Here is a 57,671-nt window from a genome sequence, read left to right as displayed (position 1 = left end):
GCTCTGAAGCCGGCTCCTACGGCCGTGATACCCGCGGGCTTATTCGCATGCACCAGTTCGACAAGGTGGAAATGGTGCAGCTGGTGCACCCCGACACCTCATGGGATGCGCTGGAAGAAATGACCGGCCACGCCGAAAAGGTGCTGCAGCGTCTGGAGCTGCCCTATCGGGTGATGGCGCTGTGCACTGGTGATATGGGCTTTGGTGCCGCCAAAACCTACGATCTGGAAGTCTGGCTGCCGGCCCAGAACACCTACCGTGAAATTTCGTCCGTATCCAACTGTGGTGACTTTCAGGCCCGTCGCATGCAGGCACGGGTGCGTGGTGCCGACGGCAAGCCGCAGCTGCTGCACACCCTGAACGGCTCCGGCCTGGCGGTGGGCCGCACCCTGGTGGCGGTGCTGGAAAACTACCAGCAGGCAGACGGCCGCATTCGTGTGCCGGACGTGCTCAAACCCTATATGGGCGGGCTGGAGTTTATTGGCTGAGTTGGTTTTTCAGTTAACCAAGCCGGGGTCTGACCCCGGTTTTTTTATGTCTGAAAAATATAAATTCGTTTTAACTCGGTTTCTGATGATGTGATCTCACCGTGAAATGGCCGTATTGCAATGTATAAAACTGTTGGTTAACTAACCTTTGGTATCATATTTTGTTGAGTGTGTTAACGTCATGTGTATAATCCACCGGAATTTTTAACCTGGCCGGCATATACGGTTACTTATAACTTTTGTTATGAAGTATTGTGCTGTCGGTGCCTGCGTCTATCCCGATGGAGAATTTCGACATGACGTCATCCTCAACCCGCTGTGATGGTCATCAACGCCAGCAGCCAGCCCCTAACAAAGGCGGCTTCACCCGCTTTCTCGATACGGTAGAGTGGCTGGGTAACCTGTTACCCCATCCCATTACCCTGTTTGCCATCTTCTGTGCCGTCATTTTGCTGGCATCCGGTGTGGCTGGTTATTTTGAAGTGAGCGTGGCGGACCCCCGGCCGGAAGGTGCCCCGGGCCGGGCCGCCGATGGCATGATTACCGTGGTCAGTCTGCTTAACGGCGAAGGGCTGGCGCGCATTGTGGGCAGTCTGGTGAGCAACTTTACTGGTTTCGCTCCTCTTGGCACCGTGCTGGTGGCGCTGCTGGGCGTCGGTGTGGCCGAGCATTCCGGACTGCTGTCGGCAGCCATGCGGGCGCTGGTGATGAATGCTTCACGGCGTATGGTTACCGTGACCGTAGTATTTGCCGGTATTGTTTCCAATACTGCGGCTGAGCTTGGTTATGTCGTCTTGATCCCGCTGGCGGCCATGATCTTTCATTCTCTGGGGCGTCATCCTCTTGCCGGTCTGGCTGCGGCCTTTGCTGGTGTATCCGGCGGTTACAGTGCCAACCTCTTGTTGGGTACAGTCGATCCGCTGTTGTCAGGCATTACTCAAACTGCCGCTCGCATCATTGATCCTGTCTATGTGGTAGGGCCCGAAGTGAATTGGTATTTCATGTTTATCAGCACCTTTGTGATTTCCATTCTGGGTGCGCTGGTAACGGAAAAACTGGTGGAGCCCAAGCTGGGAGAGTATCGCAGTGAAGAGGCTGGGGATCTCAGTGAAAACCAGGACATGGGCAGGGTAACGTCAGCGGAAAAGCGCGCTCTCAAGGGAGCCGGTCTGGCGGCCCTGGCGGTGTGTGCTGTGCTGGCGTTGACCATAGTGCCCGAGAGCGGTGTATTACGGCATCCGGTGACCGGAGCCGTGGCCGGCTCGCCGTTCCTTAAAGGCATAGTGGTATTTATTTTTGTGTTTTTTGCCATTCCGGGCTTTGTGTACGGCCGCATGATGGGCACCATGAAAAGTGACCGGGACGTGATTGATGCCATGTCGAAAAGCATGAGCTCCATGGGCATGTACATAGTACTGGTGTTCTTTGCCGCCCAGTTTGTGGCTTTTTTCAGCTGGACTAACTTTGGTACTGTCATTGCGGTGCAGGGTGCTACTCTGCTGCAGAGCCTGGGACTGACCGGCCCTGTACTGTTGCTGTGCTTTATTGTTGTCTGTGGCTTTATCAATTTGATGATAGGCTCAGCCTCAGCTCAGTGGGCAGTAACGGCACCGATTTTTGTACCCATGCTGATGCTGGTGGGCTACTCACCGGAGGTAGTACAGGCGGCCTATCGCATTGGTGACTCCACTACCAATATCATTACCCCCATGATGAGCTACTTCGGCTTGATCATGGCAGTGGCCACCCGTTACAAGAAAGACATGGGCATAGGCACCCTGATGGCCATGATGCTGCCTTACTCCATGGTATTTATTGTGGGCTGGTCTGTGCTCTTCTATCTGTGGGTATTTGTATTTGGTCTGCCGGTAGGGCCGGGAGCGGCTACCTATTACAACGGTCTTTAACATCGTATAAAGTGCCGGATCCGGTGCGATGTGTTTCGCACCGGTGCTCATCTTTGTTCAGCGGTTAGTTTGATATTGAATGAACTTTATCCGCTTTTTCGTCGCCTTTTACCAAACGTGTTTGATAGAATGCGCGGCAATCAGGAGGGCTTCGGCACTAACATGATGGTTTGGATAGATTTTGTAATACTCGGCATTATCGGCCTGTCGGCTCTCATCAGCCTGGTCCGCGGCTTCGTCAAGGAAGCCATGTCACTCGCCACCTGGGTGGCTGCCTTTTTTATTGCCAGTCGCTTTTATGCCGACCTGGCAGTATTTCTCGATATCAAAGACCCGCTTTTTCGCAATGGGGCTGCCATTGCCATTTTGTTTGTGCTTACCCTGATCCTGGGTGCTCTGGTCAACTACATTATCGGCGAGCTGGTCACCCGCACCGGCCTGTCGGGCACTGATCGAGTGCTGGGCGTCTGTTTTGGCGCCGTGCGTGGCGTTTTTATTGTGGCCGCGCTGCTGCTGTTAACCGATACCATGACTGCTTTTTCCCACAGCCCGTGGTGGAAGGAGTCGGTACTCATTCCCGAGTTTGGCATCGTTATTCAGTGGTTTTTTAATATGCTGCAGAATTCATCCAGCTTCTTACCCCCCAAGCTATAGTAATTCGAGGAAATTTTCACATGTGTGGGATAGTCGGTATACAAGGTACGACCCCGGTCAACCAGGCGCTTTACGACGCGCTCACAGTGCTTCAGCACAGAGGACAGGATGCCGCCGGCATCGTGACCATCTCCGGTAACAACTTCCGTCAGCGCAAGGCCAATGGGCTGGTCCGGGATGTGTTTGAAGAGCGTCACATGGAGCGCCTTATCGGAAACGTCGGCATTGGTCATGTGCGCTATCCCACCGCCGGCAGCAGCAGTGTGGCTCAGGCTCAGCCTTTTTATGTGAACTCTCCCTTTGGTATTGCGCTGGCCCACAACGGCAATCTGACCAATGCCGCCGAGCTGAAGGAAGAGCAGTTCCGGGTAGCCCGACGTCATATCAACACCACCTCTGATTCTGAAGTATTGATTAACGTACTGGCTCATGAGTTGGATCAGCAGACTCAAAAGCTGCACCTGGAGCCGGAGCATGTGTTTGCTGCGGTAGCCAAAATACATGAAAAGGTTCGCGGCGCGTATGCTGCCGTTGCAGTGATCATCGGCCACGGCATGGTGGCGTTCCGCGATCCCAACGGCATTCGTCCGCTGGTACTGGGTAAACGTGATGCTGAAGACGGCAGCACCGAGTATATGGTGGCCTCGGAAAGTGTGGCGCTGGATGCGGTAGGCTTTGAGCTGGTACGCGATGTAGCGCCTGGTGAAGCGGTTTATATTACCGAGCAGAATGAGCTCTTTACCGAGCAGTGCGCCGCTGAGCCCGAGCACAACTCCTGTATTTTTGAATATGTATACTTTGCCCGCCCGGACTCCTTTATTGATAAGGTCTCTGTCTATGCTGCCCGTGTGCGTATGGGGCAGAAGCTGGGTGCCAAAATTGCCCGTGAGTGGGAAGAGCTGAACATTGATGTGGTGATTCCCATTCCGGAAACGTCCTGCGACATCGCCCTGGAAATTGCCCACAATCTTCAGCTGCCTTATCGCCAGGGTTTTGTGAAAAACCGCTATATCGGCCGTACCTTTATTATGCCCGGTCAGCAGCAGCGCCGGCAGTCGGTGCGCCGCAAGCTGAATGCCATTCCGTCGGAATTTGCCGGCAAGAATGTACTGCTGGTGGATGACTCCATCGTACGCGGCACTACCTCCGAGCAGATCATTGAAATGGCCCGGGATGCGGGAGCCAAGAAGGTGTATTTTGCTTCGGCTGCCCCGGAAATCCGTTTTCCCAACGTGTACGGCATCGATATGCCTTCCGTCAACGAGCTGATCGCTTATGGCCGTGAGTCGGATGAGATTTGCAAGCTGATTGGGGCCGACGGCCTGATTTTTCAGGATCTGGAAGACCTGGAAGATGCGGTACGTTATTTCAATCCCGAGCTGCGGCGTTTTGAAACCTCCGTGTTTACCGGCGAATACGTGACTCAGGATGTTAACCAGGAATATCTGGATGCCCTGAACGCCTTGCGTAACGACACTGCCAAACAGCAGGACTGCATCGACAACAGTCATCTGGAAATATATAACGAAGGTCAGTCCTGACCATAAGAAAGCCGGGGAGTTCCCCCGGCTTTTAATGCCATCAGCAGAGGGTCAGTGAGTATAGATGGGGCCCAGCCCCCAGCTCCATACAATGACCGAGCCCACCATAATACACACCAGCAAAACCAGCCCGCAGGTCACCACAGAGCTTGCATAGATAAAGCCCCGCTCCTCAGGAATGTGCATGATAATGGGAACGCCGGAATACAGCAGATAGACCGAGTAGGCCAGCCCGGCCAGACCCACCAGCATCAGGAATATCGGCTCGGGATAAAGTACAGCCAGCCCTGTCATAAACAGGGGGGTGGCAGTGTAGGCAGCCAGCTCCAGACTTTGGGTAAAGGTAGGACTGGCACCAAAGGTCTTGGCCATCCAGAAAGTGAGGTAGGCGAGCGCAAACACACCGGCAATTAAGGTGAAGTACATGCCCACTGACATGAACAGGGCGCTGCCCGTGGTCATCATGATGGTGTTCTGGGTGCCAAAGTGCCAGCCAATCAGGGTGGCAGAGATAAAAGTACAGACTGAAGGGATCAGGGCGATGAACGCCAGATGGGTCAGGCTGTAAGACAGGCTTTCATGGTGGTCGTCTATGGTATGCCACTCATCCTTGGGGTGGGCATACAAACCCCAGATGTGGTTCAAAATCATGGCTCTTTCCCCCAAATTCATTAAAGCCGGCTGGCTTGATAGCAGCGAGTGCAATGAGTTTGCGTTATCCCGCCTCTGATTAATTATTGGTCACGCATTGACTGGCGTCAAGTTTTTCTACGTATAAACCACAATAATCAGTTTTCGCTAATTTAAAATCCCTGCCAGCAGAGAGGATTGCTTAGGGAGCGTCAGCCTTGTCTGATAAACTGCGTGTTTTGTGGCTTTGACCCGCAATATCAGCCGTAAGTGCTGGTGACTTTATGCGGTTCATACTATGTTTTTTCATCCTTTGTCACCGTTTGAGACACATGCTCATCACCGTTATGCAACAGGCCGTTATTCTGCTGGCCATGGGCTGGGCCCTGACGCTGAATATGCGCAAGGCTCGCCATCATCCTCATTTGCAAGTGTTCACTACCGGCTTCTGGTTCGGGCTGGCTGCGCTGGTATGTATGCTGCAGCCTTTTCATGTGGCCCCCGGCGTGTTGCTGGATGCGCGCAATGGCGTGCTGTTTGTGGCAGGCCTGTTTGGTGGTCCGGTATCAGCAGGCATGGCAGCCCTGATTGCCGGTCTGTTCCGGTATGGTATTGGCGGCGACGGTGCGTTCACCGGCACGGTGAATATCGTGCTGTCGGTGCTGCTGGGGCTTGGCTTTCGCTATGGTGTGAACCGTCAGTGGCTGAAGGTTAACATTTTTCATTTGTTGCCGGTGACGCTGCTGCTGCATACCAGTACGCTGGCAGTCATCGCCAGCCTGCTCAACGTGCAGGACAGGCTGACGTTGCTTGCCTACTTGTGGCCTTTTCTCGCAGTGATGGTGCCGTTGACGGTGATTCTTGCGCTTATTCTGCAAGATGCGGCTCTCAGGCAGCAGGAGCAGGACAGGCTCAAGAGCAGCGAGTCCCGGTTACGGGCCATTACTTCCGCCTTGCCTGATTTGATGTTTGTGATAGATGAAGATGGTCGGTACCTGGAAGCCATGGCATCCAATGCGTCCCTGCTTTATCCGGTCAATGACAGTGTCATTGGCAGACGAGTACACGACTTGTTTGAGCCGGTGCAGGCAAACCGCTTTGTCGCCTTTATCCGTCAAACACTTAACAGCCAGAAAACTCAGCGGCTTGAATATGAGCTTAATACTCACGACGGAATGCGTATATTTGAAAGTCAGGCGCAGGTGATGGACAGGGGAGAGGGCAGTAAGCCCGCCGTCGTGATCCTTACCCGTGATATTACCCAGCGCCTGCAGAATGAAACGGAGCTGCGTATTGCCGCCACTGCTTTTGAAGGTTTTGAAGGCATGATGATTACCGATGCCGACCAAAAAATATTACGGGTAAACCGTGCCTTTACCGACATTACCGGTTTCAGCAGCGACGACGTAATTGGCAAAACGCCGTCCATTCTCAGCTCGGGCCAGCATAGCCGGGACTTTTATCAGCACATGTGGCAAAGCATTAACGAGCATAACCACTGGCAGGGCGAGATTATCAACAAGCGCAAGTCTGGCCAGGTTTATCCGCAGTGGCTGTCTGTAAGTGCGGTACGGGATAAACACCAGCATATTACCCATTATGTGGCGTCCATTACCGACATTACCCAACAGAAGAAAGACGCAGAACGTATCAACCATCTGGCCTTTTATGATGAAGTGACCGGCTTGCCCAACCGTCGTTTTTTACATGAACGTCTGCAGCACTACCTGTCCGGAGAGAGGCAGGAAAGTGCCGGCCTGATTTTTATTGATCTGGATAATTTCAAGGCCATTAATGATCTCTGGGGGCTGCCGGTGGGTGACGAACTGCTGCGCCAGGCTGCCCGCCGCCTGAGCCGGCCGTTGCGCCAGCAAGATATGGTTGCCCGCCTGGGCGGCGATGAGTTTGTGGTACTGCTATCCGGCTTACCCACTGAGCAAGCCGCCGCCGCCACCGAGCTGGAAGCAGCCGGGCTCAGGTTACTGGCATTACTGGAGCAGGCCTACACTCATGACGGCCATCAGCTCAAATGCAGTGCCAGCCTGGGGGTGGTACTGCTTAATGACTCAAGCGCGACCGCCGACGAGCTGGTACAACAGGCAGAGCTGGCCATGTATGACGCCAAGTCTGGCGGCCGGGGCAAGCTGCGCTTTTTTGATCCGAAAATGCAGGAAGCGGTAGCCCAGCGTTTACTGCTGCAGCAGGATATCAGTCGTGGTCTGGATCATGGTGAGTTTATTGCTTACTTTCAGCCTCAGTTTGACTATCAGGGGCATATCACCGGCGCTGAAGCGCTGGCCCGCTGGCAACACCCTGAGCAGGGCTTGCTGGCACCGGGGGCGTTTATTGAAGTAGCCGAGCAGGCCGGTCTGATGAACCGTATCGACAGAGAGGTATTGCACCACGCCTGCTCTTACATGGCTGCCTGGGCGGAGCTGTCTGCAGCAACCAGTTTTACCCTGTCGGTGAATATCAGTGCTGCCCGTTTGTATCAGCCAGAGTTTATTGATGATGTGTTAGCCATATTCAGGCAGACCGGCGTCGATCCTGCACGGATAAAGCTGGAAATTACCGAGTCGATGCTGCTGAATGATATGCCGATGGCGATTGGGCGCATGCAGATACTGAAACAGCACGGCGTACGTTTTGCCATTGATGATTTTGGGACCGGCTATTCTTCGTTGCTGTATCTGCAGCAGTTGCCTCTGGATCAGCTGAAAATTGATCAGTCCTTTGTGCGGGCTCTGCCCGATAACAACAGCCTGAATATTATTAAAGCCATTATTGCACTGGCTCACAGTCTTAAGCTGGAAGTTATCGCGGAAGGGGTGGAAACCGAAGCCCAGCGCCAATTACTCTATCAGCATGGCTGTGAACACTATCAGGGCTATCTGCTGGCCAGGGCCAAGCCGGCAGACCAGCTGGAAGCCCGGCTACAACAGCAGTTATGCTCCCGGGTCAGCTAGTACAGCCCTGTTACGCCCCTGTTGTTTGGCCTGATACAAGGCCTTGTCGGCACGCTTTAGGGCGTCTGTTATGGAGTCTGCCGGACCACAATAAGTAACGCCCAGCGAAATGCTGATTTGACCTACCAGCTCAATTGAGGTCGCCTGTACCTGGTGTCGCAGCCGCTCTGCTACGTCAAGTGCATTGGTGGTGCTGGTGCCAGGCAGAAATATTATAAACTCTTCGCCACCGCTGCGGCACAGCACATCATTGCGACGAGCCTGATGCTGCATAATGCCGGCCAGCTGTCTGATGACCTGGTCACCACTGTCATGACCAAACCGATCATTCACACTCTTAAAGTGATCAATATCCAGTGCGATCAGAGAAAATGGCACTTGCTCTTTCTGAAAATGATCCAGCGCCTGCTGCATCCCCCTGCGGTTCAGCAAGCCGGTGAGGGCATCGGTATGGCTGTCGGTATGCAACTGGTGAATGCGCTCATTCAGCAGTCCGATGCCACGCAGTATGGCCTGTTTAAGCTGGGCCGCCTCAAAATACCAGGAAGACACTCCGGTAATATCCGTTTGAGCGCTTTGTCGGTTCATCAGGCCGGCGGAGGTAGCCAGCTGTCGCAGTGGCTGGGAAATAAACAGGGCCGACAGCCAGATACCGGCCAGGGTCAGCAGCCCGACGGGGACGCTTTTCAGCACAACCTGTAACAGATGCTCTTTAATGCCTGCCAGAGTAGCGGCCTTTGGCCGCTGGGCCACTATGCCCCAGCCAGTGCTGTTAACCGGTGCAAAGCCGGCCAGCATATCGGTTCCTGCGGAATTTACCACCTGATGTGCATGTTCCTGTCCCTGCAGTACTTCATCTATGGCCGGATTACCGCTGACGCGTTCGCCAATACGGGCAGGGTCAGGGTGATAAATCAGTGTTTTGTTACGATCAACCACATACAGGTAAGAGCCATCCTGGTAGTAATGCCTGCCGAGTAACTCTCCCAGCATATTGCTTTGTTTCAGGTAAATAGTGCCGGAAATATACCCGAGATACTCACCGCTGGCGGCAAACACCGGGTGTGACAGACTGACAATATAATTCCCTGACGGTGATACAAAGGGATCTGTAATGAGTGGTGCCCTGGCTTTTAAGGACTGCAGGGCACTGGCAGAGCTGAGCCTGAGCCCCTTAACCTGCAAGGTATCCGGTGAGGCGGCCACTATTACCCCTTTTGCATTAACCACAACCACCGAGTTAAAGGTATTTGTCTGCTCATGCAGCCGGCGCGCTTCCGCCATCAGGGCTGACTCATCGTTCATTCGGGTGACCAGCTCAGCAGCACTGTAAGCCAGCTGCTGTCGGGTGGAGTGAATCACACTGTCCGTCACTTCTGCCAGCTTGGCCGCATAGGCCCGGTTGGCCTCCAGCGTGTTGTTGATAAGCAGGGTACGCTGCACCTCGTAGGTGGCATAAAACGTATTGAACAGAGTAATCGCTACACTGAATATAGCCATGACCAGCATTAAATTACGAAGGTTTAGCCGGGGCAGGGGGCGGGAGGGCATTAATACTGAACCTATAAACGGGCGTTATTTGAGCCTGATGATAATCTGACAGGGATACTAATGAAATTTTCCCGCTGTGGCCACTCCGGCTCACCTTGTATGATAAATATTCGTATGGACCAGCCTGGCGGCAACGGAAGAGAAAATCCGGATTACCAAAACAAAAAGGCCCCTTGCGGGGCCTTTCCAATCGATTGGTGGAGCTGGCGGGAGTTGAACCCGCGTCCGAAAAACCTACGTCGTCGGTACTACATGCTTAGTCAGTCATTAAATTCGCCAGCTGCTGCGGACTGACACGCCACAGACAGACTATCCTGAATTGGTTTTAACGCTTCAACCGTCAGGCACGGCATCCACGCGATCCTGTGAAGGATGACCTTCCGATTCCCTAAGTCACAGGCAAGCTAGGGCAGAAGGGCTCTCTGCAGGTTATTAAGCTGCGAGTGCGTAGTTTTCGTCGTTTGCGACTATTTTTTTGCGATTTTTTTACGAGGCCTATCGCACCTCGGCATGCACCTTGGAGTTCGAGAATCTCGTCGAATCCTGAATCAGCCCCAAGTACAGATTGATGATATTGCATATCATCGTTAAACACAAGAGGGGTCTAGCGGCCCTTGTGTTTCATCATACGTGCTTTTTCCCGCTTCCAGTCGCGCTCCTTCACGTCCTGGCGCTTGTCGTGGGCTTTTTTACCCTTTACCAGGCCTATCTCTGCCTTGACCCAGGATTTGGACCAGTACAGGGACAGCGGTACCAGGGTATAACCTTCCCGCTCAATCAGGCCGGTGAGACGGTCCAGTTCCCGTTTGTGCAGTAACAGTTTGCGGTTGCGCATGGGATCGCATACCACATGGGTTGATGCCATATTCAGCGGGTTGATGGTGGCGGCAAACAGAAAGGCCTCACCATTTCGCATAAATACATAGGCATCACCAATGTTGGCCTTGCCGGCCCGTAGCGCCTTGACTTCCCAACCCTGGAGCTCAAGCCCCGCCTCAAATTTTTCCTCAATGGAATATTCGTGCCGTGCCTTGCGGTTAACCGCAATGGTATTGGAGCCGGGTTTCTTTTTAGTTTTGTTTTTTGCCATAGTGAAATCATTATACGGTGACCAATGACGCTTTGGAATTAGTGAACTGGTGACCGGTTGTTTTTTGAACGATTGTCTCAGGTGAGCTTGCTGGCCAGAAGTGTTAAAATCACCGAGTCAGAATGCCAGGAGAGGTTATGCCAAGTATTACCCGAAGCGCACTGGTGATGTTCAGTGCCAAGCAAATGTATGAGCTGGTCAATAATGTCGATGATTATCCGCAGTTTTTGCCCGGATGTGTGGCCAGCCGGGTAGTGGAGCAGAGTGAGCACAGCATTACCGCCGCACTCGACGTGGCCAAGGCTGGCATTCGAAAAACGTTTACTACCCGCAATCGTCTCGAAAAAGACCATAAGATTAATGTGGAACTGGTAGACGGGCCTTTTAAATCCCTGAATGGTGGCTGGACTTTTATTCCGCTGGATGAAGATGCCTGCAAGGTTGAGCTGAAACTGCACTTCGAGTTCAAGTCACGACTGGTAGAGCTGGCGTTTGGCGGCATTTTCAAGGAGCTGGCCAATGCCATGGTGCATGCATTCAGTGAACGGGCTCGGGAGGTTTACGGCAGTGAATCTTATTCAGGTTGAGGTGGTTTATGCGCTGCCCGATAAACAAACGGTGCTGAGCCTGCGGGTCCCGCCAACGGCTACCGTGCAGGAGATCATTGAGCAGTCCGGTATTTTACGCCAGTTTCCTGACATTGATCTTGAGCGCAATGCGGTGGGCATTTTCAGTCGTCAGGTCAGGCTGGAACAGAGCGTAAATGAAGGTGATCGCATAGAGATATACCGGCCTCTGCTGGCCGATCCAAAAGAAATCCGGCGTCGGCGCGCCGAACAGGCCAAGGAAGAAGGACGGGCTGATAAAGTGACCGGCGGCCGGCCAGATCCGAAGCGCCGCCAGTAACATGATAAAAAGAAGCCGTCAGGCTTCTTTTTCAGTTAAAGGCCCTGATGAAAGTCGTCGGGCAGTTCAAAGTCACCGCTCATGGTGGCCAGACCATCATTGATAAAGTCCAGCACCAGCCGCTTTTGCTCGGTATCGCCCCGGCCAGGCTTGAAGTAATAAATGTAGACCCAGCGATTGTGATTAAAACCGTCGAGACTCATGGGGTTACCCAGCAGAAAACGCACCTGCTCTTTGGTCATGCCCTGACGAAGCTGGGCTACCTGCTTTTCTTCCAGATAATTACCCTGGGGAATATCTACTTTGTAAACCAGACCACAGCCGGTGAGAGGAAGGGCGAGAAACAGAGGTAATATCAAGCTTTTGAGTTGCATAGGGAGTGTTGTCCTTAAAATCCTGAAAGCATCATAGCGGCTGCCGGTTTCGATGTAAAAGACAGACCGGTACCAAAGCCAATGGTTCCCTTTAGAGACATGGTTATTTACCCCCGGCTGTCTTACTATTTCAGACTGATACACTGCTTCACTCTTTTGCTATGGGAGCTGGTTATGACTAAACACGTATTTCATCTGGGTATTACCGATGAGGATCTGCGGGGGGCTGCCGTGGCGATTATTCCCGGTGACCCTGAGCGGGTAGAGCGGATTGCCGGCTACCTTGCCAATCCGCACAAGCTGGCCAGTAAGCGGGAGTTTACTTCCTGGCTGGGTGAGCTGGACGGCAAGCCGGTAGTAGTGTGCTCCACCGGCATTGGCGGACCTTCTACTTCCATTGCGGTAGAAGAGCTGGCGCAGTTGGGCGTGCGTACCTTTTTGCGGGTGGGCACCACGGGTGCCATTCAGCCCAATGTGGAGGTGGGTGATACCATCGTCACCACCGGGGCCGTGCGTCTGGACGGTGCCAGCACACACTTTGCACCCATGGAATTTCCGGCGGTCGCCGATTTTGACTGCACCTGTGCCCTGGTGGATGCGGCCCGTGAGCTGGGCGTGACACCTCATGTGGGCATTACCGCCTCGTCCGATACCTTTTATCCCGGACAGGAACGTTACGACACTTACGCCGCCCATGTGGTACGCCGTTTTCAGGGCAGCATGAAAGAGTGGCAGTCCATGGGCGTACTGAACTATGAGATGGAATCAGCCACCCTGTTTACCATGTGTGCCAGCCAGGGGCTGAAAGCCGGCTGTGTGGCCGGCGTGATAGTTAACCGCACCAAGCAGGAGATTCCTGACGAAAATACCATGAAAAATACCGAGCAAAGGGCCATTGAAATTGTGGTGGCAGCCGCCCGCCGGCTGGTGTGATCAGCACACCAGCAGTTCCCGCGCGTTGGCCAACGTATTGTCGGTAATGCGGTTGCCGCCCAGCAGCCGGGCCAGTTCCTGCAGCCGGTGCTGCTCGTCCAGCTCCTGCATGCGAGTTTCAGTATGGTCGGCATCGCTGCTCTTGCTCACAAAAAAGTGCTGGTGGCCGTTGCCTGCTACCTGGGGCAGGTGTGTAATCACCAGTACCTGGGTAGACTCGCCCAGCTGGCGCAGCAGTTTGCCTACCACGGCGGCGGTGGGGCCGCTGACGCCCACATCCACCTCATCAAAAATCAGCGTCGGGGTTTCCACTTTCTGTGCGGTAATCACCTGAATTGCCAGGCTGATGCGTGACAGCTCACCGCCGGAGGCCACTTTGGCCAGCGGGCTCAGGGGCTGGCCCGGGTTGGTGCTCACCAGAAACTCGACCCTGTCGATGCCAAGGGGTGAAAAGCCCGCTGCTGCATCTGCGTGCACCTCTATTTCAAAACGGCCCTTTTCCATGCTGAGCTGGTGCAGGCTTTGGGTGATTTTCTTGTTCAGGGTAGCGGCGTAGCGCTGGCGGCTTTGGCTCAGGCGCTCGGCAGCCTGAATAAAACCGGCTTTGGCTTGCTCCACTTCCTCGTCAAGATGCTCCAGCCGATGGCTGCTTTCATCCATATTGGCCAGCCTGGCTTTCAGCTCCTGATGAAAACCATGGAGTTCAGCTGCAGGTACATGATGCTTGCGGGACAGCTCCATCAGTTTGCTCATGCGGCTTTCCACCTCATGCAGGCGCTCCGGGTCCAGCTCCAGCCGATCCAGATAGCGGCTCAGCTCATTGTGACTTTCTTCCAGCTGGATCAAGCCAGCTTCAGCCATTTCCAGCACCGGTGCCAGCTGCGCATCCATAGTCACCAGCTCGTTCAGGGTTTTCAGGCCCTGACGTACCAGCTGCAGGGCATTGGTTTCATCGTTGTCGGCCAGCACATCCATCACCAGCTGGCAGTCGGTGACCAGCTCAGCCCCGTTGGACAGCCGCTTGTGCTCGGCTTCCAGCTCAGGAAATTCGTCTTCGGCCAGGGCCAGCTCGTCGAGCTCAGCCACCTGGTATTCCAGCAACTGGCGTTCTGCCTGCCATTTTTCCTGCTCTTCCTGCAGTCGTTTGCGTTCATTACTGAGCTGACGCCAGTGCTGATAATTGCGGCTGACGCCATTGACCAGTTGATGATGTCCGGCGTAGGCGTCGAGCAGGGCACGCTGATGATCGGGCTTTTGCAGCTCCTGATGAGCATGCTGACCGTGAATATTGATAAGCAGGGCACCCAGTGCCTTGAGCTGCGACAAGGGCACGGGCGTGCCGTTAATGTAGCCGCGGGAGCGGCCTTCCCGGCTCAGAGTACGGCGCAGAATGCATTCATCCTGCTCGTCCAGCTCCTGCTCGCTCAGCCAGGCTTTTACCCGGGGAAGTTTGTCGATGCGAAAGCGGGCGCTGATGTCGGCCTTGTCGGCACCGGGGCGTACCGAGTCGGCGTCGGCCCGCTCTCCCAGGGCAAGGGCCAGGGCATCGATAGCAATGGATTTACCGGCACCGGTTTCACCGGTAATGCTGGTCATGCCCTGGCGCAAGTCCAGCTCAAGAAAGGAAACAATGGCAAAATTGCTGATGGTGAGCTGAAGCAACATGGAGATTCCCCTGCAACAAAAAGAATGCTGTATGGGAATACAGTATACTGTAGTTTTATACAGTGCAAGCTCAGAACAGTTTACTGCCCCAGCCCAGTTTGCTGCGCAGCACTTCAAAATAGCTGTGGCCACGGGGGTGCAACAGCTTCAGCCGGTGCGGGCTCTTGTTAATGTGAATTTCATCGCCGGGCTGCACTGCCAGTGAGACATGGCCGTCGCAGCTGACCAGCATGTGTTCGCTCTTGTTGGCGGGGGAGAGCACCATTTTGATCTGGGCGTCGGCGTCAATAACGATGGGCCGGCAGCTCAGGGTGTGCGGAAACATGGGCACCAGGGTAATGGCGTTGAGGTTGGGAGTGAGAATAGGGCCGCCCGCAGACAGTGAATAGGCGGTGGAGCCGGTGGGGGTGGCCACTATCATGCCATCGGCACGCTGGCTGTACATAAAGTGGCCGTTAATATAGACCTCAAACTCTATCATGTGAGCAATTTTGCCCGGATGCAGCACGGCTTCGTTCATGGCAGTGTTGCTGGCCTTGAGCTGACCGTGACGGTGCACCTGCGCTTCCAGCAGAAAGCGATGTTCGGTTTGATAATCACCGGCCAGCAACCGCTCCAGCGGCTGTTCAAAACTGTCGGGAGACAAGTCGGTCAGAAAGCCCAGATTGCCCCGGTTAACCCCCACCACCGCAACATCAAAGCGTGACAGCACCCGGGCTGAACCCAGCATATTACCGTCGCCGCCCACTACAATGGCCAGATCGGCGCGTTCGCCCAGCTCCACCATTTCCAGCAGTTCAGCGTCATCCAGCCCCAGCTGTTCGCCTACCCGGCGCTCTATCACTACATTCAGGCCCAGTTGGTCGAGATAACGGTACAGTGCCACCAGCGTTTGGTTGGCCCCTTTATGATCCGGCTTGCCGATAAGAGCAATGGTATTGAAATCGGTATCCATTAATTGCGTTCCCGCTGGCCGTGTTGTTCGGTAAAAGTGAATATTCATCATTCTAATCAGAGTCTTGCCCTTGTACCAGCGCCGGCCTTGCAAGTCTGTCGGGTTTTCCCCCTTGAAAAGCATACTGACACCCCCATATAGGCTGCAGGCTAATTGATACTCACGGGAGACGAGATGAGCAGCAAGCAGAATCAGGTAGACCAGGAGCAGGAGCTTCAGACCGAACAGGAGCAGCACGCCGCCGCTGAGGCAGAGCTGCAGGAAGGTACTCAGGCCGATGCCGCCCTGGTAGCCGAGCTTGAGAAAAAGCTGGCCGAGGCAGAGGCCGCCGCCAAAACCGAAAAGGACACCGCCCTTCGTGCCGTGGCGGAAATGGAAAATATTCGTCGCCGTGCCGCTCAGGACGTCGAAAAAGCCCAGAAGTTTGCACTGGAAAAGTTTGTGAACGAGCTGCTGCCGGTGATCGACAGCCTGGAGCGGGCTATTGAGCACACCAGCGATGAAACTGATGCTTTTAAAGCGGTACACGAAGGGGTGGAGCTGACCCTGAAGTCGTTGATAAGTGCAGTAGAAAAATTTGGTGTCGCGCAAATCGATCCTCAGGGCCAGCCTTTTGATCCCAACAAGCATCAGGCCATGAGCATGGTGGAAAGTGACGAAGTGGCCCCCAATGCGGTGCTGGCCGTCATGATGAAAGGCTATGAGCTGAACGGTCGTGTGCTGCGCCCCGCCATGGTGATGGTGGCTAAGGGCCCGGCTATCGACACTCAGGCCTGAGCCGGTCTTCTGAACAAAAAAATGTGACTGTCGTCTTGAAAGCCGCGACCGGCAGCCACATATAGACGTTAACGCGAAATACCTAAAACGTTTGTTACCGAATTTGTAATATCAAGAGAGGATTCTATGGGTAAAATCATCGGCATCGATCTGGGTACCACCAACTCCTGCGTTGCGATCCTGGATGGGGATACTCCACGGGTCATTGAAAACGCCGAGGGTGCCCGCACCACTCCCTCCATCATTGCTTATACCGATGATGGCGAAACCCTGGTAGGTCAGCCGGCCAAGCGCCAGGCGGTGACCAACCCCAAAAACACTCTGTTTGCCATCAAGCGTCTGATTGGCCGTCGTTTTGAAGATGAAGAAGTGCAGCGTGACATCAAGATCATGCCCTTTAACATCGTGAACGCCGACAACGGTGACGCCTGGGTAGAAGCCAAAGACAAGAAAATGGCACCGCCTCAGGTGTCTGCCGAAGTGCTGAAAAAAATGAAGAAAACCGCCGAAGATTACCTCGGCGAGCCGGTGACCGAAGCGGTGATTACCGTGCCGGCTTACTTCAACGATGCCCAGCGTCAGGCCACCAAAGACGCCGGCCGCATTGCCGGTCTGGATGTGAAGCGCATCATTAACGAGCCGACCGCTGCTGCTTTTGCTTACGGTGTGAACAAGTCCAAGGGTGACCGCAAAGTCGCGGTGTACGACCTGGGCGGTGGTACCTTTGATATCTCCATCATCGAAATCGATGACATGGACGGTGAAAAGACCTTTGAAGTACTGGCTACCAACGGTGACACACACCTGGGTGGTGAAGACTTTGATAACCGTCTGATCAACTACCTGGTGGACGAGTTCAAACGTGAGCAGGGCTTTGATCTGCGTAACGACATGCTGGCGCTGCAGCGGCTGAAAGAAGCCGCCGAAAAAGCCAAGTGCGAGCTGTCTTCCGCGCAGCAGACTGAAGTAAACCTGCCTTACATCACGGCAGACGCTTCCGGTCCCAAGCACCTGAACATCAAGGTGACCCGTGCCAAGCTGGAGTCGCTGGTAGAAGACATGGTCAAGAAGTCTCTGGATCCGGTTCGTACCGCGCTGCAGGATGCGGGTCTGTCTGTGTCCGACATTGATGACGTGATCCTGGTGGGCGGTCAGACTCGTATGCCGTTGGTGCAAAAGGCCGTGAGCGACTTCTTCGGCAAAGAGCCGCGTAAAGACGTGAACCCCGATGAAGCCGTGGCTGTGGGTGCTGCCATTCAGGGTGCCGTATTGTCCGGTGACAAGAAAGACGTGCTGCTGCTCGACGTAACTCCGCTGTCTCTGGGTATCGAGACCATGGGCGGTGTGATGACGGCACTGATTGAGAAGAACACCACGATTCCGACCAAAAAGTCTCAGGTGTTCTCTACCGCTGACGACAACCAGTCTGCCGTGACCATTCACGTCATTCAGGGTGAGCGCAAGCGGGCCGCCGACAACAAGTCGCTGGGTCAGTTTAATCTGGAAGGCATTCGTCCTGCGCCCCGTGGTCTGCCGCAAATCGAGGTCACCTTTGACATTGACGCCGACGGTATTCTGCACGTGTCCGCCAAAGACAAGGACACCGGCAAGGAGCAGAAGATCACCATTCAGGCCTCTTCCGGTCTGAGCGAGGAAGAGATCGAAGCCATGGTGCGTGCCGCTGAAGCCAACGCCGCCGACGACAAGAAGTTCGAAGAGCTGGTGACAGCACGCAACCAGGCTGACGGTCTGGCTCATGCTACCCGCAAGCAGCTGGAAGAAGCCGGTGATGCTCTGGCCGCCGACGACAAGAGCGCTATTGAGTCTGCTCTGAGCGACCTGGAAACTGCCGTTCGTGGTGAAGACAAGGCCGAGATTGAAGCCAAGCAACAGGCGCTGCTGGAAGCGTCCCAGAAGCTGATGGAGGCCGCTCAGGCCCAGGCGCAGTCTCAGGCTCAGGATGCGGGCACTCAGGATGCCGGTAACAAGAAAGCCGATGATGATGTTGTGGATGCCGAGTTCGAAGAAGTCAAAGACGACAAAAAATAAGGCAACCCCGGCGCACAGACGCTGACAGTGCGGGCGTTGGGATACCAACGCCCGCCTTTGTGTTAATCAGCAGGTAAACACGCAAGCTATGTCGAAACGAGATTATTATGAAGTGCTCGGGGTTTCCAAGGGAGCCGACGAGCGCGAAATCAAGAAAGCCTACAAGCGAATGGCGATGAAATATCATCCTGATCGCAACAAGGATGATGCCGACGCGGCCGATAAATTCAAGGAAGCCACGGAAGCCTATGAAGTGCTGACTGACGCCCAGAAGCGGGCCGCCTACGACCAGTTTGGCCATGATGCGGTTAATGGTCAGCACGGTGGTCAGGGTGGCTTTGGTGGCGGTGCCGATTTCAGTGATATTTTCGGTGACGTATTCGGCGACATCTTTGGCGGTGGCCGTGGCCGGCAGCAGCGCGCTGCCCGCGGGTCGGATCTGCGCTACAACATGGAGCTGACCCTGGAAGAAGCGGTCAGGGGCGTGACCAAAGAGATCAAGGTGCCCACTCTGGTGGGCTGTGATGTCTGTGACGGCAGCGGTGCCAAGCCCGGCACACAGGCCAAAACCTGTCCCACCTGTCATGGCCATGGCCAGGTACAGATGCGCCAGGGTTTCTTTACCGTGCAGCAGCCTTGTCCGCACTGCCGGGGCAAGGGCAAGGTGATCAGCGACCCCTGCAACAAGTGCCATGGTGAAGGCCGCTATCAGAAAACCAAAACCCTGTCGGTGAAAATTCCGGCCGGTGTCGACACCGGTGATCGCATTCGTCTGTCCGGTGAAGGCGAAGCGGGTGAAGCCGGCGCGCCGGCGGGTGATCTGTATGTGCAGATGCATGTGCGGGATCACGATATCTTTGTGCGGGACGGCAACAACCTGTTCTGCGAGGTACCCATCAGCTATAGCGCGGCTGCGCTGGGGGGCGAGGTGGAAGTGCCGACCCTGGATGGCCGGGTTAAACTGAAGATTCCGGCTGAAACCCAGACCGGACGCATGTTCCGGCTCAAGGGCAAGGGCGTACGCTCAGCGCGTAACGGTCAGCTTGGCGATCTGGTGTGCAAGGTCTATATCGAAACGCCGGTAAACCTGACCGACGAGCAAAAAGAGCTGCTGCGTCAGCTGGAAGAATCCTGTGGTGGCTCTGCCGCCAAAAAGCACAGACCCAAGTCTGAAGGCTTTTTTGACGGGGTAAAGCGTTTCTTTGACGATTTGACCCGTTAAGCCTGCTGTATTAGGGTGGATAACTGACCACCGGCTTGCAGCCGTGTTGCAGCCGCCAAACAATAAGCGATCTGAGCCCTGTTCCGGCAGGGCTCTTGTTATTTCAGTAGTTCGAAAGGAACCGGGTTTCCATTATGACACAAACACCGATGACCATTCGTGGTGCGCAAAAACTGCGTGAAGAGCTGGATCACCTCAAGTCCGTGCGTCGCCCGCAAATTATTGAAGCGATTGCCGAGGCCAGAGAGCATGGCGATCTGAAAGAGAATGCTGAATATCACGCCGCCCGTGAGCAGCAGGGATTTTGTGAAGGTCGCATTCAGGAAATTGAAGCCAAGCTGTCCAATGCCCAGATTATTGATGTAACCCGCATGCCCAAAAACGGCAAGGTCATCTTTGGTTCTACCGTGACGCTGTTCCGGGTGAATGACGAGCAGGAAATTACCTATCGCATCGTGGGAGACGACGAATCTGATATCAAAGCCAATCTGATTTCCGTCAATTCACCAATTGCCCGTGGTTTGATCGGCAAGGAAGAAGACGATGTGGCAGTGATCAAGACCCCTGCTGGTGAAGTGGAATACGAGATTATCAAGATCGAGTATCTGTAAGTAATTACGAAGCAGCCTCGTCAGGCTGCTTTGTTGTTTTGTTCAGCTCTCTGATAAACCCTCTGAAGACGAACTCCGACAATACCAGTCGCTCTGCCACTGCCAGTTCAAACGTCACACTGGTCAGCCAGAACTGATTCCCTCTGTGCTGGCGCACCAGCGTCATACTCAGTGGAATGGTCAGCTCCGTGTTCAGCTTCATCAGTACGTTGCGTGTTGTTCGATGAGCAAATAAACAGCGGCGTGACAAAAGCCTCATGCCATTGACCGATAAGTCCTGAATATCGGCCGCCACTCTTTTACCGTTCCGATAGACCAGGCTCAGGCCTTCCGGTGCAGGAAGCCGCCAGGCGCGGGGATGAAGACCGTCAGAGGTGATAAGCGGTGCTGTCAGTTGCGCTTCGTTTAACTGGGCGGGCAGCTGCACCGGAAAGTGCAGCACCTGATTATTCAGTTCCATGCGCAGCTCCAGTGCCGAGGCTTTTTCCAGCAGAGCACGCAGGCTGGCATCCATCGCTATCATTAAAGGTACATCTGTACGATCAGCCGAGTCGCGGAACAGCCCTGCCAGCATGGCAAGCTCGTCGTCATCGAGATATTTGTCAGACATGATAATGGCACCTGGAATACACTGTTAAAGCGTAGGTGCAATGGCGCGAAGAAAGAAAGGTAAAAACAGCAGTAACAGCAGGCGAAGCCTGACAAGGCCTCGCCATGGAGCAGGTTAGCCCCGGGGCAAAATAATTTTACGCTGCTCACTCTGACGATAGATGGTCAGCATATGGCCAATGCTCTGTACCTTGATGGCACCGGTTTCGCGTACAATGGCGTCCATGATCAGCTGTTTGACTTCCCTGTCTTCGGCGGCAACCTTTACCTTGATCAGTTCGTGATGGTTCAGGGCCAGGTCAATCTCGGCCAGAACACCTTCGGTCAGGCCATGCTGGCCAAGCAACACCACCGGCTTCAGGCTGTGAGCCAGTCCTTTCAGGTATTGTTTTTGCTTATTGTTCAGGGTCATTGCAAAATGCTTCAGTTAATCAGGTTGAAAGGGGGTTATTGTACCCCCATCTAGACACTAATGGTAATAGCAGAGCGACAAATTAATGGGCAAAAAGAAACGTTCGGCCAGCTCAACCCGCTGGCTGAAAGAGCACTTTGACGATAAATATGTACAACAGGCACAAAAGAAGGGCCTGCGCTCGCGTGCCGTATTCAAGCTGGAAGAGTTACAGGGGCGGGACAAACTGCTGCGTGCTGGCATGACGGTGGTGGATCTGGGGGCTGCTCCGGGCGGCTGGAGCCAGTATGCCACCGAACAGGTCGGTCAGAGCGGCAAAGTCATTGCCTGCGATATTCTGCCCATGGATCCCATTGCCGGTGTTGACTTTCTGCAGGGTGATTTTCGTGAAGAAGCGGTTCTCAATGCCTTGCTTGAACGGGTAGGGGACGATAAGGTCGACGTATTGCTGTCGGACATGGCACCGAACATGAGCGGCACGCCGGAAGTAGACCAGCCAAGAGCCATGTATCTGGTGGAGCTGGCACTGGATATGTGCCGTGAGGTGCTGGCGTCCAGAGGCAGCTTTGTGGTGAAAGTATTCCAGGGGGCCGGATTTGATGAATTTCTCAGCGAGGTACGCCGGTCTTTTGCTACGGTCAAGGTAAGAAAACCCGACTCTTCGCGGCCCAGATCCCGAGAAGTCTACATTGTGGCTACAGGTTTTAAACTGTAGTACCCTGTTTCTGTCATAAACTGTCAGCCGGTGAGGTTAGTAATTTGAGTGACATGGCGAAAAATTTGATCCTGTGGTTGGTCATTGCCGTGGTGTTGATGTCCGTATTTCAGAGCTTCAGCCCAGGTGAACCGTCCGGCCGCCAGACGGATTATTCCACTTTTGTACAGGAAGTGGCTCAGGGCCAGATCCGCGAAGTGCGGATGGATGGTCAGACCATCAACGGCGTTAAGCGAAGTGGTGATCGTTTTACCACCATAATGCCTTCTGAAGATCCTCAGCTGCTCAACGATCTGCTTAACAATAATGTGCGGGTAGTGGGTGAGAAGCCGGAAGAACCAAGCCTGCTGACGTCCATCTTTATTTCCTGGTTCCCCATGTTGCTGCTGATCGGCGTCTGGGTATTCTTTATGCGCCAGATGCAAGGTGGTGGCGGTAAGGGTGCCATGACCTTTGGCAAGAGCAAGGCGCGGCTGATGGGTGAAGATCAGGTGAAAACCACCTTCGCCGATGTGGCCGGCTGTGATGAAGCCAAGGAAGACGTAAAAGAGCTGGTGGATTATCTGCGTGATCCCAGTCGCTTTCAGAAGCTGGGTGGTCGCATTCCTACCGGTATTCTGCTGGTGGGCCCGCCCGGTACCGGTAAAACCCTGCTGGCCAAGGCCATTGCCGGTGAAGCTAAGGTGCCGTTCTTTACCATTTCCGGTTCTGACTTTGTTGAGATGTTCGTGGGTGTAGGTGCATCACGCGTGCGCGACATGTTTGAACAGGCCAAAAAGTCGGCCCCCTGCATCATTTTTATCGATGAAATCGATGCGGTAGGCCGTCAGCGTGGTGCCGGTCTGGGTGGTGGTCACGATGAGCGTGAGCAGACCCTGAACCAGATGCTGGTTGAAATGGACGGCTTTGAAGGTAACGAAGGCGTGATTGTCATTGCCGCTACCAACCGTCCCGACGTGCTTGACCCGGCACTGCTGCGTCCGGGCCGTTTCGACCGCCAGGTAGTGGTAGGCCTGCCCGATGTGCGTGGCCGTGAGCAAATCCTTAAGGTGCATATGCGTCGCGTGCCCCTGGGTGATGACGTAGAGCCGTCACTGATTGCCCGTGGTACACCCGGCTTCAGTGGTGCAGATCTGGCCAACCTGGTGAACGAGGCTGCCCTGTTCGCTGCCCGTGGTGGTCGCCGTCTGGTGTCCATGGAAGAGTTTGAAAAAGCCAAAGACAAGATCATGATGGGTGCCGAGCGCCGCTCCATGGTGATGTCCGAGTCCGAGAAGGAAATGACGGCTTATCATGAAGCCGGCCATGCCATAGTGGGCCGCGTGGTGCCCGAGCACGATCCCGTGTACAAGGTGTCCATTATTCCCCGTGGCCGGGCTCTGGGTGTGACCATGTATTTGCCCGAGCAGGACAGATTCAGCTACAGCAAGCAGCATCTGGAGTCGATGATTTCCAGTCTGTATGGCGGTCGTCTGGCCGAAGAAATTATCTACGGCTTTGACAAGGTGACCACAGGGGCATCCAACGATATCGAGCGGGCCACTGAAATTGCCCACAAGATGGTAACTCAGTGGGGTCTGTCCGAGAAAATGGGTCCTTTGCTGTATGCAGAAGAAGAGGGTGAGGTGTTCCTCGGACGCAGTGCCGCCAAGAGCAAGCACATGTCTGATGAAACCGCCAAGCTGATTGATGCGGAAGTGAAAGAAGTGATTGAGCGTAATTTCCAGCGCGCCAAGCAAATTCTTCATGACAACATCGATATTCTGCATGCCATGAAAGATGCGCTGATGAAGTACGAGACCATTGACGCTCACCAGATCGATGATCTGATGGCGCGTCGGGATGTACGTCCGCCTGCCGACTGGAAAGACGAGCATGGCAACAAGCCTCAGGGGCCTGCCGCCGGGACCGGCGACAAAAAGGAAGAGGATGATGAGCAGAAAGTGTCGTCTCCCGACCTGAACAAGCCCGGTGATGCCACCAGCAATTAAACTTTTATGATAAATTAAGCCCCGGTCATGGTTACCGGGGCTTTTTATTTTCAGGACACTCTGCTTTATGTTGTTATCTTCTTCTACTCGTACGCTGGATCTTTCTACCCCACAGATTATGGGGGTGCTAAATATTACACCCGATTCTTTTTCTGATGGTGGCCGTTACCATGGTGAGGATGCCGCGTTGCGTCACGCCCTGCAGATGGTGACCGATGGTGCCACCATCATTGACGTAGGCGGAGAGTCAACCCGCCCCGGGGCCGATGAGGTGGCTGCACAGGAAGAGCTGGAGCGGGTGGTACCTGTGATTGAACGGCTGCGGGCCGAGCTGGATTGCTGGATATCCGTGGACACCAGTAAGGCGGCAGTGATGGGCGAGGCGGTAAACGCTGGCGCTGACTTGATCAACGACATTCGCGCCCTGCGTGAACCGGGCGCACTGGAAACCGCCGCTGCCAGTGGTGCGGCGGTTTGCCTGATGCATATGCAGGGCCAGCCTCGTACCATGCAACAGGCACCGGATTATGCCAATGTGATTGCCGAGGTGGCGGAGTTTCTGGCGGCACAGGTGGCCGCTTGCGAAGCCGCCGGCATTTCCCGGGAACGCATTTGCCTGGATCCCGGCTATGGCTTTGGCAAGTCTCTGGAGCATAACTATGAATTGCTGGGGCGGGTAGGTGAGCTGCACCGGCTGGGTCTGCCGCTGCTGGCAGGCATGTCCCGCAAATCCATGCTGGGCCAGCTGCTGAACCGGGAAGTCAACGAGCGTCTGGCCGGTACCCTGTCGGCCCACCTGTTTGCGGTGGCACAGGGAGTTCAGATTGTGCGGGTACACGACGTTAAGGAAATGGCAGACGCCCTGCGCGTATGGCGTAAGGCAGCACATTATCAGGAACAGTTTTTATGAGCAGAAAATACTTTGGTACTGACGGCATTCGTGGCCGGGTAGGTGAATACCCCATTACGCCTGAATTCGTGATGAAGCTGGGCTGGGCTGCCGGTAAGGTGCTGTCGCAGACGGGTACCAAAAAGGTACTGATTGGCAAGGATACCCGTATTTCCGGTTATATGCTGGAGTCAGCGCTGGAAGCAGGCTTGTCTGCTGCCGGTCTGCAGGCAGCGCTGCTTGGCCCCATGCCGACTCCGGCCATTGCCTACCTCACCCGAACTTTCAGAGCCGAGGCGGGCATTGTGATCAGTGCTTCACACAATCCTTATTATGACAACGGCATCAAGTTCTTCTCTCACGATGGCACCAAGCTGCCCGACGAAGTAGAGCTTGCCATTGAAGCCATGCTCGATCAGCCCATGGACTGTGTGCCGTCGGATCAGCTGGGAAAAGCCAGCCGCATCAATGATGCTGCCGGCCGGTATATCGAATTTTGTAAAAGTACTTTTCCGTCCGGTCTGCATCTGGACGGCCTGACCATAGTGCTGGACTGTGCCCACGGTGCTACCTATCACATAGCACCGGCGGTATTTGAAGAGCTGGGGGCAAAGGTGATTCGTACCGGTGGCAACCCCAATGGCCTCAACATTAATGACGGTGTCGGCTCCACTGCACCGGCAGCGTTGCAGGCAGCGGTGCTGGCGCATAACGCGGATTTGGGTATTGCCTTTGACGGCGACGGCGATCGTCTGGCCATGGTGGATCATACCGGTGCCCTGCTCGACGGTGATGAAATTCTTTACATTATCGCCCGGGATGCACAGCAGCGGGGCAAGCTGCAGGGCGGAGTGGTTGGCACCCTGATGACCAATATGGCGCTGGAGCTGGCCCTGGCCGATCTGAATATTCCCTTTGAACGGGCAAAAGTCGGGGATCGCTATGTAATGGAGTTGCTCAAGGAGCATGGCTGGAAACTGGGTGGCGAAAACTCCGGCCATATTATCAGCCTGGATCACAACAGCACCGGCGACGGCATTGTCGCGGCGCTGCAGGTCATGCGGGCGCTGCTGAACAGTGGCGGTAACCTGGCGCAACTGCGCAATGGTCTGACGCTGTTCCCGCAGGTACTGATCAATGTGCGCTATGCTGCCGGCACCGATCCGCTGGCCGATGCAGACGTAAAACAGCGGGTGGCCGCCGCGGAAGCCGAGCTGGCCGGCAATGGCCGGGTGCTGCTGAGAAAGTCGGGCACTGAGCCGCTCATTCGGGTGATGGCAGAAGGGGCTGACGAGTCGCAGGTGCGCCGTCTGGCGGAGCATATCGCCAACGCCATCCCGGCTGCGCCGGAGCTTTAAGCTGTCAGCTATAAGCGATCAGCTGTCCGGCGTTGTTGGTTAAACCTGCATACGGGGCATGAATATCAGTTGCCAGTATGTACTCACACACAACACCGGGCGGCTGACAGCTGACAGCTTACGGCTTAAAGCTAAGAAAACGGTTGTTGAATCATCGCTTTGCCGGCTTTTTATGCAGTCGGCAGTTTTTTTTGAAATTGCGCTTGTATCCGGATGAGGGTATGGCTAGTATTAGCCCCGCTCCCAAGGGCAGAGTGGTCCGGGACGCAAGCGCCAACCAAAGGTAGCAACATGTACGAGATTCTTTTGGTGGTGTACCTGCTGATTTCATTGACCTTGATAGGTCTGGTGCTGATACAGCAAGGAAAAGGTGCAGACATGGGCGCCTCTTTCGGAGCAGGTGCATCCAATACAGTATTCGGATCCAGCGGTTCAGGTAACTTCCTGACCAAAACGACCACACTTCTGGCAGCTGGGTTCTTTGTGGTCAGCCTGGTGCTTGGTAACTTGTCTACCAACGCAACCAAGCAAAGCAGTGAGTGGGAAGACCTGTCGGCTCCCGAAGTTATAGAAGCTCCTGCTCAGAACGACGTACCTGTTACTGGTAACAGCAGCGACGTTCCGCAATAAAGTTTTAGCCGAGGTGGTGGAATTGGTAGACACGCTATCTTGAGGGGGTAGTGCCCGTATGGGCGTGCGGGTTCAAGTCCCGCTCTCGGCACCAATTTATAGACAGTTGAGAAGTTAGCTCAATTTGACTATAATCTCGCACGATTTCGGACGCGGGGTGGAGCAGCCTGGTAGCTCGTCGGGCTCATAACCCGAAGGTCGTCGGTTCAAATCCGGCCCCCGCAACCAATTTCACGTTCGTCGTCTGCTCACGATGAATGGTCGCTGCGAGGCGACAATCAGGGTACAGGTGAATAGCCCCGATTTGAAAATCGGGGCTTTTTGTTATCTGTATTCCGGCATTGGCAGGATCAATGCACTTTAAACTGGGCTGCGAGCCCTTTTTTTGTTTTTGAAGGGGGGTAGCTTTGGCTACATTGGAACAACGATTAACCGAAATGCTCAGTGAGCCGGTTGCGGCCCTGGGCTTTGAGCTGCTGGGGCTCGAGTATATTCGCGCCGGCCGGCATTCGACGCTGCGGCTGTACATCGACAGCGAGAAGGGCATCGATGTCAATGATTGTGCCGAAGTCAGCCGGCAGGTAAGCGCCGTGCTGGATGTGGAAGATCCCATTTCCACCGAGTATGATCTGGAAGTCTCATCCCCGGGGCTCGCACGACCCTTGTTCAAGCCGGCCCACTATCAGGCCATTATCGGTCAGGAAGCCGAACTGGCATTGCGTATGGCAGTGAATAATCGCCGTAAACTCAAGGGCACAGTGGTGTCTGCTGACGACACCATGGTCCGGCTCGAGGTGAATGGCCAGGAGTTTCCTGTGGCCTACGCCAACATTCAAAAAGCAAATCTGGTTCCGAATTTTGACTGACGAGGCCATCGGACATGAATAAAGAAATATTGCTGGTTGTAGACGCCGTTTCCAACGAAAAGGCGGTGCCTCGCGAAAAAATCTTTGAGGCGCTGGAAACCGCGCTGGCTACGGCCACCAAGAAAAAATATGACGGCGACATCGACGTTCGGGTTGCCATTGATCGTAAAAGCGGTGACTTCGACACTTTCCGCCGCTGGCAGGTAGTAGAAAATCAGGAAGCCCTGACTAACCCTTACCGGGAAATCACCCTGGAAGCGGCTCAGATTGATGAGCCGGAAATTGAAGTGGGTGATTATGTTGAAGATCAGATTGAATCTGTCGTCTTTGACCGCATTACTACTCAGACCGCCAAACAGGTTATCGTGCAGAAAGTACGTGAAGCCGAACGCATGCAGGTGGTGGAGCAGTTCCAGGATCAGGAAGGCGAAATCATTACCGGCGTGGTAAAAAAGGCCACCCGCGATAACGTGATTCTGGACCTGGGCAACAACGCCGAGGCAGTGATCTTCCGTGAAGATTTGCTGCCTCGTGAGTCGTTCCGCTCCGGTGACCGGGTGCGTGGTCTGCTCTATGCGGTTCGCCCCGAAGCCCGTGGTGCCCAGCTGTTTGTCAGCCGTTCCAGCCCGGACTTTCTGAAAGAGCTGTTCCGCATTGAAGTGCCGGAAATTGGCGAAGAAATCATTGAAATCATGGCCGCCGCCCGGGATCCGGGCAGCCGTGCCAAGATAGCGGTTAAAACCAACGATCGCCGTATCGATCCCATCGGTGCTTGTGTGGGCATGCGTGGTGCCCGGGTGCAGGCAGTATCCGGCGAGCTTGGCGGTGAGCGCGTAGACATAGTGCTGTGGGATGACAACCCGGCCCAGTTCGTGATCAATGCCATGGCTCCGGCGGATGTGGCGTCCATTATCGTGGACGAAGATGCCCACTCCATGGACATCGCCGTGGAAGCGGGCAACCTGGCTCAGGCAATTGGTCGTAATGGTCAGAACGTGCGTCTGGCGTCTCAGCTCACCGGCTGGGAGCTGAACGTGATGACCGATGAAGATCTGGCGCAAAAGCACCAGGCTGAAAACGACAAGACCATGAATTTGTTCGTGAACAACCTGGACATTGACGACGACTTCGCTGCTCTGCTGGTGGGTGAAGGTTTCTCCACTCTGGAGGAGATTGCCTATGTGCCGGTCAGTGAGCTGCTGAGCGTAGAAGGGCTGGATGAAGACACGGTTGAAGAGCTGCGTACTCGAGCCAAAGATGCACTGACCACCAAAGCACTGGCCCAGGAAGAATCTTTTGAAGGGGTAGAGCCGGCAGACGATCTGCTGGGGCTGCCTGGAATGACCCGCGAACTGGCTTATCAGCTGGCTGGCCGCGGTGTTGCGGATCTGGAAGAGCTGGCAGAGCAGGGCATTGATGACCTTGAAGGCATTGAAGGTCTGGACGAAGCCCAGGCGGGCGAACTCATCATGGCTGCCCGTAATATCTGCTGGTTCGGAGAACAGAACCAGGAATAAGATCATCGGAGGTAAATGAATGGCAGAAGTATCATTAACGCAACTTGCCAGTGACATCGACACGCCGGTTGATCGTCTGATCCAGCAGTTTCGTGAGGCGGGCATGGAGAAATCCGGTAACGATTCCGTTTCTGAAACTGAAAAAGCCGCTCTGCTTGCTCATCTTAAAAAGCAGCACGGTGGCAATGACGATAAAGAACCCAAACGGATGACCCTGCAGCGTAAAACCATCAGTACCCTCAGTGTTCAGGGTGCCGGTGGCAAGAACAAGGCAGTGCAGGTAGAAGTGCGCAAGAAGCGCACCTATGTAAGACGTGACGCGCTCGAAGAACAGCGTCGTGAAGAGGAAGAAAAGGCGCGCCAGGAAGCCGAGGCTCAGGCGCGTCGTGAGGCCGAGGAAGCGGCCAAACGAGAAGCAGCCGAACAAGCCAAGCGTGCAGCCGAAGAAAAGGCCAAACGTGAAGCTGAAGAAAAAGCTCGTCAGGCTCAGCTGCAGGCTCAGAAAAACACCGAGCAGGGGGCAACCCCGAAAAGCAAAGAGCAGAAAAAGGCGGACGACATGGCCAAGCGCGAAGAAGAAAAACTCAAGCAGCAGCGCGAACAGGAAGCACTGCGCAAAGCCGAGCTGGAAGCCCAGCAAAAGGCAGAAGAAGTGCGCAAGCTAGCAGAAGAAAATGAAAAACGCTGGGCGGAAGAAGCGGCCAAAAAGCCGGAAGACGCCGACTATCATGTCACCACCAATCAGCACGCCCGTGCGGCTGAAGATGAGGCCGACAAGAGCGAAGAGCAGAAAGCCCGTCGCACCGGTGGCAAGAAACGCAAGGGTGGCAAGACCAAGGAAGACAGGGAAAACCGCGAAAGCCGCAATGAGCGTCAGCGCAAAGGCAAACGCGCCAAGGTAATGACGCCCAAGTCCATGAAGCACGGCTTCCAGAAACCGGCTCAGCCGGTAACCCGTGAAGTGGAAATTGGTGAAACCATCACTGTCGCCGAGCTGGCTAACCGCATGGCAGTAAAAGGTGCCGAAGTCATCAAAACCATGATGAAGATGGGTGCCATGGTGACCATCAACCAGGTGATCGATCAGGAAACTGCTCAGCTGGTGGCCGAAGAAATGGGTCACAAGGTGGTGCTGCGTCGTGAAAACGAGCTGGAAGAGCGGGTACTGTCTGATCGTGATACTGACGCCGAGCGTAAAACCCGTGCTCCTGTGGTGACCATTATGGGCCACGTTGACCACGGCAAAACCTCTACTCTCGACTACATTCGTCGTACCAAGGTAGCGTCTGGTGAGGCCGGTGGTATTACTCAGCATATCGGTGCCTACCATGTAGAAACCGAGAACGGCATGATCACCTTCCTGGATACCCCGGGACACGCGGCCTTTACCTCCATGCGGGCCCGCGGTGCCAAGGCCACCGATATCGTAGTGCTGGTGGTGGCGGCCGATGACGGTGTGATGCCGCAAACCATTGAAGCCATTCAGCACGCCAAGGCCGCTGAAGTGCCGCTGATTGTGGCGGTAAACAAGATGGACAAGCCGGAAGCCGATCCGGATCGAGTCAAGAGCGAACTGTCCCAGCACGGCGTTATGTCGGAAGAGTGGGGCGGCGAGAACATGTTTGTTCATATTTCTGCCAAGGCTGGTACCGGCATTGACGAGCTGCTCGAAGCCATTCTGCTGCAGGCCGAAGTTCTGGAACTGACTGCAGTATATGACGCCATGGCCTCTGGCGTAGTGATTGAATCCCGTCTAGACAAGGGGCGTGGACCGGTTGCTACCGTGCTGGTACAAGACGGTACTCTGCATCAGGGTGACATCGTACTGTGTGGCCTGGAATATGGCCGGGTACGTGCCATGAAGGATGAGCTGGGCCGCGAAGTAAAATCCGCCGGTCCGTCCATTCCGGTGGAAATTCTGGGTCTGTCCGGCGTGCCCACTGCCGGTGATGAAGCCACTGTTGTGCGGGACGAGAAGAAAGCCCGTGAAGTGGCACTGTACCGCCAGGGCAAGTTCCGCGAAGTCAAGCTGGCCCGTCAGCAAAAAGCCAAGCTGGAGAACATGTTCGCCAACATGAACGAAGGCGAAGTGGCCGAGGTGAACCTGGTACTGAAAGCAGACGTACAGGGTTCTATCGAAGCTATTGCCGATTCGCTGATGAAACTGTCCACCGACGAAGTGAAGGTGAAGATAGTTGGCTCCGGCGTGGGTGGCATCACCGAAACCGACGCCAGCCTGGCTGCGGCGTCCAACGCCATCATTCTGGGCTTTAACGTGCGTGCCGATGCCTCTGCCCGCCGCATGATTGAAGCGGAAGAGATTGACCTGCGCTACTACAGCGTTATCTATGAGCTGCTGGATGAAGTGAAGCAGGCCATGACCGGCATGCTGGCTCCTGAGTTCAAGCAGGAAATCATCGGTCTGGCGGAAGTGCGGGACGTGTTCCGCTCACCCAAACTGGGTGCTATCGCCGGCTGTATGGTGACCGAAGGTAACGTCAAGCGCAGCAACCCGATCCGCGTGCTGCGTGACAACGTGGTGATTTACGAAGGCGAGCTGGAGTCTCTGCGTCGCTTCAAGGATGACGTTCAGGAAGTGCGTAACGGCATGGAATGCGGCATCGGCGTGAAGAACTACAATGACGTACGAGTAGGCGACCAGATCGAGGTTTATCAGATTGTGGAAGTACAGCGCACCCTGTAAGGTGGCGGTGAACCACGTCTGAACACAGTAATCAACGGGGGCCGGCAGGCCCCCTTTGTCTTGGAAGTAAAGTATGGCCAGAGAATTCAGCCGAACCCGCCGGGTAGGTCAGGAACTGCAAAAAGAAATTGCCGTTATCCTGCAGCGGGAAATCAAAGACGACCGTCTGGGCATGGTCACCGTATCCGGTGTGGAAGTGTCCCGTGATCTCAACTATGCAAAAGTGTTTGTGACCTTTCTCGACAACGATGCCGAGCGGGTAGAGCAGGGCATGGAAGTACTGAAAGAAGCCAGCGGTTATATTCGCAGCCTGGTGGCCAAGGCCATGCGCCTGCGGGTGACCCCCGAGCTGCGCTTCTCCTATGACCAGAGCCTGGTGGAAGGCATGCGCATCTCCACTCTGGTGTCGAGCACGGTGGAAGAAGACAAACGCCGCAGTGCCGGTCGCAACGACGAAGACGAGAAGGAGCAGGACTGAGATGGGGCGTCAGCGACGTTTTCGCGGCCGTGAGGTAGACGGCATTTTGCTGCTCGACAAGCCGGCGGGCATCACATCCAACGATGCCCTGCAGCAGGTCAAGCGCATCTATGCCGCCGCCAAGGCCGGCCACACAGGAGCACTGGATCCGCTGGCTACCGGCATGCTGCCGATCTGTCTGGGTGAGGCCACCAAGTTTTCCCAGTTTTTGCTCGATGCCGACAAGCGCTACCGGGTGGTGGCAAAACTGGGCGAGCGGACCGACACCAGCGACGCCGACGGCGAAGTGGTTGAGACCCGTCCAGTCAATGTGTCCACCGGCGAGCTGATTGAAGCCCTGGATCATTTCCGCGGCGACATCATGCAGGTGCCGTCCATGTACTCAGCGCTCAAATATCAGGGCAAGCCCCTGTACCAGTACGCCCGGGAAGGCATAGAAGTACCCCGGGAAGCGCGCCCCATCACGGTATTTGAGCTCAAGCTCATTCGCTTTGAAGGGGACGAAGTGGAGCTGGAAGTACATTGCAGCAAGGGCACCTACATTCGTACCATAGTGGACGATCTGGGTGAGCGCCTGGGTTGCGGTGCTCACGTTGCCGTGCTGCGCCGGCTGGCGGTAGCCGGTTATCCGGCGGAGCGCATGCTCACTCTTGAGCAGCTGCAGTGCATTCTCGATAACTGCAAGGCCAATGACATTTCACCCCGGCTGGAGCTGGATCCGCTGCTGCTGCCCATGGATACCGCTGTGCAGAGTCTGCCGGAAGTGAACCTGTCTGAGCTGGTGGCGGGTTATCTGCTGCACGGCCAGGCGGTGCAGGTGTCCGGCGCGCCCCTCGACGGCTTTGTGCGCATGACGGTGGGCGATGACCGCCGCTTTGTCGGTGTCGGTGAAATCGACGATGACGGCAAGGTAGCGCCGCGCCGTCTGGTACGTTAATTGACGGTGATTTAAGGTTGCCAAGTGCGCCTTTGCTGGTAGAATGCCGTCCTTCCTTCCGGCTGAATTAGTGATCGGCTGGAATTCATTCATGCTTATTTTGGAGTAGACACAATGTCACTAAATGCTGAAACCAAAGCCCAGATCGTTGCCGAATTCGCCCGTGGCGAAGGCGACACCGGCTCTCCCGAAGTGCAGGTAGCTCTGCTGAGCGCCCAGATCAACCACCTGCAGGGCCACTTCAAGCAGCACATCCACGATCACCACAGCCGTCGCGGTCTGCTGCGCATGGTATCCCAGCGTCGTAACCTGCTGGACTACCTGAAGCGTAAAGACGTAGAGCGCTACCGTGACCTGATCAGCAAGCTGGGCCTGCGTCGTTAATCGACTCCAAAGCCTTGTTAAAAAGGGAGCCTCGGCTCCCTTTTTTAATGCCCGTAAAACATAGCTTGAAGCCATAAGCTGTCAGCTGTAAGTCAAACAAGGCGCTCTGTAGTAGTTAAGGTTGGGAGGAGCAGTGCGACCCCCCAACAATATTGAGCGCCCTTCACTGGTTCATCGGCTGGATCCCCCTGACGACATGGAGTAGCCTGAAGCCACCTTACTGAGCGGCAGGGCTTTTCCATGGATGAAACCGCATTACAACGCACTCAGAAATATGTGACTGCCCGCAGGCAAGATCCGGCCTGGGTGCTGCTGGCTTCACGTCGAGCACCGCTTATTCTGGGATGTTTGAGCAGCCTGTTTGAACAGGCCGATGATGGCATTGCTGAAGAAGATGCTCTGCAGGCGCTGTCAAACATGCTGGCTGAATATGCCGTCCAGGATGAGTATGAAATTGATCCGGATAATACTCGGCTGCAAGCCGGACGGGATCTGCGCGAATGGATTAAGCGAGGTCTGGTGATTGAGCGTGCTCAACGCTTGTATGCAACGGATGCGCTGGGCGCTGCCATCCGCTTTATTGATTCCCTCGATAACCGCATCATGACCTCCACTGCGTCGCGCCTGTCCGTGGTGCAGCGTGAAATTGCAAATCTTGAGATGGGTTTAAACCCCAACCCCACCAGCCGTATTGCCTCCCTTGAATCCCGTATTGAGCAGTTGCAGCAAGAGCTGGAGGCCGCGCAAGCCGGAGATATTCCTGTACTGAGTGAGGCAGAGGCCGTGGAGCGTATTCGTGAGGTATATGGTCTGGCTACGGCGCTGCGCACCGATTTTCGCCGTGTTGAGGATTCCTGGCGTGAGGCGGACCGGGTCTTGCGTCAGTCAATTATGTCGGAACAGCTGCATCGCGGTGAGATTGTCGATCACCTTCTGGATGGTCAGGAGGCACTGCTGAATACTGCAGAAGGGCGTGTCTTTGATAGTTTCCAGCAGCAGCTACGCCAAAGCAGTGAACTGGACCAAATGCGTGATCGCTTACGCCTGATCTTAAGCCACCCTGCAGCGAATAAAGCGCTTGAACCGAACCAAAGCAAAAACCTTCGCTGGTTGCCGTCACGTCTGGTCAAAGAGAGTCAGGCTGTGCTCCAGGCGCGGGCGCGCAGTGAGCGGGATGTGAAAGGCTTCCTCAAAACCGGCCTGGCGGCAGAGCATCACAGGGTTGGTCAGCTCTTGAATGAGATTATGAATCAGGCGCTGGAGCTGGACTGGCAGCCGCGTGCCAACCGTCGTGAGCCTGTGCCGCTGCCACCTGTGGGTGTGGCGCTGGCGAAAACGCCAGTGCCGGAGCGACTGCGCTTTAAAGCCATTGATAATATCGATCAGCAGGCCCTGGATCTGTCTCGCCATCGGGCTGATTTGAGTGATCTTGATGCGGAGTTCTGGGATGCGCTCAATGGCCTTGATCGTGAAACTTTGATCCGCGAAACGCTTCAGCTTCTTACGGAGCAAGGCAAGCCGTTGACGTTGCTGGAAATTGCTCAGCACCTGCCACCCGAACATGATCTGGAAACCTTCGTGCTCTGGTTGGGTATGGCCAGAGAAGCCGGTGTTGAGATAGATCTGAGTCAGCCGCAGGAGTTTGAGATTTTGGCTGAAGACCAGCGTCGCTGGCTGTTTTCATTGCCGTATCTGACGTTGAGTTTGCAGGACGTCAGCAATATTGACTGGGAGTTTTGACCATGAGTGGAGTGTTTGATCGCATTACCCAGGCCCCCGCTGATGAAGAGTTGCCTGTCATGCCAGAGGTTGAAGCGGCGGGTGAAATTACACTACCAGACACGCATGAAGAACCGGAACGTACGCCTGCCCGATTACGGGAAGTGTCTCAGGATCTGCTACGTTTTGGCCTTCTTGAAGAACGCCAGAAGCCAAATTTCTATAAGGTTGCTGTACGTGAACTGGATGAGCTGAACCGAATTCTTGAACCGCTGGATCTGTTTGCCGCTGTCGATGATGTTCGCGGCCTGGTGTTTCTTAAGGTGCTTAAGGCTGATGAAACCGCCGCTATTGAAGATGAATGGTCGCATCCCCTGGTGCGCAAACAGCGCTTGAATCTGGAGCAGTCGCTGTTGCTGGCCATTTTGCGCCAGTACTTTGTTGCCCATGAGCAGGAAGCAGGAACAGGTGCCACTCAGGCGCTGGTCGCGGTTGACGAGCTGATTCCACAGATGCAGGTTTATCTGGGCGATCAGGGTAGTGAATCACAGGAAAGAAGTCGCATTTTAGAACTGCTCAACCAGCTTAAAGAACATGGTGTGGTGACGGCACCGGATAAAGATGAACGGGTGATGATCCGCCCGGTGATTGCGCATCTGGCAAACCCGGAAAACCTCACCGCTCTGCTGCATTGGCTGCGTGAGCGTGCTCAGAATGAGTGTGATACCCACAAGGAGCGGGAACAATGAATCAGGCCGGACTCTGGCACCAGGATTCCAGCTATAAACTGCAGACCCTTGAGCTGTTTAACTGGGGTGGTTTCGGTGGTCATCATACCGCCGACATTCATCCTGAAGGCACTGCTGTGATAGGGCCGACCGGCAGTGGCAAAACCACCTTGGTGGATGCCCTGATGACGCTCTTGTGTACTAACCCCAGATACAATCTGGCCTCAACCGGCGGCCATGAGAGCGACCGGGATCTGGTCTCCTATGTGCGCGGTGTATCTGGCCCCGGCGATGGCAGTGGTACCCAGTCGCATATCGCCCGTCCGGGCAAAACCGTCACGGGTATAGCGGCCAGTTTGAGTAACGGTGATGAGCTGGTTCGCATTGGCTTGTTGCTCTGGTTTGATGACACCAGTTCTGCCGTGGGTGATATGAAGCGGCTGTTTTTCTTTGCTACCTCGCCGGCACAAACATTGGAACACTGGCTGACGGTTCAGCATGAAGGTGGTATGCGGGCCCTGCGCCAGCTTGAAAAAACGCAAGCCGGGCTTTGGAGCTATCAGACCAAAAAGGATTATCTGGCTCGAGTGCGCAGCTTTTTTGATGTGCGCGATAACGCCTTCAATCTGCTTAACCGTGCCGCTGGCTTGAAGCAGCTCAATAGTATTGATGAGATCTTCCGTGAACTGGTGCTGGATGATACCTCGGCATTTGACCGTGCCCGTGAAGTTGCCGACAGTTTTGATGATCTCAGCGCTATTCATGAGGAGCTGGAAGTTGCCCGCCGCCAGCAGACCTCGCTTGAGCCGGTGAAAACTAACTGGCTTAAATATCAGGCCAATGCCGAAAAACTGACCGAGCAGCAGACACTGAGCCGGATTCTGCCTGTCTGGTTTGGTCTGCAGGCTGAACATCTCTGGCAACAGGAGTGCCAGCGCCTGACTCAGGCCTGTGAAGCAGCAGAGCGCGCTAAAAACGAAGCGCAGCGCCAGCATGATCAGCAGGTGGAGCTTTGTGATGGTTTGAAAGAGCAATATCTGCAGCTGGGCGGTTCGGATATTGAAAGTTTGGAGGCTTTGGTTAAAGCGACGCAAAAAGAGCTCGCGAATTGTGAGCGTGATGCCGGTGATTATCAGCGTTTAGCGCAGCAACTGGGTTTGTCTGATTCACTGGATAAAACCTCATTTACACATAATCAGGCTCAGCTGGCTGAGCAGCAGAAGACGCTTGGGGCTGAGGCTGAAAGTGCAGAGCGGGCTGTTTTTACGGCAGGCGCCCAACATATTCAGGCGTATAACACGTTGCAATCGCTGGAGCAGGAGCTAGCCGAAGCAAAGCAGCGCCCCGGCTCCAATATTCGCAGTGAGTATCAGGTTTTTCGGGCAGCTCTGGCCAAGGAGCTGGATCTGGAAGCGGATCAGCTGCCTTTTGTGGCAGAACTGGTGCAGGTAAAAGAGAGCGAGCAGGCCTGGCGCGGGGCGATTGAGCGGGCAATTGGTGCGCATCGTTTACGTATTCTGGTCCCCCCGCATGCCATCAAACACGCGCTGCGCTGGGTAAATGAGCGCAATAACCGTTTGCATGTGCGCCTGCTCGAAGTGAAAGCGCCGAATGCGCCGATCCGTTTCTTTGATGATGGATACACCCGCAAACTGGATTATAAAAATCATCCGGACCGGGAAACGGTTAAAGCCCTGCTGGCACGGCTGGATCGGCATTGCGTCGACGCCCCGGAGCAGTTGCGGCATACCGAGCACGCCATGACGCAACAGGGCTTGATGTCTTCCAAAGCGCGGGTGTTCGATAAGCAGGATCAAAAACACCTGCAGGATGACTGGCAGACCGGTTTTGATAACCGGGATCGTCTGGCGGCACTGGAGTCGCAGATTACTGAAGCCCGCCAGCAGCTTGGCAAAGTTCAGGCTCAGCTTGAAAAGGCCAAAGCCGAGGCCCAGCACCTTAATACCCGCCAACAGTTGATTACACAGCTGCAAACACTCAGGTTTGAGCAGATCGACCTTGCCCAGGTTCAGCATGAGCTGGCGCAGCATCAGGCTAAATTGCAGCGGTTAACATCACCCGATTCAGATCTGGTCGCCGCTAAGCGTGCACTGGATGTAGCCCAGCAAACTTTGGCCGAACTGGCCGGGCAGGTGCAAACCCTGACCGAAAATTACTTTAAGCTCACACCGCAACTCGACACCGCAAAACGCAAACATGCCAGCGCTCAGCAAAGGGCGGCACAAGGCCTTAATGATGAACAGCGCCAAATCGCTGCGGCCCGTTTACCAACACTAGAGGCCAGTCAACTGAATGAGTTGGGTGAGCTGGAGCGCCGGGCCGTGCTTGCAGTGCAACAAGCCTTGGATGGGTTTAAAGAGAAGCAAAGCCGTTTGGTGCAGGAGTTAGTGCGCTGCATGGCCAAAGCGAAACAGGAAGACAGGGGGGCACTGTCTGATGTGGGTACCGATCTGGACGACACCCCGCAGTACCTCGAGCGCCTGCAGATCCTGGTGGAAGAAGCCCTGCCTGAGAAACGCCAGCGTTTTAAAGATTATCTCAATCGTTCTTCTGATGAAGGCGTCACCCAGTTGCTTAGTCATATCGACAATGAAGTCGCCATGATTGAAGAGCGTCTAGAAGATGTAAATGCCACGTTGCGGCGCACTGATTTTCAGACCGGCTGTTATCTGCAACTCGTTGCATCCAAAGTGGTGCATGAAAGCCTGCGCAGCCTGAATACTGCCCAGAAACGTTTGGCCTCTGCGCGTTTTCAGGATGATGACGGTGAAAGTCAGTACAAGGCCTTGCAAGCGATTGTTGAGCAGCTGCGCGATGCTTGTGAACGCCATCGCACACAAGCAGCACGGGCGCTGCTGGATCCGCGTTTCCGCATTGAATTTCATGTTTCTGTTATCGAGCGCGCCACCGGCAAGACGCAGAGCACCTTTAAAGGTTCGCAGAGCGGCAGTGGTGGTGAGAAGGAGATTATTGCTTCCTATGTGCTGACCGCATCCCTGAGTTATGCGCTGTGCCCGGATGGTGCCAGCCAGCCTCTGTTTGGCACCATAGTGCTGGATGAAGCCTTTTCGCGCAGCTCGCATACCGTGGCCGGGCGAATTATTGCCGCGCTCAAGGAATTTGGGCTGCATGCGCTCTTCATTACACCAAATAAGGAGATGCGTTTGCTGCGTAACCATACCCGCTCTGCGATTGTGGTACACAGACGTGGCCTGGCTTCAAGCCTGATCACGCTGAGCTGGCAAGAGCTGGATGCAAAAAAGCCACAACGAACAGGCGTAACGGATGAAGTCACCCACTGATATTGCCCCGCGGCTCGTCAAGCAGTGGCACCAAACCAGCCTTCGGCGTGAACGCTTGCTCTCAGCCGAGGCCTGGCCCATTGAGTTTGCGATTGGTAAGCCTTCAGCCAAAGTGTTCAGCGAGCAGCCGGGTAAGGTGTGTCGCCACCTTGAGCGTTGGCAGACGGTGAGTATCGGTGATGTTGAATGGCTGCCGGTCAAATATCGCAGTGCTGCAGAGCCGATAGAGATGCCGGTTAAATGGCTGCTCCGCACCCCATCGCAATGGATAACTGCTGCCGCAGATAAGGTGGTCGAGGGCGAATTTAACACCCTCGAAAATTTAGTTGCACAGGTCAATCCGCTCTATCGTGAGTTGCTGATTACTGAGCGCAGTTTATGGCGCAATAAGCTCACAGATGAGGTTATAGCAGCGGCCCAGCTGGCCGATTCTCTCGCACCTGGGTGCGCGCAGGGACGTCCGTTACGGTTAATGGCAGGTCTGGCGGTGGATACCAAATTTATGGAACGCCATGGCCGCCTGATGATGCGTTTACTGGATATGCGCTATGCGGGTGAGGCCAGCGAGCAGGGGCTGGAAAACTTTCTGGGCGCATCAAATGATAAAGAACACTGGCTGCTGGTGCTGGATCTCGACGGGAAACTACTGCCATTCAGGCGTATGCGTTTAACCAGCCGTCAGCTTGCGAGTGCTGTTTTACCAGGCTCATGTTTGTTGGTTGTTGAAAATGAACAATGCGAGCATTTGTTACCACCAGTACCTGATACCCTTGCCGTGTTGGGGGCTGGGCTGGATCTTGATTGGCTGGCGAACCCTGCTTTTCAGCACAAAAAACTGGCTTATTGGGGAGATCTGGATTCCTGGGGCTTGCTTATGCTCTCGAATGCGCGCAAGTGCGCGCCGCACCTTGTGCCTTTGCTGATGCATGAGGAAATATTTAATCAGTTAGCAGAGGGCAGTGCCGTGGTTGAGCCTGTTAGCGCACAGCCGGTAACGCCTGCAGCCCTGACCAGTGAAGAAGCCCGTTTATACCAGACCTTGCTTAAGGCTCCCAAAGGCCGTCTGGAGCAGGAGTATCTGCCCGCTGAGATGGTAGAGCGGGCGGTACAACACTGGGCTTGTTTGTTTGGTTGATAATGACTGAAATGTTGGGACTCGTCCCAACCTACCAACCTTGTCTTCATATCAGGCTGCGCAGAAGTATCACGAAGCAGCAGTGGGGATTGCCGTAGCCGACCATAAAATGCCAAGGCCGAAAAATTACTCCTGCATTTTCGGCATTTCCGCCATCCATGGCGGTCAGATGCATTTTCGAGCGTGGCCTTCAATGTAGCGTGTCGTGAAGTGCAACCGCACTGTTGCTTCGCATGACGATCGTGCGGCTTTCAGCCTGTTTTTTCCCGTCATTCTGTCCTTTAAACAGGAATCAAGTATACTGTGCCGGCGTATTAAAGAATCAAACAATTAAAGGAATCTACCGCGTGAATCCTATCGTAAAGACCTTCCAGTACGGTCAGCATACCGTTACTCTTGAAACCGGCGTGATTGCCCGCCAGGCCACCGCCGCTGTCATGGCCAGCATCGACGACACGTCCGTGCTGGTGAGTGTGGTTGGCAAGCGTGAAGCCGACGAAAGCCGCGACTTCTTTCCGCTCACGGTGAACTACCAGGAGCGTACCTACGCCGCCGGCCGTATTCCCGGCAGCTTCTTCAAGCGTGAAGGCCGCCCCACTGAAGGCGAAACGCTGACGGCGCGTCTGATTGACCGCCCCATTCGTCCGCTGTTTCCCGAAGGATTCAAAAACGAAGTTCAGGTGATTGCCACCGTGATGTCCGCTAATCCGGAAATCGCCCCAGACATCATCTCCATGCTGGGCACTTCTGCCGCTCTGGCCATTTCCGGTATTCCTTTCGCCGGTCCCATCGGTGCCGCCCGCGTGGGTTACATGAACGGTGAATACGTGCTGAACCCCAGCATCAGCGAGCTGAAAGACAGCCAGCTGGATCTGGTGGTGGCCGGTACTGCCGGTGCCGTGCTGATGGTAGAGTCCGAAGCTTCCGTTCTGCCGGAAGATGTGATGTTGGGTGCCGTTATGTACGGTCACGAGCAACTGCAGACCGCCGTGAACGCCATTAACGAATTTGCTGCCGAAGTGGGCACTCAGCCCTGGGACTGGCAGCCCAAAGCCGAAAACGAAGCGCTCAAGGCCAAAATTGCCGAGCTGGCCTCTGCCGAGCTGGGTGAAGCCTATCGTATCACCGACAAAACCGCCCGTCGTGACGCCATCTCCGACATCAAGGCCAGGGTTCAGGCAGCCATTCTGACCGATACCCCGGAAGCGGAAATCAAGGATATTCAGGAGCTGCTGGGCAAGCTGGAAAAAACCATCGTCCGTGGTCGTGTGGTACGCGGTGAGCCGCGCATCGACGGCCGTGAGCCCGATATGATCCGCGCCCTGAACGTGGCCACCGGCCTGCTGCCCCGTGCCCATGGCTCTGCCCTGTTTACCCGTGGTGAAACTCAGGCGCTGGTTGCCGCTACTCTGGGCACAGAGCGTGATGCTCAGCTGATTGACGAGCTGACCGGTGAGCGCGCCAACCGCTTTATGCTGCACTATAACTTCCCTCCCTACTGTGTGGGCGAGACCGGCATGGTCGGCAGCCCCAAGCGTCGTGAAATTGGTCATGGCCGTCTGGCCAAGCGCGGCGTTGCCGCCGTGATGCCGAGCCAGGAAGAGTTCCCGTACACAGTGCGTGTGGTGTCCGAGATCACCGAGTCCAACGGCTCTTCCTCCATGGCGTCTGTGTGTGGTACTTCACTGGCCCTGATGGACGCCGGTGTGCCGATCAAGGCGTCGGTGGCCGGTATCGCCATGGGTCTGGTAAAAGAAGAAGAAGGCTTTGTGGTACTGTCCGACATTCTGGGTGATGAAGACCACCTGGGCGACATGGACTTCAAGGTGGCCGGTACCAACGAGGGTGTGACTGCCCTGCAGATGGACATCAAGATCGAAGGCATCACCAAAGAGATCATGGAAGTGGCCCTGAAGCAGGCCCGCAATGCTCGTCTGCACATTCTGAAAGTGATGGATGAAGCCCTGCAGGCCCCCCGTGCCGATATCTCCGACTTTGCCCCGCGCATTCACACCATCAAGATCAACCCCGAGAAGATCCGTGATGTGATTGGCAAGGGCGGCGCTACCATTCGCGCCCTGACCGAAGAAACCGGCACCACCATTGAGCTGGATGACAACGGCATTGTGAAAATTGCCGCCGTTGACGGTGAAGCCGCCAAACTGGCCATTCACCGCATTGAGCAGCTGACCGCCGAAGTGGAAAGCGGCACCATCTATGAAGGTCAGGTGGTGCGTCTGGCCGACTTCGGTGCCTTTGTTAACATTCTGCCCGGCAAGGACGGTCTGGTACACATTTCTCAGATCACCGAAGAGCGGGTGAAAAATGTGTCCGATCACCTGAAAGTGGGTGACAAGGTCAAGGTGAAGGTACTGGAAGTGGACCGTCAGGGTCGCATTCGTCTGTCCATCAAGGAAGCCAACAAGCCGGAAGAGGCAGAAGCCGCGCCTGCCGCCGAGGCAACCGAAGAAGCCAAATCCGACAGCGCCGAATAAGCCTGAGCAATAACACCGAAAGCCGGGGAAATTTTCTCCGGCTTTTTTGTATCTGTTGCCTATGTAAAGCTGCTTGCCAATTGGCAGGCGGCTTTGCACAATGAAACCACTTTCAGCAAAAGGAACCCATTTTCATGGAGCTGGCAGATTACCGACGTGAATACCTGCAGGGCGGTCTGCGCCGCAATGACCTGCCCGACGACCCCCTTGCCTTGTTTGAAACCTGGATGCAGCAGGCCATTGCTGCCGGTGTGCCCGATCCTACCGCCATGGTAGTGGGCACAGTAGACGAGCAGGGACAGCCTTATCAGCGTATTGTGCTGCTCAAGCAGGTGGATGAGCAGGGCTTTGTGTTTTACACCAATATGGGCAGCCGCAAGGCGGCACACCTGAATCAGAATCCGCGTATCAGCCTGCTGTTTCCCTGGCACTCACTGGAGCGTCAGGTGCATGTCACCGGCCGGGTGGAAAAGCTCGCCGCCACCGAGGTAATGAAATATTTCTCCAGCCGGCCCAAAGACAGCCAGATTGGTGCCTGGGTGTCAAAGCAATCATCCCGCATTTCAGCCCGCGGTCTGCTGGAAGCCAAGTTTCTGGAAATGAAGCAGAAGTTTGCCAGCGGTGAAGTGCCACTGCCGAGCTTCTGGGGCGGTTTCAGAGTGAAGTTCGACTCGGTGGAATTCTGGCAGGGCGGAGCCAATCGGTTGCATGACCGCTTTATTTATCAGCGCGAACATGATGGTTGGGTCATTTCCCGCCTGGCACCCTGAATATGTGAGAGGCTGGCATGCTGATCTGCAGAACCGAGCGTCCCGGTGATGGCGACGAGATAGACGAGGTGGTGTTTGCCGCCTTTAACCGCCCTGACGAGGCGGATCTGGTGCTGTCCCTGCGCGAGCAGGGGGCCATTACCGTCAGTCAGGTAGCGGAATACGAGGGGGCCATTATCGGCCACCTGGCCATGAGTCCGGTGCTGGTAAACGGTGAAGACATCGGCTGGCTGGGGCTGGCGCCGGTGAGTGTGTGGCCCGACTGCCAGAATCAGGGGGTGGGCACCGAGATGATCCGCGAAGCCATTCAGGCCGCCAGCGACTTTGACTGGGCCGGCATAGTGGTGCTGGGCAATCCGGCCTATTATCAGCGTTTCGGCTTTCGTCCGGCCAGCGAGCTGGGGCTGAGCTGTCCTTATCCTGATGCCGGCGATGCCTTTATGGCACTGGCCTTAAAGCAGCCTGCCCCCACCGGTCTGGTGACCTACCACCCAGCCTTTGAGCAGCTGTAAGAGCTGACAGGTATTTCCTGAGACACTCGAAGCTGGCTGACATAGCTTGCCGGCGAAGTGCAACCGCACTGATGCTTCACATTGTGCCCCTTGCAGGGGCATAATACTCACCAACTTTATGCCCCCCGTTGCGAGTTTTTCATGCACAGCCCACTCAACCTGGATATCGAGCACTTTCTGGCCCACGACTGGCAGCGCAAACCGTGTCTGTTCAAGGCCGCCCTTCTGGGCTTTGAAGATCCCTTAAGCCCCGACGAGCTGGCCGGCCTGGCGCTGGAACCCCATATTGAGTCCCGCCGGGTGTGGCGTGAGCAGGAGCGCTGGCAGGCGGAAACCGGGCCCTTTGACAGCTACGATCATCTGGGGGAAACCGACTGGACCCTGCTGGTGCAGGCGGTGAACCAGTGGCATCCGGGCGTACAGGACCTGGCCGAGCTGTTCCGGTTTATTCCCGGCTGGCGCTTTGATGATGTGATGGTGAGCTTCTCCACCCCCGGTGGCGGTGTGGGCCCCCATATCGACCAATACGGTGTTTTTATTCTGCAGGGCAGTGGCAGCCGTCGCTGGCGGGTAGGGGAGCGTCAAAGCCTGCGCGAATTTGCAGCCCACGGTGCTCTGCGCCACTGCGATGACTTTGAAGCAGTGATCGACGAAGTGCTGCAGCCCGGCGACATGATTTATATTCCGCCCGGCTGCCCCCACGAGGGCTATGCCGACACACCGGCCATGAACTACTCCATCGGATTTCGTGCCCCCGACGCCAAAGATCTGTTCTCCGGCTTTGCTGATCATCTGCTGGCTCATGTGGATATTACGCCGCGGTTTGATGATGCCGGCATGGCGGCCGCCAGCGCTCATGGCCGTCTCGATAGCAGCGTAATGACGCAGGTAAAAGGCCTGATGCAGGAGCTGCTGAACGACGACGCCCGCCTTAATGACTGGTTTGGCGAAATGATCTCGGAAGCCAGGCATGATCTCGATCTGGAAGTGGCCGAGCCGGCCTACAGTCTGGAAGAACTGGTGCTGCGGCTGGATCATGGTGACCATCTCTACCGCCTGGGTGGGGTGCGCTGTTTCTACCATGAAGGCAGCGAGAACGTCTTTTATCTTGACGGTGACCGTTATCAGCTGGCCGAGCCTGATACTGACGCCATTGCCCTGCTGTGCGATCAGGCTCGCATCTGCGGCCCGGAAGTGGCCTGCCTGAAAGAACCCCGTAATCTGCTCGACTGCCTGCTGCCGCTGGTGAACCAGGGCTACTGGTATTTCGAGGAAGACGAATAATGGCGGTGGATCTTTACTTCGTGCTGGAATCGCCGGCGCGCCCCGAGAACGTGGGGGCTGCCGCCAGGGCCATGAAGACAATGGGCTTTGAGCGCATGCGGGTGATTAACAGCCGGGTGCATGAGCAGGATGAAGCGGGCTGGGTGGCCCACGGTGCGCAGGAGATTCTGGCGCAGGCCGAGCATTTTCCCTCCCTGGCCGAGGGGCTGGCCGACATGGATCTGGTGATTGCCACCACGGCCCGCCGGCGTGGCCGCTATCAGCACTATCTGACGCCCCGTGAGGCGGTGACCCAGATCAATAACAAAGTGGTACACAAGGTCGCCATACTGTTTGGCTGCGAGGAGTCGGGCCTCAGCAACGAGCATCTGGCCCAGGCCGATATCATCAGTTACCTGCCGCTCAAGGTGAGCTATCCGTCACTCAATCTGGGTCAGGCCATCATGCTCTATGCCTGGGAGCTGAGCCAGGGACTGACACCAGAAAGCGCGCAAAAAAACAACGGTCAGACCGAAAGCGCTCAGCTTCGTGTGTTGCAGCAAAAAACAGAGCAATTACTGAGTAAGGTGGGAGTTTCCCAGCAGGAAAAACTGGCTGAATGGGTTAAAGACCGGTTGCCTGTGCTGGAACAGCGCGATCTGAACCTGCTGCACCTGCTCTGCAAGGACCTTGAGCGGGCCCTCAAACCCGGGGAGCCAGGTTGACAAGTCCGCAGCCACAGGGTATTGCTATGCCATTCGTTGTTACAGGTTGTATGTCATGCTGCACTCCATCCGCACCACCACCATTATTATTACCGGCACCACCATGAGTGGCACCGGGGCGGGCTGATGCGCTGACGACAAACAAAATTTGAATCGAAAAGCCCGTGTCCCCATCAGATACGGGCTTTTTTAGTTTTACACAGGGAGTAATGAATGCGAGTCCTGAAATTTGGCGGTACATCGCTGGCGAATGCCGAGCGGTTCGATACCGTGGCCGATATCGTGGTCAACAATCAGCGCCAGTCCCAGGTGGCACTGGTGTTGTCGGCCCCGGCCAAGGTGACCAATCATCTGGTGGCCGTGGTGGAGCAGACCATTCGCGGCCTGGAAGCGGCCCCGGTACTGAAAGACATAGAGCAGATCTTTCACGGCATTATCGACGGACTCAAGAGCAAGTACGCCGGTCTGGATGACGCTGCTCTCAAGATAACCGTAGAGCGGGAGCTGAACCAGCTGACCCGGCTGCTGCAGGGTGTCAGCCTGCTGCAACAGTGCCCCGACAATATTCAGGCCCGCATTCTCAGCCGGGGCGAAGCCCTGTCCATCGCCACCATGAGCGAGCTGTTGCGCACCCGCGGTGAGCAGGTGGAAGTGATAGTGCCGCAGGACATGCTGCTGGGTGAAGGCAGTGTGCTGGAAGCGCAGGTTAATATTGAAGTCTCCCGTCAGCGGTTTATCGACAAGGGCCTGCGCAGCGACTGCGTCTACCTGATGCCGGGCTTTACCGCCGGTAACGAAAAGGGCGAGACCGTTATTCTCGGCCGTAACGGCTCCGATTATTCTGCCGCTGTCCTGGCTGCCTGTGTGGGCGCCGAGTGCTGCGAAATCTGGACCGATGTGGACGGCGTGTACAACTGCGATCCGCGCCTGGTGCCCGATGCCAAGCTGCTGCGCCAGCTGTCCTACAAGGAAGCCATGGAGCTGTCCTATTTTGGTGCCAAGGTACTGCATCCGAAAACCATAGCGCCCATCGCCCAGTTTCATATTCCCTGTCTTATCAAGAACACCGGCAATCCTCAGGGCGAAGGCTCGCTGATCGGCCCCGAATGCAGCGACGACGATCTGCAGGTAAAAGGTATTTCCGATCTGGCCGGCATGACCATGATCAACATCTCCGGCCCCGGCATGAAGGGCATGGTGGGCATGGCCGGCCGGCTGTTCTCCTGTATTTCCCGCGCCGGTGCCAGCATAGTGCTGATCACCCAGAGCTCCTCGGAATACAGTGTCAGCTTCTGTATTCACACCTTTGACAAGCAAAAGGTACAAAAGGCCATTGCCAACGAATTTGCGCTGGAGTTCAAGAACAAGCTGCTGGAGCCGCTGGATGTCATCGACGATCTGGCCATTATCTCTCTGGTGGGGGATCGCATGCGCACCGTGCGGGGCGTGTCGGCCCGCTTCTTTAACTCCCTGGCCGAGGCGTCCATCAATATCGTGGCCATTGCGCAGGGCTCCAGTGAGCGTTCCATCTCGGCGGTGATTGGTAAAGAGAAGGTCACCGAAGCGATCAAGGCCTGTCACCAGAACTTCTTCTCCAGCCGCCAGTTTATCGATGTATTCCTGGTGGGTTGTGGCGGCGTGGGCGGCGCTTTGCTTGAACAAATCCGCCGGCAGCAACCGGTGCTGGAAGCTCAGGACATCGGCATTCGGGTAGTGGGCATTGCCAACTCCCGCAAAATGCTGCTGGACCGCAATGGCATCAGCCTGAACGACTGGCGTGATCAGCTGGAGCAGGCTCAGGACAGCTTCAGCCTGGAGCGGGTCACCCGGCTGGTGGAAGACAGCCATCTGATCAACCCGGTACTGGTAGACTGCACCACCAGTGACGTTATTGCCGATCAGTATGCCGACTTTTTATCCGCCGGCTTCCATGTGGTTACTCCCAACAAAAAGGCCAACACCGCCAGCCTGGACTACTACCGCGAGCTGCGTCGCTCGGCCCGCTCCACCCGCCGCAAGTTTCTGTATGAAACCAACGTGGGCGCGGGTTTGCCGGTGATTGAAAACCTGCAAAACCTGATCCGCGCCGGTGACCAGCTCAAGGCCTTTGGCGGCATTCTCTCCGGCTCCCTGTCTTACATTTTTGGCAAACTGGACGACGGCATGAGCTTTGCCGAAGCCACTCGTATTGCCCGGGAAAATGGCTTTACCGAGCCGGACCCACGGGATGACCTGAACGGCATGGACGTGGCCCGCAAGCTGCTGATCCTGGCCCGGGAAGCGGGCATGGAGCTGGATCTCGACGATATCGAGGTAGAGCAGGCGCTGCCGCCGGGCTTTGATGCCAGCGGCGATATCGAGACCTTTATGGCCCGTCTGCCACAAGCCGATGCCTGGTTTGCCGAGAAAACCGCCGAAGCGGGCGAGGGCAAAGTACTGCGCTATGTGGGTGCCATTGAGGACGGTAAATGCAAGGTTGTGATCAAGGCCGTGGACGGGGATGATCCTCTGTTCAAGGTAAAAGACGGCGAAAACGCGCTGGCGTTTTATACCCAGTATTACCAGCCCATTCCGCTGGTACTGCGCGGCTATGGTGCCGGTGCCGATGTAACCGCAGCCGGCGTGTTTGCCGACTTGCTGCGCACCCATAACTGGAAGCAGGAGATTTAAATGAGTGTTGTAGCCTATGCGCCGGCCTCTACCGCCAATGTCAGTGTGGGGTTTGATGTGTTGGGGGCCGCACTGGCCCCCCTCGACGGCTCTCTGCTGGGAGACAGAGTGCTGGTAGAAAATGCCAGCGGCGAATTCCAGCTCACCAACGCCGGCCCCTATGCCCACAAGCTGCCGGACGACTACACCCAGAACATCGTTTACGATTGCTGGCTGGCCTATGAAAAGGCGCTCGACAAAAAGGGCTTGGCGCGCAAGCCGCTGACCATGACCCTGGAAAAGAACCTGCCGGTGGGCTCGGGGCTGGGCTCCAGCGCCACCAGTATAGTGGCCGCCTTTGTGGCCCTGAATGCCTTTTATGATAACGCCATTAGCGAGCATGAGCTGATGCTGCTGATGGGTGAGCTGGAAGGCCAGATTTCCGGCTCCATTCATTATGACAACGTGGCCCCCTGCCATCTGGGTGGCATGCAGCTGGTGCTGGACGAAGCCGGTGTGGTCAGCCAGACCCTGCCCTCGTTCGATGAATGGTACTGGGTGGTGTGCTACCCGGGCATTGCCGTCTCTACCTCTGCCGCCCGGGAAATTTTGCCGGCCCAGTATCGCCGTCAGGACTGCCTGGAATATGGCCGCCGTCTCGCGGGGTTTGTGCACGCCAGCCACACCGGCCAGGAAAAAGTGGCCGCGGCCATGCTCAAGGACGTGATCGCCGAGCCTTACCGCTCGCAGCTGATCCCGGGTTTTAATGCGGTGCGTGAGCATGCCGCCGCTATGGGCGCATTGGCCACTGGCATTTCCGGCAGTGGTCCCACCGTGTTTACGGTGATGAAGGATCTGCATCAGGCAGAGAAACTGCAGGCCTGGCTGGCCGACCACTTTATTCAGAATCAGGATGGCTTTTGCCATATTTGCAAACTCGACGCCGAAGGCGCACGAGTCACAGGAACCAGACTATGAAGTTGTACAACATCAAGGATAATGCAGAAACCATCAATTTTGCCGGTGCCGTAAAACAGGGCCTGGGCCGTGGCCAGGGCCTGTTTTTTCCGGAAAACCTGAGCCCGCTTGCCAATGTGGAAGCCCTGCTGGAGCAGCCGCTGGTGCCGCGCTCCGTGGCCATTCTGCAGCACCTGATCGGTGACGAAATTCCCAAAGATACCCTCACCGCCATGGTGGAGCAGGCCTTTACCTTCCCAGCACCGCTGGTGAAGGTGGACGAGCACACCTACGCCCTGGAGCTGTTCCACGGCCCGACCCTGGCGTTCAAGGACTTTGGCGGCCGCTTTATGGCCCAGTGCCTGGCGACCCTGAGCAGTGAAGGCAAGATCACTATTCTGACCGCCACTTCCGGCGACACCGGTGCCGCCGTGGCCCATGCTTTCTATGGTCTGCCCAATATCGACGTGGTTATTCTGTATCCCGAGGGCAAAATCAGCCCGTTGCAGGAAAAGCTGTTTACCACGCTTGGCGGCAACATTCGTACCTTTGCGGTACAGGGCGATTTCGACGCCTGTCAGGCGCTGGTGAAGCAGGCCTTTGATGACGAAGAGCTGAAGGCCGCTGTGGGTCTGAACTCCGCCAACTCCATTAACATCAGCCGGCTGCTGGCCCAGGTGTGCTACTACTTTGAAGCCGTGGCCGAGCTGCCCGCCGAGCAACGTCACAAGGCGGTGATTTCCGTGCCGTCCGGCAACTTCGGCAACCTGACTGCCGGACTTATCGCCAAGGCCATCGGACTGCCGGTGAAGCGCTTTGTGGCCGCCACCAACGCCAACGATACGGTGCCGCGCTATCTGCAAAGCGGGGACTGGGCACCCAACGCCACTGTGGCTACTTTGTCCAACGCCATGGACGTCAGTCGTCCCAACAACTGGCCGCGGGTGGAAGAGCTGTGCCGGGTCAAGGGCTGGGAGCTGTCTGATATCGCCTCCGGCATGCTCAACGACGAGCAGACCGAAGATGCGCTCAAACGTCTGTTTGCACAGGGTTACCTGTGCGAGCCCCACGGTGCCATCGCCTGGGATCTGCTTAACAAGGAGCGGGGCAAGGACGAAGTGGGCATTTTCCTGTGTACTGCCCATCCGGCCAAGTTCAAGGAAAGTGTTGACCGTATTCTGGAGCAGGATGTTGAACTGCCGGGACCACTGGCCAAGCATAATGCCATGGAATCGCTGTCCGAGACCATTCCGGCCGATTTCACCGCCCTGAAAGCGAAAATGATGGGCTGAGGCCAACACCTTTAATCTGTAAAAATGCCGGGCAAGCCCCGGCATTTTTTTGCCATACCCCAATCCCCTTTCCCTATTATCCCTGTACTTTGTAAGAGATCTCTCAAAGCAGTCTGGGAAAAGGCGCTTTTGATATATGTTTTTAGCTGTATATTTTTATAAGTATATGAATTTTAATGATTTTAATTTTAAGGTTGAAATCTGAACAGCCAGCTTTTCGTTTTTCCTGCATTGTTCCCAGCGTGGGGTAAGGTATAGTTATTCCCAACAGGAAGACAGTGCTGGCAGGCAAGCCGGGAGCCAAGAACGGCAAAGGACAAGGTCCGGGAAGACCAAGGGGACAGGCAAGGGAACGCCAAGGGATACCTTCAGGACGAAGCGGTTGGTTGCAGGAGCGCAGCCATTCATGGAAGAGCCAGGGACAAGCCCGACGGAGCGGGAAAGGGGAAGACCCGGAGCGGTCAGGTCAGGGAATGCAGGGAGCAACTCAGGTTCAGGAAGGAGCCGACGACACCAAAAGGGGCAGCCACTGGCTGCCCCTTTTCTATGACGCTCACATGGCCGGCGGCTGAATATCCAGCTCGTCCACAAAGCGCTCTACCGTCAGCTCCGCCTGTTTGATCTCATCAAACAGGGCAATATGACAGATGGCATCGCCTTCATTCACCAGCGGCATGGTCAGGCTGCCAATCACAATACCGCTGCGCGGAGCCACAATAAGACACTGCTCGGCTCCCAAAGGAGCGCTGATAGTCCCCAGAATATCCCCCTTGCGAATACGATCTCCCAGCCGTACCTTGAGGTGCAGCAGGCCGTCGTGCTCGGCCCGTATCCAGGTACTGCTACGGGCAATAATGGCCTCGCTGGCAGACTTGACCGTGCTGCTTTTCAGCATACCCAGGCCACGCATCACGCGAATCACGCCGCGCACGCCCGCCTTGATGGGCAAAGGGTCAAAGCGCAGTGCCTCACCGGCCTCATAGAGGATCACCGGCACCCCCTGAGCTTCTGCCACTGCCCTGAGTGAGCCATCGCGAATGCTGGCATCAAGAATAATGGGTGCACCAAAATTTTCTGCCATTTGCCGGGTTACCGGGCAGTCTAGCTGAGCCCGTATCTGTGGCAGATTGGCCCTGTGAATGGCCCCCGTGTGCAAGTCGATAATATGACTGCATTTGCTGACAATTTCATTGACAAAAAAGTGCGCCACCCGGGCCCCCAGTGAGCCTTTTTCCGAGCCGGGAAAACAGCGATTCAGATCGCGCCGATCCGGCAAATAGCGTGATTTGTGAATAAAACCAAATACGTTGACCACAGGCACGGCCACCAGGGTGCCCCTGAGCCGGGCCGGATTGATTTTCGCCAGTACCTGATTGACCACTTCAATACCGTTCAGTTCATCACCGTGAATGGCGGCACACAGCAACAACACCGGCCCCGGCTGCTTGCCGTTCACTACTTCCACCGGTACTGTCAGTGGCGACTGGGTATAAAGCTGGGCCAGCGCCAGCTGCATGGTCCGGCGCTGGCCTGCCGGCACTGACTGACCCGCCAGTTCAAAGTGATGGCTCATCAGCCTCGCTCCCGGCTGCGGGTTTTGCGGTGCAGATTTTTCTCAATATGCTCTACAATCAGCTCGGCCACATCTTTCCCGGTTGCCTTTTCAATGCCTTCCAGACCTGGAGAAGAGTTTACTTCCATCACCAGAGGGCCACGGCTGGATCGCAACAAGTCTACTCCGGCCACTTGCAGTCCCATGGCCTTGGCCGATGCTACCGCAGTTTTGCGTTCTTCGGGCGTAATACGCACCAGCCGGGCTTCCCCGCCTCTGTGCAGGTTGGAGCGAAACTCACCTTCCTGAGCCTGACGCTTCATGGCTGCAATGACTTTGTCGCCCAGCACAAAGCAGCGAATATCGGCACCACCGGCTTCTTCAATAAATTCCTGCACCATAATATTGGCCTTGAGGCCCATAAAAGCTTCCAGCACGCTTTCTGCCGCCTTGCGGGTTTCTGCCAGCACCACACCAATACCCTGAGTGCCTTCCAGCAGTTTAATGACCAGAGGGGCACCGCCCACCATCTTGATAAGGTCGGGCACATCATCGGGTTTGCAGGCAAAGCCGGTGATTGGCATGCCTACGCCATGGCCCGACAGCACCTGCAGTGAACGCAGCTTGTCCCGGGAGCGGCTGATGGCGGCCGAATGATTGAGCGAATAGCAGCCCATCATTTCAAACTGGCGCAGCACGGCGGTGCCATAAAAGGTCACAGAGGCACCAATACGGGGAATGATGGCGTCAAACTGATCCAGATCCTGCCCTTTATAATGAATGGATGGCTTGTTATCGTTAATGTTCATATAACAGCGCAACACGTCGATCACAGTGACCTCGTGGCCGCGGGCCTCGGCGGCCTCACGCAGTCGGCGAGTGGAATATAAAGACGGATTACGGGACAGAATGGCAATTTTCATGGGTAGCGCGGTTCTCTTGACGTGATGTGCCTGACGGCGAAATTCGGCTCACTATCTACGCCAATGCAGCCTTGCATTCCAGCAAGAAAATCCGCAGTTCAGACACAAAAAATTTGTTTGCTTTGCCCGGCACCAGGCACAAGAGCAATTTCAGCGGTCAGTCATTGTCGCAGAGCAGATTGCCGGCCCTGCCACCATGAACCATACTCTAGTCCTAATTGTTTGATATTCCCAAAAAATATTCATAAAGCGGTGCGCCGCGAGCAAAATAATGAGGAGGAGCCATGAGTTCCGATGCGAACAAAAGCAAGCAGTCATTGCAGGCCGGAAAACAGCAGTTTCATTATTTTTCCATTACTCCCTCACTGTCTCAGTTACCCAAGTCCCTTAAGGTACTGACCGAAAACCTGCTGCGTTATGGCGGTGACAGCCTGGCCGGCGATCTGCAGGCCATGGAGGACTGGCTGAAACAGGGCCGCTGCGAGCATGAAATCGCCTTTCGTCCGGTGCGGGTGCTGATGCAGGACTTTACCGGCGTGCCGGCGGTGGTGGATCTGGCGGCCATGCGCGAAGCGGTGAAGCGGCTGGGAGGAAAGGTAGAAAAGGTAAATCCTCAGTCGGCGGTAGATCTGGTAATAGATCATTCGGTGATGGTGGACGAGTTCGCGACTCCTGAGGCCTTTGCCGCCAACGTAGACATGGAAATGGCTCGTAACGGCGAGCGTTACGCCTTTTTGCGCTGGGGCCAGCAAACCTTTGATAATTTCAGAGTGGTGCCGCCCGGCACCGGCATCTGTCATCAGGTTAACCTGGAATATCTGGGCCAGACGGTATGGCAGCAAAAAACAGACGGCGGTACCCTGGCCTGCCCGGATACGCTGGTGGGTACCGACTCCCACACCACCATGATCAACGCCCTTGGCGTATTGGGCTGGGGCGTGGGTGGCATTGAAGCTGAAGCTGCCATGCTGGGTCAGCCGGTGTCCATGCGCATTCCCGAGGTGGTGGGCTTTAAACTCACCGGTGCCCTGCGGGAAGGCATTACTGCCACGGATCTGGTATTAACCGTCACCGAAATGCTGCGTAACCACGGCGTGGTAGGCAAGTTTGTGGAATTTTACGGTGACGGTCTGGCCAGCCTGCCGCTGGCAGACAGAGCCACCATTGCCAATATGGCCCCGGAATACGGTGCCACCTGCGGCTTTTTCCCGGTAGACGAAGAAACCCTGCGCTATCTGCGCCTGACCGGCAGGGACGAAGACCATATCGAACTGGTTGAGTCGTACACCAAGGCGCAGGGCCTGTGGCGCAACCCGGGTGATGAGCCGGTCTTTACCGACACCCTTGAACTCGACATGGGCAAGGTAGAAGCCTGTCTGGCCGGTCCCAAGCGGCCTCAGGACAGAGTGGCCCTGGAGCAAGTGCCGGACGCCTTTACTCTGGCCCATGAGCAGACCGTCAGCCAGCAGGCCGAAAGCCGGCTGGAAGGTGAGGGCGGCCAGACCGCAGTAGGCTATGAGCAGGCACAGCAGGGCATCGCCTTTACCCTGAACGGCAACACCCATCACCTGCGCGACGGTGCCGTTGTGATTGCCGCCATTACTTCCTGTACCAACACCTCCAACCCCAGTGTGCTAATGGCCGCCGGCCTGATGGCCAAAGCGGCGGTAGCAAAAGGCCTCACCCGGGCACCCTGGGTGAAAAGCTCACTGGCACCGGGCTCAAAGGTGGTTACCGACTATCTCAAGGCCGCCGGCATGATGCCGGCGCTGGAGCAGCTGGGCTTTCATCTGGTGGGTTATGGCTGCACCACCTGTATCGGCAACTCGGGGCCGCTGCCTGAGCCTATTGAAGCGGCCATTCGCCAGGACGATATCACAGTGGCGTCTGTACTGTCGGGCAACCGCAACTTTGAGGGACGCATTCACCCGCTGGTGAAAACCAACTGGCTGGCGTCACCGCCTCTGGTGGTGGCTTATGCGCTGGCGGGCAACATGAAGGTGGATCTGACCAAAGACCCGCTCGGGCAAGACAAAAACGGCAAGCCGGTTTACCTGAAAGACATATGGCCGTCACAACAGCAAGTGGCCGAGGCGGTGGCCAAGGTGAAAACCGAGATGTTCAGCAAGGAGTATGCCGCCGTGTTTGACGGCGACGAACGCTGGCAGGCCATTAAGGTAACCGGCAGTGCCACCTTTGACTGGCAGCAGGACTCTTCCTACATTCGTCATCCGCCGTTCTTCAGCGAGATGCAGGCCGAGCCCGAAGCGGTCACCGACATTGAGTCGGCCCGGGTGCTGGCACTGCTGGGGGACTCGGTTACCACGGATCACATTTCGCCGGCGGGCAGCATCAAGGCCGACAGCCCGGCGGGCCAGTACCTGCAGTCACTGGGCATAGCGCGCAAGGACTTCAACTCCTACGGCTCCCGGCGGGGCAACCATGAGGTGATGATGCGGGGCACCTTTGCCAATATCCGTATTCGCAACCTGATGCTGGACGGTGTGGAAGGCGGCGAAACCCGGCATTACCCCAGTGGTGAGCAGCTGTCCATTTATGATGCTGCCATGCGTTATCAGGACGAAGGCGTGCCGCTGGTGGTGGTGGCCGGCAAGGAGTATGGCACCGGCTCCAGCCGGGACTGGGCTGCCAAGGGCACCCGGCTGCTGGGTGTGCGCGCCGTGCTGGCCCGCTCTTATGAGCGGATTCACCGCTCCAACCTGATCGGCATGGGAGTATTGCCGCTGGAGTTTACCGGCAACGACCATGCTGAAAGCCTGGGCCTGACCGGCGAAGAGCAATTGTCCATTCGTGGCCTGAGCCAGCTTGAGCCCGGTTGTACACTGACGGTGGCTATTACCGGTGCCGATGGCAAGGAGCGGGAAATAGAGGCGCTGTGCCGTATCGATACGCAGGACGAAATGACCTACTATCGCCACGGCGGCATACTGCATTATGTGATCCGCAATATGCTGTAGGCCCCAATTTATTGGGGCAATGGTATCGCGTGTTTGCTGATTTGCCCGGCTGAAGCCGGGCCTTGTATCTCTCAATGATGGGTGGTTAGCTACCAGCCATCATAAGGAAGCCAGTGAGCCTGTGCCGGGCCTTAGTGTCTAATGCTGATATGTAGATAAGGCCCTGGCTTCCACTTCTCAATGACGCTGAATGGTATCCAAGCCCCCTGAACATACACAGGTGAGGCTGCATGAACAAGGGAAGCTATAGAGAGATGTTTTCGCATATTGGCATTGATGTCAGCAAGGAAAAGTTAGATGTCGGTTGGCTTCGCGATACAGCCAGCAACAAGGTTAAAACCAAAGTTTTTAAGAACCAAAAACAAAGCTTTGAAGTATTGGCAGCTTGGGTGCTCAAGAACACCAAAGCAGAGCCTCAACATATTCTCATCACGCTGGAAGCCACCGGCGTGTATCACGAAAATCTGGCTTATTTCCTTCATCAACAAGGATTTAAGGTCATGGTCGCCAACCCGGGCAAAGCCAAGCAGTATGCTCGAGCCATTGGCTTGGTGCACAAAACAGACAAGCTGGACGCCCTCATGCTGGCCCACTACGGCATGGCCCAAAGCAATGCTGGCCAGCTTACGTTGTGGGAACCGGAAGCACCTGAAGTTCGCCATCTGAAAGGTCTTTTACGACGTCTGGATGCCCTGGAGAAGGATCACCAACGCGAACTGAATCGCCTGGAAGCCTGTGAGCAAACTGACACCTCCCCTCGGGTGCTGGAGTCAATTAACAACGTGCTGGATACCTTACAGAAGGAAATATCAGCGTTGGAGCAGGAAATTGACGATCACAT

The 57,671-nt window shown here is 55.7% G+C and carries 47 protein-coding genes, 2 tRNA genes and 1 other RNA gene (2 of these 50 only partly in view); 39 read left to right on the top strand and 11 right to left on the bottom strand.

What is annotated here, in order from left to right; translation table 11 throughout:
- From serS to purF, 4 genes are all read left to right on the top strand, one after another.
- Positions 1-488, top strand: partial view of a serine--tRNA ligase gene (gene serS, locus N2M06_RS10665; protein ID WP_019935526.1) — the 3' portion only. 811 nt of this gene lie to the left of the window's left edge; the window shows 488 of its 1,299 coding nt (coding positions 812-1,299); its start codon lies beyond the left edge, outside the window; the stop codon is at positions 486-488.
- A 296-nt stretch (positions 489-784) separates the two neighbouring features.
- Complete coding sequence (locus tag N2M06_RS10660) at positions 785-2,395, top strand: AbgT family transporter (RefSeq protein WP_346350745.1); 1,611 nt, start codon at positions 785-787, stop codon at positions 2,393-2,395.
- Positions 2,396-2,560: 165 nt separating this feature from the next.
- Positions 2,561-3,049 (top strand): CvpA family protein, encoded by a 489-nt coding sequence (locus N2M06_RS10655; protein WP_026344893.1) that lies wholly within the window; start codon positions 2,561-2,563, stop codon positions 3,047-3,049.
- Between the two features lie 20 nt (positions 3,050-3,069).
- Positions 3,070-4,590 (top strand): amidophosphoribosyltransferase, encoded by a 1,521-nt coding sequence (purF, locus tag N2M06_RS10650; protein ID WP_346350744.1) that lies wholly within the window; start codon positions 3,070-3,072, stop codon positions 4,588-4,590.
- Between the two features lie 51 nt (positions 4,591-4,641).
- On the opposite strand, the gene N2M06_RS10645 is transcribed toward purF, so the two are convergent.
- A complete protein-coding gene (locus N2M06_RS10645) occupies positions 4,642-5,241 on the bottom strand; it encodes a Yip1 family protein (RefSeq protein WP_019935530.1) in 600 nt (199 codons plus the stop codon).
- 311 nt (positions 5,242-5,552) lie between these two features.
- Here N2M06_RS10645 and N2M06_RS10640 point away from each other — a divergent pair, with 311 nt between their 5' ends.
- The gene (locus tag N2M06_RS10640; RefSeq protein WP_346350743.1) at positions 5,553-8,186 is read left to right on the top strand and encodes an EAL domain-containing protein; all 2,634 of its coding nucleotides are present in this window, start codon (positions 5,553-5,555) and stop codon (positions 8,184-8,186) included.
- Here the strand turns inward: N2M06_RS10640 and N2M06_RS10635 are convergent.
- The 3 genes from N2M06_RS10635 to smpB form a co-directional block, all read right to left on the bottom strand.
- Positions 8,166-9,686 carry a sensor domain-containing diguanylate cyclase gene (locus N2M06_RS10635; protein ID WP_346350742.1) on the bottom strand — a complete coding sequence of 507 codons (1,521 nt, stop codon included), beginning with the start codon at positions 9,684-9,686 and terminating at the stop codon, positions 8,166-8,168. The genes N2M06_RS10640 and N2M06_RS10635 overlap by 21 nt on opposite strands.
- Before the next feature lie 246 nt (positions 9,687-9,932).
- Positions 9,933-10,293: a transfer-messenger RNA gene (gene ssrA / locus N2M06_RS10630) on the bottom strand.
- Positions 10,294-10,341: 48 nt separating this feature from the next.
- A complete protein-coding gene (smpB, locus tag N2M06_RS10625; protein WP_019935533.1) occupies positions 10,342-10,827 on the bottom strand; it encodes an SsrA-binding protein SmpB in 486 nt (161 codons plus the stop codon).
- A gap of 137 nt (positions 10,828-10,964) precedes the next feature.
- Between smpB and N2M06_RS10620 the strand changes: the two genes are divergently transcribed.
- Together N2M06_RS10620 and N2M06_RS10615 are read left to right on the top strand one after the other, a co-directional pair.
- The gene (locus tag N2M06_RS10620) at positions 10,965-11,414 is read left to right on the top strand and encodes an SRPBCC family protein (protein ID WP_019935534.1); all 450 of its coding nucleotides are present in this window, start codon (positions 10,965-10,967) and stop codon (positions 11,412-11,414) included.
- A complete protein-coding gene (locus N2M06_RS10615) occupies positions 11,395-11,733 on the top strand; it encodes an RnfH family protein (RefSeq protein WP_019935535.1) in 339 nt (112 codons plus the stop codon). Before N2M06_RS10620 ends, N2M06_RS10615 begins: the two co-directional genes overlap by 20 nt.
- Before the next feature lie 35 nt (positions 11,734-11,768).
- Here the strand turns inward: N2M06_RS10615 and N2M06_RS10610 are convergent, their stop codons facing one another.
- Positions 11,769-12,107, bottom strand: a complete 339-nt coding sequence (locus N2M06_RS10610) for an outer membrane protein assembly factor BamE (protein ID WP_317075297.1) — start codon at positions 12,105-12,107, stop codon at positions 11,769-11,771.
- Between the two features lie 174 nt (positions 12,108-12,281).
- Here N2M06_RS10610 and udp point away from each other — a divergent pair, with 174 nt between their 5' ends.
- A complete protein-coding gene (udp, locus tag N2M06_RS10605) occupies positions 12,282-13,040 on the top strand; it encodes a uridine phosphorylase (RefSeq protein WP_346350741.1) in 759 nt (252 codons plus the stop codon).
- On the opposite strand, the gene recN is transcribed toward udp, so the two are convergent.
- The gene (gene recN, locus N2M06_RS10600; RefSeq protein ID WP_019935538.1) at positions 13,041-14,705 is read right to left on the bottom strand and encodes a DNA repair protein RecN; all 1,665 of its coding nucleotides are present in this window, start codon (positions 14,703-14,705) and stop codon (positions 13,041-13,043) included.
- Between the two features lie 70 nt (positions 14,706-14,775).
- Complete coding sequence (gene nadK / locus N2M06_RS10595; protein WP_019935539.1) at positions 14,776-15,660, bottom strand: NAD(+) kinase; 885 nt, start codon at positions 15,658-15,660, stop codon at positions 14,776-14,778.
- Positions 15,661-15,834: 174 nt separating this feature from the next.
- Here nadK and grpE point away from each other — a divergent pair, with 174 nt between their 5' ends.
- The 4 genes from grpE (at position 15,835) to greA (ending at position 20,319) form a co-directional block, all read left to right on the top strand.
- A complete protein-coding gene (grpE, locus tag N2M06_RS10590; RefSeq protein WP_019935540.1) occupies positions 15,835-16,437 on the top strand; it encodes a nucleotide exchange factor GrpE in 603 nt (200 codons plus the stop codon).
- 126 nt (positions 16,438-16,563) lie between these two features.
- Positions 16,564-18,486: a molecular chaperone DnaK gene (gene dnaK, locus N2M06_RS10585; RefSeq protein ID WP_019935541.1), complete on the top strand. Its 1,923-nt coding sequence runs from the start codon at positions 16,564-16,566 to the stop codon at positions 18,484-18,486.
- A gap of 88 nt (positions 18,487-18,574) precedes the next feature.
- A complete protein-coding gene (gene dnaJ / locus N2M06_RS10580) occupies positions 18,575-19,708 on the top strand; it encodes a molecular chaperone DnaJ (protein WP_346350740.1) in 1,134 nt (377 codons plus the stop codon).
- 134 nt (positions 19,709-19,842) lie between these two features.
- Positions 19,843-20,319 (top strand): transcription elongation factor GreA, encoded by a 477-nt coding sequence (greA, locus tag N2M06_RS10575; protein ID WP_026344898.1) that lies wholly within the window; start codon positions 19,843-19,845, stop codon positions 20,317-20,319.
- A 4-nt stretch (positions 20,320-20,323) separates the two neighbouring features.
- Here greA and N2M06_RS10570 read toward each other — a convergent pair whose 3' ends face one another.
- Positions 20,324-20,929, bottom strand: a complete 606-nt coding sequence (locus N2M06_RS10570; protein WP_346350739.1) for a hypothetical protein — start codon at positions 20,927-20,929, stop codon at positions 20,324-20,326.
- Between the two features lie 114 nt (positions 20,930-21,043).
- Positions 21,044-21,340: a ribosome assembly RNA-binding protein YhbY gene (gene yhbY, locus N2M06_RS10565; protein ID WP_019935545.1), complete on the bottom strand. Its 297-nt coding sequence runs from the start codon at positions 21,338-21,340 to the stop codon at positions 21,044-21,046.
- Positions 21,341-21,425: 85 nt separating this feature from the next.
- Between yhbY and rlmE the strand changes: the two genes are divergently transcribed.
- The 25 genes from rlmE to thrC all read left to right on the top strand — a co-directional run bounded on the left by rlmE (position 21,426) and on the right by thrC (position 51,377).
- Positions 21,426-22,055 (top strand): 23S rRNA (uridine(2552)-2'-O)-methyltransferase RlmE, encoded by a 630-nt coding sequence (gene rlmE, locus N2M06_RS10560; protein ID WP_019935546.1) that lies wholly within the window; start codon positions 21,426-21,428, stop codon positions 22,053-22,055.
- Positions 22,056-22,099: 44 nt separating this feature from the next.
- Positions 22,100-24,046 (top strand): ATP-dependent zinc metalloprotease FtsH, encoded by a 1,947-nt coding sequence (gene ftsH, locus N2M06_RS10555; RefSeq protein WP_026344899.1) that lies wholly within the window; start codon positions 22,100-22,102, stop codon positions 24,044-24,046.
- A gap of 67 nt (positions 24,047-24,113) precedes the next feature.
- Positions 24,114-24,956, top strand: a complete 843-nt coding sequence (gene folP, locus N2M06_RS10550; protein ID WP_317075301.1) for a dihydropteroate synthase — start codon at positions 24,114-24,116, stop codon at positions 24,954-24,956.
- Positions 24,953-26,293 (top strand): phosphoglucosamine mutase, encoded by a 1,341-nt coding sequence (gene glmM / locus N2M06_RS10545; protein ID WP_346350738.1) that lies wholly within the window; start codon positions 24,953-24,955, stop codon positions 26,291-26,293. Before folP ends, glmM begins: the two co-directional genes overlap by 4 nt.
- Before the next feature lie 291 nt (positions 26,294-26,584).
- Positions 26,585-26,923: a preprotein translocase subunit SecG gene (secG, locus tag N2M06_RS10540; protein ID WP_317075303.1), complete on the top strand. Its 339-nt coding sequence runs from the start codon at positions 26,585-26,587 to the stop codon at positions 26,921-26,923.
- Between the two features lie 7 nt (positions 26,924-26,930).
- Positions 26,931-27,017: transfer RNA gene (locus tag N2M06_RS10535), tRNA-Leu, on the top strand.
- A 57-nt stretch (positions 27,018-27,074) separates the two neighbouring features.
- Positions 27,075-27,151, top strand: a tRNA-Met gene (locus N2M06_RS10530).
- Between the two features lie 179 nt (positions 27,152-27,330).
- Positions 27,331-27,789, top strand: coding sequence for a ribosome maturation factor RimP (gene rimP, locus N2M06_RS10525; protein ID WP_083928721.1), 459 nt, complete (start codon positions 27,331-27,333; stop codon positions 27,787-27,789).
- A 14-nt stretch (positions 27,790-27,803) separates the two neighbouring features.
- On the top strand, positions 27,804-29,306 hold the full coding sequence (gene nusA / locus N2M06_RS10520) for a transcription termination factor NusA (protein ID WP_019935552.1): 1,503 nt from the start codon (positions 27,804-27,806) through the stop codon (positions 29,304-29,306).
- Positions 29,307-29,325: 19 nt separating this feature from the next.
- Positions 29,326-32,010 carry a translation initiation factor IF-2 gene (gene infB / locus N2M06_RS10515; protein ID WP_317075304.1) on the top strand — a complete coding sequence of 895 codons (2,685 nt, stop codon included), beginning with the start codon at positions 29,326-29,328 and terminating at the stop codon, positions 32,008-32,010.
- A gap of 73 nt (positions 32,011-32,083) precedes the next feature.
- Positions 32,084-32,488 carry a 30S ribosome-binding factor RbfA gene (gene rbfA, locus N2M06_RS10510; protein ID WP_317075305.1) on the top strand — a complete coding sequence of 135 codons (405 nt, stop codon included), beginning with the start codon at positions 32,084-32,086 and terminating at the stop codon, positions 32,486-32,488.
- 1 nt (position 32,489) lies between these two features.
- A complete protein-coding gene (gene truB, locus N2M06_RS10505; protein WP_019935555.1) occupies positions 32,490-33,425 on the top strand; it encodes a tRNA pseudouridine(55) synthase TruB in 936 nt (311 codons plus the stop codon).
- A 114-nt stretch (positions 33,426-33,539) separates the two neighbouring features.
- The gene (gene rpsO, locus N2M06_RS10500) at positions 33,540-33,809 is read left to right on the top strand and encodes a 30S ribosomal protein S15 (RefSeq protein ID WP_019935556.1); all 270 of its coding nucleotides are present in this window, start codon (positions 33,540-33,542) and stop codon (positions 33,807-33,809) included.
- Between the two features lie 240 nt (positions 33,810-34,049).
- Positions 34,050-35,549, top strand: a complete 1,500-nt coding sequence (locus tag N2M06_RS10495; protein ID WP_346350737.1) for a DUF3375 domain-containing protein — start codon at positions 34,050-34,052, stop codon at positions 35,547-35,549.
- A gap of 2 nt (positions 35,550-35,551) precedes the next feature.
- Positions 35,552-36,277 carry a DUF4194 domain-containing protein gene (locus N2M06_RS10490; RefSeq protein WP_346350736.1) on the top strand — a complete coding sequence of 242 codons (726 nt, stop codon included), beginning with the start codon at positions 35,552-35,554 and terminating at the stop codon, positions 36,275-36,277.
- Positions 36,274-39,579, top strand: a complete 3,306-nt coding sequence (locus N2M06_RS10485; RefSeq protein ID WP_346350735.1) for an ATP-binding protein — start codon at positions 36,274-36,276, stop codon at positions 39,577-39,579. Before N2M06_RS10490 ends, N2M06_RS10485 begins: the two co-directional genes overlap by 4 nt.
- Positions 39,563-40,714: a DUF3322 domain-containing protein gene (locus N2M06_RS10480; protein WP_346350734.1), complete on the top strand. Its 1,152-nt coding sequence runs from the start codon at positions 39,563-39,565 to the stop codon at positions 40,712-40,714. The genes N2M06_RS10485 and N2M06_RS10480 overlap by 17 nt, the downstream gene beginning before the upstream one ends.
- 338 nt (positions 40,715-41,052) lie before the next feature.
- Positions 41,053-43,209, top strand: coding sequence for a polyribonucleotide nucleotidyltransferase (pnp, locus tag N2M06_RS10475; protein ID WP_346352178.1), 2,157 nt, complete (start codon positions 41,053-41,055; stop codon positions 43,207-43,209).
- 134 nt (positions 43,210-43,343) lie between these two features.
- Complete coding sequence (gene pdxH, locus N2M06_RS10470; protein WP_317075306.1) at positions 43,344-43,979, top strand: pyridoxamine 5'-phosphate oxidase; 636 nt, start codon at positions 43,344-43,346, stop codon at positions 43,977-43,979.
- A gap of 23 nt (positions 43,980-44,002) precedes the next feature.
- Positions 44,003-44,491, top strand: a complete 489-nt coding sequence (locus N2M06_RS10465) for an N-acetyltransferase (RefSeq protein WP_026344901.1) — start codon at positions 44,003-44,005, stop codon at positions 44,489-44,491.
- 141 nt (positions 44,492-44,632) lie between these two features.
- On the top strand, positions 44,633-45,775 hold the full coding sequence (locus tag N2M06_RS10460) for a cupin domain-containing protein (RefSeq protein ID WP_346350733.1): 1,143 nt from the start codon (positions 44,633-44,635) through the stop codon (positions 45,773-45,775).
- 5 nt (positions 45,776-45,780) lie between these two features.
- Complete coding sequence (locus tag N2M06_RS10455) at positions 45,781-46,479, top strand: tRNA/rRNA methyltransferase (protein WP_346352177.1); 699 nt, start codon at positions 45,781-45,783, stop codon at positions 46,477-46,479.
- Between the two features lie 213 nt (positions 46,480-46,692).
- Entirely contained in the window at positions 46,693-49,149 is a 2,457-nt protein-coding gene (gene thrA, locus N2M06_RS10450; protein WP_317075309.1) for a bifunctional aspartate kinase/homoserine dehydrogenase I, read from the top strand.
- Positions 49,150-50,106 (top strand): homoserine kinase, encoded by a 957-nt coding sequence (thrB, locus tag N2M06_RS10445; RefSeq protein WP_346350732.1) that lies wholly within the window; start codon positions 49,150-49,152, stop codon positions 50,104-50,106.
- Positions 50,103-51,377: a threonine synthase gene (gene thrC, locus N2M06_RS10440; protein WP_346350731.1), complete on the top strand. Its 1,275-nt coding sequence runs from the start codon at positions 50,103-50,105 to the stop codon at positions 51,375-51,377. Before thrB ends, thrC begins: the two co-directional genes overlap by 4 nt.
- Positions 51,378-51,930: 553 nt before the next feature.
- Here thrC and N2M06_RS10435 read toward each other — a convergent pair.
- Together N2M06_RS10435 and rimK are read right to left on the bottom strand one after the other, a co-directional pair.
- The gene (locus tag N2M06_RS10435; protein ID WP_346350730.1) at positions 51,931-52,950 is read right to left on the bottom strand and encodes a succinylglutamate desuccinylase/aspartoacylase family protein; all 1,020 of its coding nucleotides are present in this window, start codon (positions 52,948-52,950) and stop codon (positions 51,931-51,933) included.
- Positions 52,950-53,852, bottom strand: a complete 903-nt coding sequence (gene rimK / locus N2M06_RS10430; RefSeq protein ID WP_019935566.1) for a 30S ribosomal protein S6--L-glutamate ligase — start codon at positions 53,850-53,852, stop codon at positions 52,950-52,952. The genes N2M06_RS10435 and rimK overlap by 1 nt, the downstream gene beginning before the upstream one ends.
- Before the next feature lie 284 nt (positions 53,853-54,136).
- Here rimK and acnA point away from each other — a divergent pair, with 284 nt between their 5' ends.
- Positions 54,137-56,830 carry an aconitate hydratase AcnA gene (gene acnA / locus N2M06_RS10425; protein ID WP_346350729.1) on the top strand — a complete coding sequence of 898 codons (2,694 nt, stop codon included), beginning with the start codon at positions 54,137-54,139 and terminating at the stop codon, positions 56,828-56,830.
- Between the two features lie 230 nt (positions 56,831-57,060).
- Positions 57,061-57,671, top strand: the 5' portion of a protein-coding gene (locus N2M06_RS10420; RefSeq protein WP_346350728.1) for an IS110 family transposase. Its footprint extends 421 nt past the window's final position; the window shows 611 of its 1,032 coding nt (coding positions 1-611); its start codon is at positions 57,061-57,063; its stop codon lies beyond the right edge, outside the window.

This window comes from Oceanimonas sp. AH20CE76 (genome assembly GCF_039654065.1).
Classification (GTDB): domain Bacteria; phylum Pseudomonadota; class Gammaproteobacteria; order Enterobacterales; family Aeromonadaceae; genus Oceanimonas; species Oceanimonas smirnovii.
The sequence above is the reverse complement of the archived record's forward strand: the minus strand, read 5'-3'. Positions and strand labels throughout refer to the sequence as shown.

Excerpts from the sequence above, each read along its gene's own strand:
- rbfA (WP_317075305.1), top strand. The coding sequence starts at position 32,084 with ATGGCCAGAGAATTCAGCCGAACCCGCCGGGTAGGTCAGGAACTGCAA.
- truB (WP_019935555.1), top strand. The coding sequence starts at position 32,490 with ATGGGGCGTCAGCGACGTTTTCGCGGCCGTGAGGTAGACGGCATTTTG.
- N2M06_RS10655 (WP_026344893.1), top strand. The coding sequence starts at position 2,561 with ATGGTTTGGATAGATTTTGTAATACTCGGCATTATCGGCCTGTCGGCT.
- thrA (WP_317075309.1), top strand. The coding sequence starts at position 46,693 with ATGCGAGTCCTGAAATTTGGCGGTACATCGCTGGCGAATGCCGAGCGG.
- N2M06_RS10610 (WP_317075297.1), bottom strand. The coding sequence starts at position 12,107 with ATGCAACTCAAAAGCTTGATATTACCTCTGTTTCTCGCCCTTCCTCTC.
- rpsO (WP_019935556.1), top strand. The coding sequence starts at position 33,540 with ATGTCACTAAATGCTGAAACCAAAGCCCAGATCGTTGCCGAATTCGCC.
- folP (WP_317075301.1), top strand. The coding sequence starts at position 24,114 with ATGTTGTTATCTTCTTCTACTCGTACGCTGGATCTTTCTACCCCACAG.
- N2M06_RS10495 (WP_346350737.1), top strand. The coding sequence starts at position 34,050 with ATGGATGAAACCGCATTACAACGCACTCAGAAATATGTGACTGCCCGC.
- nadK (WP_019935539.1), bottom strand. The coding sequence starts at position 15,660 with ATGGATACCGATTTCAATACCATTGCTCTTATCGGCAAGCCGGATCAT.
- N2M06_RS10485 (WP_346350735.1), top strand. The coding sequence starts at position 36,274 with ATGAATCAGGCCGGACTCTGGCACCAGGATTCCAGCTATAAACTGCAG.
- secG (WP_317075303.1), top strand. The coding sequence starts at position 26,585 with ATGTACGAGATTCTTTTGGTGGTGTACCTGCTGATTTCATTGACCTTG.
- N2M06_RS10480 (WP_346350734.1), top strand. The coding sequence starts at position 39,563 with ATGAAGTCACCCACTGATATTGCCCCGCGGCTCGTCAAGCAGTGGCAC.
- yhbY (WP_019935545.1), bottom strand. The coding sequence starts at position 21,340 with ATGACCCTGAACAATAAGCAAAAACAATACCTGAAAGGACTGGCTCAC.
- acnA (WP_346350729.1), top strand. The coding sequence starts at position 54,137 with ATGAGTTCCGATGCGAACAAAAGCAAGCAGTCATTGCAGGCCGGAAAA.
- rimK (WP_019935566.1), bottom strand. The coding sequence starts at position 53,852 with ATGAAAATTGCCATTCTGTCCCGTAATCCGTCTTTATATTCCACTCGC.
- N2M06_RS10645 (WP_019935530.1), bottom strand. The coding sequence starts at position 5,241 with ATGATTTTGAACCACATCTGGGGTTTGTATGCCCACCCCAAGGATGAG.
- thrC (WP_346350731.1), top strand. The coding sequence starts at position 50,103 with ATGAAGTTGTACAACATCAAGGATAATGCAGAAACCATCAATTTTGCC.
- dnaJ (WP_346350740.1), top strand. The coding sequence starts at position 18,575 with ATGTCGAAACGAGATTATTATGAAGTGCTCGGGGTTTCCAAGGGAGCC.
- N2M06_RS10570 (WP_346350739.1), bottom strand. The coding sequence starts at position 20,929 with ATGTCTGACAAATATCTCGATGACGACGAGCTTGCCATGCTGGCAGGG.
- greA (WP_026344898.1), top strand. The coding sequence starts at position 19,843 with ATGACACAAACACCGATGACCATTCGTGGTGCGCAAAAACTGCGTGAA.
- grpE (WP_019935540.1), top strand. The coding sequence starts at position 15,835 with ATGAGCAGCAAGCAGAATCAGGTAGACCAGGAGCAGGAGCTTCAGACC.
- N2M06_RS10635 (WP_346350742.1), bottom strand. The coding sequence starts at position 9,686 with ATGGCTATATTCAGTGTAGCGATTACTCTGTTCAATACGTTTTATGCC.
- N2M06_RS10660 (WP_346350745.1), top strand. The coding sequence starts at position 785 with ATGACGTCATCCTCAACCCGCTGTGATGGTCATCAACGCCAGCAGCCA.
- thrB (WP_346350732.1), top strand. The coding sequence starts at position 49,150 with ATGAGTGTTGTAGCCTATGCGCCGGCCTCTACCGCCAATGTCAGTGTG.
- glmM (WP_346350738.1), top strand. The coding sequence starts at position 24,953 with ATGAGCAGAAAATACTTTGGTACTGACGGCATTCGTGGCCGGGTAGGT.
- pdxH (WP_317075306.1), top strand. The coding sequence starts at position 43,344 with ATGGAGCTGGCAGATTACCGACGTGAATACCTGCAGGGCGGTCTGCGC.
- rlmE (WP_019935546.1), top strand. The coding sequence starts at position 21,426 with ATGGGCAAAAAGAAACGTTCGGCCAGCTCAACCCGCTGGCTGAAAGAG.
- purF (WP_346350744.1), top strand. The coding sequence starts at position 3,070 with ATGTGTGGGATAGTCGGTATACAAGGTACGACCCCGGTCAACCAGGCG.
- N2M06_RS10620 (WP_019935534.1), top strand. The coding sequence starts at position 10,965 with ATGCCAAGTATTACCCGAAGCGCACTGGTGATGTTCAGTGCCAAGCAA.
- nusA (WP_019935552.1), top strand. The coding sequence starts at position 27,804 with ATGAATAAAGAAATATTGCTGGTTGTAGACGCCGTTTCCAACGAAAAG.
- smpB (WP_019935533.1), bottom strand. The coding sequence starts at position 10,827 with ATGGCAAAAAACAAAACTAAAAAGAAACCCGGCTCCAATACCATTGCG.
- dnaK (WP_019935541.1), top strand. The coding sequence starts at position 16,564 with ATGGGTAAAATCATCGGCATCGATCTGGGTACCACCAACTCCTGCGTT.
- N2M06_RS10490 (WP_346350736.1), top strand. The coding sequence starts at position 35,552 with ATGAGTGGAGTGTTTGATCGCATTACCCAGGCCCCCGCTGATGAAGAG.
- recN (WP_019935538.1), bottom strand. The coding sequence starts at position 14,705 with ATGTTGCTTCAGCTCACCATCAGCAATTTTGCCATTGTTTCCTTTCTT.
- infB (WP_317075304.1), top strand. The coding sequence starts at position 29,326 with ATGGCAGAAGTATCATTAACGCAACTTGCCAGTGACATCGACACGCCG.
- N2M06_RS10435 (WP_346350730.1), bottom strand. The coding sequence starts at position 52,950 with ATGAGCCATCACTTTGAACTGGCGGGTCAGTCAGTGCCGGCAGGCCAG.
- udp (WP_346350741.1), top strand. The coding sequence starts at position 12,282 with ATGACTAAACACGTATTTCATCTGGGTATTACCGATGAGGATCTGCGG.
- N2M06_RS10640 (WP_346350743.1), top strand. The coding sequence starts at position 5,553 with ATGCTCATCACCGTTATGCAACAGGCCGTTATTCTGCTGGCCATGGGC.
- N2M06_RS10460 (WP_346350733.1), top strand. The coding sequence starts at position 44,633 with ATGCACAGCCCACTCAACCTGGATATCGAGCACTTTCTGGCCCACGAC.